Raw genomic sequence first — 46,974 nt, forward strand, 5'->3', positions numbered from 1 at the left:
TTTTGGTGGGCAAGAACAAGAAGTGAGTAAGTTTTCTAAAATTAATAATCATAATCGCCAGCAACGTATAAAAATGGATGCTACTAAAGCGCTGAGCGTTTCAATTATTCAAATACTTGCAGCGAGCGCTATGGCAGTTATTTTGTGGGTGGTATCAATGCCTTCAATGATAGATACAATCAGCTCAGGCGACTTTGTTGTGCTTATTTCATCTATGATGATGTTACTTCGCCCGCTAAAACAATTAGCTAATGTTAATAGTGATATGCAGCGTGGTATTTCTGCGGCACAGAGCATATTTTTAATTCTTGACGAAAACATAGAAAAAGACACAGGCACAGTATCAGTTAAGAAGGCCAAAGGTTTAATTGAGGTTAAAAATGTGACCTTTAAATATCCAACAAAAGACGAGCCTGTGTTAAATGACTTAACACTTACAATTGAGGCTGGCCAGAGCATTGCGTTAGTTGGGCGGTCGGGTTCCGGTAAATCAACAATTTCAAATTTATTGCCTCGTTACTATGATTTAGATCTACCTAGTGAAATTCTCTTAGATGGAGTTCCTCTTAGTGATTATAAACTTACGGATCTGCGCCGCCAATTTGCTCTAGTATCGCAACAGGTTGTGTTGTTTAACGATACTATTGCTAACAATATATGTTACGGGATACAGCGAGATATTTCAGAGACTGAGTTACAAAAAGTGGCTAAGCAAGCTCACGTGTGGGAGTTTGTAAAAGATTTACCTGAAAAGCTAAATACAATGGTAGGAGAAAATGGAGTGATGCTTTCTGGTGGTCAACGTCAGCGTATTGCTATAGCCAGAGCTATTTTAAAAGATGCCCCTATTTTAATATTAGATGAGGCAACATCAGCATTGGATACAGAATCAGAAAAACTGATTCAACATGCGCTTGATGACTTAATGAAGGATAAAACATCCATCGTAATTGCACATCGGTTATCTACAATTGAAAACAGCGATAAAATTTACGTTATTGATAATGGCCGCGTTATTGAAAGTGGTGACCACACGAGCTTACTTTCAAACAATGGAACCTATTCAGCACTCTGTAAAATGCAGTTTGGCGATCACTCGTGAATAGCATTGAAAAAAGCTGGTATAAACCGGTTGGGCTAATAACATTACTATTGTTGCCATTGTCAGTTATATTTTGGCTAATTTCGATTACAAGAAAGTGGTTGTACAGTGTGGGAATACTTAGGCAATTTAAAAGCAAAATACCCATAATCGTAGTCGGTAATATAAGTGTAGGTGGAAATGGTAAAACACCGTTTGTGTTATGGCTTTATGACTTTTTAACAAAGCAAGGGTTATCAGTTGGAGTGATCAGCCGAGGTTATGGTGGAAAAGCAAGTAGTTACCCTTTAATTGTTACTAATAACACGTCAGCATCTGAGGCGGGTGATGAGCCTAAACTTTTGTTTCATCGTCTTAAATGCCCAATTGCGATAGGACCAAATCGGCAACACAATATTGAGTTACTGGTACGTGAATATAATTTAGATATCATTATTTCAGATGATGGCATGCAGCATTATAAAATGGCACGGACTATTGAATGCTGTATTGTAGATAGTGAACGGCAATTTGGAAATGGGTTATTAATGCCTGCTGGACCATTACGAGAAACCCCACAACGTTTAAAATCGGTCGATTTGGTTGTTGAAAATGGTGGACAAAGTAATAACAACTATACATTACAACCCGCAGCGCTCAAATCAGTTAAAAACTCCATCTCTGTTGCTGAATCGATTACAAAAGGCCATGCAGTTAGTGCTATAGGAAACCCTAAACGTTTCGAAAATACCCTAATAAAACAGGGCATAACACTATTGTCTTCAAATCATTTTAGAGATCACTATGCGTATACAGCTGAGGATTTCAAACAATTTGGCAATGACAATGTTCTAATGACCGAAAAAGACGCAGTTAAATGCGGCGAGTTTGCCAAAGATAACTGGTATTATTTACCAGTAGATGCAAAGCCAACACAGGCTGTAATAAACAAATTAACTTTAATATTAAAAGAAAAAGGGATCCTAAATGGCCTTTGATACTAAATTACTCGAAATAATTGCTTGCCCAGTATGTAAGGGAAAATTACGCTTTGATAAAGATAACAGTGAACTAATTAGTACCGCTGCAAAATTAGCATACCCTGTTAAAGATGATATTCCGGTATTACTAGAAAATGAAGCAAGAGAGTTATCTTTAGATGAGGTTGAAAAGTGGAATTCGTAGTTGTTATACCTGCGCGTTATGCTTCAACTAGGTTGCCAGGTAAACCCTTGGCGGATATTTGTGGCAAGCCAATGATTCAGCACGTTTATGATAAAGCATGTTTATCAGGTGCAAGCCAAGTAATAATAGCAACCGATCATCAAAAAGTGTTTGATGCAGTAAGTACGTTCACTAACGACGTAGTAATGACACGTGAAGATCATCAATCGGGCACTGAACGCTTAGCTGAAGTGGTTGCTTTATTAAATTTAGATAGCAACACCATAGTTGTGAATGTTCAAGGTGATGAGCCACTTTTAGCACCAGATAACGTTTTACAAGTAGCTAAGTTACTTGATGAATCATCAGCACCTATGGCAACGTTAAGTGTCGCTATTGAAGATAAAGACGAAGTATTTAATCCTAATGCTGTCAAAGTTGTAAGTGATATAAACAAAAACGCGTTGTATTTTTCGCGTGCCAGTATTCCGTTTGACCGAAATGCTATGCTAGACGAAAAAACTGATTTAGAACTTTCCTCATTTCAGCGCCACGTTGGCATTTACGCATACAGAGCGGGTTTTATTAATCAATATATTGCTCTTAGTGTTTCACCTTTGGAGTTATTAGAGTCATTAGAACAGCTGCGTGTTTTGTACCATGGTTATAGTATTAAAATAGAGCAAGCTAAAACAGCCCCACACGCAGGCGTTGATACCGCTGAAGATTTAGCTAAAGTAATTGCCTTTTTACAAAGCAAAAACGTGTGACCTTTGAATGACCTTAATATTAAACGTGGTATGTAAACATGCTGATTTCTATATTATAGAAAAACCTGCAGAACTTAGCTTTCATTCAGAAGATGGGCCTGGCTTTGTTGTTTTAGCAGAGCGGCAAGTTAACGAGAAACTTTACGCAGTTCATAGATTAGATAAAGTAACGTCGGGTCTAATTATTTTAGCTAGAAATAAAGTCGCTGCTGCAGATTTTACAGTGCTTTTTACACAGCATGCTATCGATAAATTTTATCTTGCTATCACAGATTCAAAACCTAAAAAAAAGCAAGGCTGGGTTAAAGGAGACATGGCAAAATCTCGTCGTGGCACTTATAAACTTTTGGTATCAAAATTAAACCCTGCGATTACTCGTTTTTATTCTATTAGTTTTAAACCAGGTTTTAGGGCGTTTATTTTAAAGCCTTTTTCGGGTAAAACGCACCAATTAAGGGTCGCTTTAAAAAGTATTGGAGCACCAATATTGGGTGATATTGCTTATACGGGGACGCAGTCCAACAGAACATATTTGCATGCTTATGCATTAAGCTTTAATTGGAAGGGTGAACATTTACATTATATGCAATTACCAAGCAACGATGATGAGTTTATGGCTTTAGTACAACATGAAAATTTTCAAGCATGGCGCTCGCCATGGCAACTGGATTGGTAAATGAGTGAAAAAATAACTGACATCCGCTTTGGCGGTATTAAACGTTTATATGGCCATCAGCAATTTAATTGGCTGCAAGAAGCACATTTTTGTATTGTTGGCATTGGTGGTGTTGGCAGTTGGGCTGCTGAAGCACTAGCCCGTACTGGCATAGGAAAAATTACACTTATAGATCTTGATGACATATGCGCAACTAACGTAAACCGTCAAATTCATGCTTTATCAGGTACAATTGGCCAAGCTAAAGTAGATGCGATGAAAGCTCGTTGCGAATTAATTAATCCTGAGTGCGACGTTAATGTAATAGATGACTTTATTACAATCGACAATATTAAAGAACATATTAAAGGTTTTGATTATATTATTGATTGTATCGATGCCGTAAAAGAAAAAGCAGCGTTAATTGCACATTGTAAACGAAATAAGTTACCAATCATCACAACGGGTGGAGCAGGTGGGCAAACAGACCCTGGCCAAATTACATTTGGTGATATAGCCAAAACAACGCAAGACCCTTTACTTGCAAAAGTACGCTACATACTACGTAAGCAGTATAACTTTAGTAATAATCCCAAACGAAAGTTCAATATAGATTGTGTGTATTCAACAGAGCAATTAGTTTATCCTGCTGTAGATGGCTCAGTATGTAGTGCTAAACAGGGGGCTGATGGCTCGATGAATATGGATTGCAATAATGGATTCGGCTCTGTAACTATGATTACAGGCAGTTTTGGTTTTTTTGTAGCGGCCAAAGCTGTTCGTAAATTCTTAGATAAACGTAGCAGAGAGATAAAAACAATTTTAGATTAATTTTTGCTTTGCCATGGCTTGAATTTTTTCAACCATGGCTTTAATACCGTTACCACGAGAAGGACTTAAGTGGCTTATTAATCCAAGTTTTTCGAATTCATTGTAAGCATTAACTTGTAAAATCTGTTCTGGCGTTAGTCCGTTATAAAGCGCTAAAATAAGTGCAAGTAACCCCTTAACTATTCGTGTGTCAGAATCACCTGCAACAACTAGAACGTTTTCTGTGAGGTCAAATTCTACATACATCCATACTTTACTTTCACAACCCGGTACTAAAGCATCATCAATCTTAAGCGCTGTAGGTAAGCTAGGTAATGTTTTGCCAAGTAGCATGATTTCACGGTACTTTTGCTGCCATACAGATGCGTTTCTTATCGACTCACTCACCTTGTTAAATGTATTTGTCATTAGTTATCCCAAATTAGTCTAATATTGCAATGCACGCTTTAAGTGCATCTATAAACTTATCTACATCACTGTAATTATTGTAAAATGCAAAGCTTGCTCTGACACTGCCGTTAATTCCTAAGTGTGCCATTAATGGTTGAGTACAATGATGGCCAGCCCTTACCGCAACGCCATAACCGTCAAGTAATGTTGCCAAATCAAACGGATGTTCGTCTTTATAGTTAAAACAAAGCGTACCAATATTATTTTTTATTGAGCTGTATAAATAAATGCCATCTATTTTAGCTAATCTTGAGTGCGCATAATTAAATACTGCTTGTTCATGTTCAAATATTTCAGCATGACGAAATTGGCTTAAGTAGCTAAGAGCTGCACCAAAAGCGGTGATCCCAGCTATATTGGGGGTACCAGACTCAAACTTAGCAGGAGCATCTCTATAGACGCTTTCATACAGGGTGACTGTTTGGATCATTTCTCCGCCCGTCTGATAAGGTATTAAGGCGTTTAAGAGCTCATAGCGCCCGTATAAACCACCCACACCTGTTGGGCCAATCATTTTGTGAGCTGAAAAAACATAAAAGTCACAATCTAGAATTCTTAAGTTTGGTTTCAGATGCATGGCGCTTTGTGCACCATCAACAACCACAATAGCACCAAGTGATTTTGCACACTCAATAATAGCGGGCAAATCAGTAATATTGCCTAAAGCATTAGATGCATGAGAAATTGCAACTATTGCAGGCTTTTGCTTTTTGATAAATTTTAAACAGAGCTCAGTATCAAATGTTCCATCTTTGTTAAGTGGCATTGCAGCTAACTTTGCACCGGTTTGCTGGGCAAGCACCTGCCAAGGTACAAGGTTAGCATGGTGCTCAATGGGGGTAATTATAATTGTATCGTTTGCCGTGACTTGCTTACGCAATCCATTTGCGACAAGATTAATTGCCTCGGTGGCGCCTTTAGTCCATACAATTTCGTTACTGTTAACACCAAAATAAGTGGCTGTTTGTGCTCTTACATTTTCGTATTGAATTGTCGCATTTTCACTCAGGGTATGGCGCCCTCGATGAACATTTGCATTTTCATCAGTGTAAAACTTAGCTGTAGTGTCTATCACACATTGGGGTTTTTGTGTTGTTGCACCAGAATCTAAATAAACGAGCGGGCAGGCGTTAATACTTTGATTTAATGTGGGGAAATCTTGTCGCACACGCGTTATGTCAAACTTTAATTCTGGCATGGTAATATCAACGTTATCATTGTTGGCGAGGATTGTAGCCACTTTGAATTTAAACTCAAGTAGCCAAAAACAAAAAAGGCCGCAAAAGCGGCCTTTTATAGCTAAATAGTATTAGCGTTTGTCAGTAGATACGTAGTCACGAGCAGTGTAACCAGTATACATTTGACGTGGACGGCTGATCTTATGACCAGGCTGAGAAAGCATTTCATCCCAGTGAGTGATCCAACCAACAGTACGAGCCATTGCAAAAATTACAGTGAACATACTTGTAGGAATACCAATCGCTTTTAAGATAATACCAGAGTAGAAGTCTACGTTAGGGTATAGTTTCTTCTCAACAAAGTACGGGTCTTCTAAAGCAATTTGCTCAAGCTTCATAGCGATATCTAGAAGTGGATCTTGAATGTTTAACTCTTCTAAAACTTCATGACACGTTTGACGCATTACTGTAGCGCGAGGGTCAAAGTTTTTGTAAACACGGTGTCCAAAGCCCATTAGGCGGAACGGGTCTGATTTATCTTTTGCTTTAGCAACGTACTCGTCAATACGATCTACTGAACCAATTTCTTCTAACATGTTTAAACATGCTTCGTTTGCGCCGCCGTGAGCAGGCCCCCACAAAGATGCGATACCTGCTGCAATACATGCATAAGGATTAGCACCTGAAGAACCAGCAAGGCGAACTGTAGACGTAGAAGCATTCTGTTCGTGGTCAGCGTGAAGCATGAATATTTTATCCATGGCTTTAGCAGTAATTGGATTTACTTTGTACTCTTCAGCTGGAACAGAGAACATCATGTGTAAGAAGTTTTCTGCATAGCTTAAATCGTTACGTGGATATACAAAAGGTTGGCCAATGTTTGTTTTATAAGCCATTGCTGCAATTGTTGGTAATTTAGCAACTAATCTAACAGCACTTGTTTTGCGTTGTTCAGCATCAGTGATATCTAGATCTTCATGGTAAAAAGAAGAAAGAGCACCAACAACACCACAAAGCATAGCCATCGGGTGTGCGTCAAAACGGAAGCCTTGGAAGAAGTTGGCAATTTTCTGATCGAGCATAGTACTGCGAGTGATTTTCTCAGCAAATGCATCGTATTGCTCTTTTGATGGTAATTCACCATTAAGCAATAAATAGCAAAGTTCGATGTAATCTGACTCTTCAGCTAGTTGCTCAATTGGGTAACCACGGTGAAGTAAAACACCTTTACCACCATCAATATAGGTGATTGCAGATTCACAAGAACCAGTCGACATGAAGCCTGGGTCATAAGTAAAGTGGCCGTGTGAACCTAACGTACGTACGTCGATTACATCTTGGCCAGCAGTGCCTTGATAAATTGGAAGTTCGATTGGATCAAGTCCATCAATATGAACTGTGGCTTTTTTATCTGCCATCGCTATGTATCTCCTATTAAGATATCTATTCTGATTTTTAGATTTTTAAAGTTCTGAAATCTGTTTTAAGCACATCTACGCATTTTAACGTGAAAGAGGGGGTTAAAGTCAATTTTTATAAACATTATGCACATTTGTATAATAAATATTCTGTATCATATATGTATTATACTATTGGCTAATTCGCAAACATCTCTAAATAAACAAGAATTGTAAAAAGCCTTGTGGGTATATATACTAACGGAGGTTTTAAACCGTATTGTATTTGGGTAAAGATATTTTTACACCAAAAAATTTACATTAATGTGAACTTTTAGTGTTTTAATTCGTTTATCTTGATAGTTCCACCAGAAACATTTGGTGGGTTTTTAGAAAAGCAAGTAGATGAGCTCCACTGTGAGCAAGATGGGCAAGTAACTGTGAAAAAGCAAAGACCTGTAAATCTAGATCTAACAACTATATCTATGCCGGCAACGGCTAAAGCATCAATTTTTCACCGCGTCACCGGTGTTGCATTATTTTTTGCTTTAACGTTTGTCATTTGGGCTTGGTCTGAGTCTCTCTCGTCAGCTGAAAGTTTTGAATTCGTCAAGGGTCTGTTTAACGGATTTATTGCCAAATTTATAGCTTGGGGCACCATTTCAGTACTAGGTTACCACTTAATTGGTGGTATCCGTCATATGGTAATGGATATGGGACACTGGGAAGAACTTGAGTCAGGTAACCTAAGCGCTAAAATTGCAATGGCTCTTGGCGTTGTATTCGCTGTATTGGCGGGAGTGTGGATATGGTCTTAAATCAAGCAACTCTTAAACGTGATGGTGTACAAGATTACGTATCTTTACGTACCACGGCATTAATAATTAGCGCATATGCTATTTTTATTATCGGCTATTTTTTAGCGACGCCAGAAGTCACTTTCGAAGCCTGGACAGGCCTCTTCTCTAACCTAGCTATGAAAGGGTTTACGTTAGTAACTCTAATATGCATCATGGTTCATACCCGCATTGGCCTTTGGCAGGTTTTAACAGACTATGTTAAAAACTCAAAGTTACGCGCATTTTTAGGGTTTGTTCTAAACCTAATGGCCGTTGCTTACGTAGCTATTGGTCTAATTGTATTGTGGGGTGTTTAAGTGAAATATTCTGTTCGTGAATTTGACGCCGTAGTAATCGGTGCTGGTGGTGCAGGTATGCGCGCTGCCTTGGCTATTACTGAATCGGGCAAAACGTGTGCATTAATATCTAAAGTATTTCCAACACGCTCACACACTGTATCCGCTCAAGGCGGTATTACAGTAGCGCTTGGAAATTCACACGAAGATAACTGGGAATGGCATATGTACGATACCGTTAAAGGTTCCGATTTTATCGGTGACCAAGACGCTATTGAATACATGTGTCAAACTGGCCCAGAAGCTATTACTGAATTAGAAAACATGGGTTTACCATTTTCTCGTTTTGAAAATGGCCGTGTTTACCAACGTCCGTTTGGTGGCCAATCGAAAAATTTTGGTGGTGAGCAAGCAGCACGTACTGCAGCCGCAGCTGACCGTACTGGTCACGCTTTATTACATCTCCTTTATCAACAAAATGTTAAAAACAAAACAAATGTATTCTCTGAGTGGTATGCACTTGATTTAGTTAAAAACGATAATGGTGATGTTGTTGGCTGTACTGCAATTGAAATTGAAACAGGTGAAATCACTTATTTCAAATCAAAGGCAGTTGTTCTCGCTACTGGTGGTGCAGGTCGCATATACGCCTCAACCACAAATGCTCATATAAACACTGGTGATGGTGTTGGTATGGCTACGCGTGCTGGCATATCTATGCAAGACATGGAGATGTGGCAGTTCCACCCGACCGGTATTGCAGGAGCAGGTACGCTTGTAACTGAGGGCTGTCGTGGTGAGGGTGGTTATCTTTTAAATAAAGATGGCGAGCGTTTCATGGAACGTTATGCACCTAACGCAAAAGACTTAGCATCTCGTGATGTTGTTGCACGTTCAATGATGACCGAAATTCGTGAAGGTCGTGGTTGTGATGGTCCTTGGGGTCCTCATATCAAGCTTAAGCTTGACCACTTAGGTGAAGAAACGCTTAACTTACGTCTTCCTGGCGTATGTGATCTTGCAAAAACATTTGCTCACGTTGATCCAGCTAAAGAGCCGATTCCAGTTATACCAACATGTCATTACATGATGGGTGGTGTACCAACTAACGTAAATGGCCAAGTACTTCAAATCAACGCTCAAGGCGATGAAAAAGTAGTTGAAGGTTTATTTGCGGTTGGCGAGATTGCGTGCGTATCTGTACACGGTGCAAACCGCCTTGGTGGTAACTCGTTACTAGATTTAGTTGTATTTGGTCGAGCTGCGGGTAACTTCTTAGGCACATACCTAAGAGATGTCGAGGTATCTAAAGCGGCGTCTGAGTCAGACTTAGAAGCGTCACTTGCTCGTTATAATCGTTGGGAAAACTCAACAGCTGGGCAAGGTGAAGATCCTGTTCAAATTAAGAAAGATCTTCAACAATGTATGCAGCTTAACTTCTCGGTATTCCGTGAAGGTGATTCAATGGCGACTGGTCTTCAAGAACTTAAAGAAATTCGTGAGCGTCTGCAACATGCTCGTCTTGACGATAAATCGTCAGACTTCAACACGCAGCGTATCGAATGTCTTGAACTTGATAACTTAATGGAAACAGCTTACTCAACAGCAGTAGCTGCGAACTTCCGTACAGAAAGCCGTGGTGCACACTCTCGTTTTGACTTCCCAGACCGTGATGACACGAACTGGTTATGTCACTCAGTATACAATCCTGTTACGGATGAAATGAGTAAGCGTGACGTAAACTACGCGCCTAAGACGCGTGAAGCATTTCCACCTAAAGCACGTACATACTAGGAGCGAGACGATGGCACAAGTACAATTTTCAGTTTATCGTTACAATCCAGATGTTGACAACGCACCGCGTATGCAAGATTACACCTTGCAAATTGACGATGGTCACGACATGATGGTTCTGGATGCACTTTTATTATTAAAAGAGCAAGATCCTTCACTTTCATTCCGTCGTTCATGCCGTGAAGGCGTGTGTGGTTCTGACGGTGTTAACATGAATGGTAAGAATGGTTTAGCATGTATTACTCCTTTATCTACGTTACAAAATAACGGTAAAGGTACAATAGTAGTTCGTCCTCTTCCAGGATTACCTGTGGTACGTGACCTTGTTATTGACATGAGTCAGTTCTACACTCAATACGAAAAAGTTAAACCGTATCTAATTAATGACACACCTGCTGCAGGTGAACGTCTTCAGTCTATTGAAGAACGTGATAAATTAGACGGCTTATATGAGTGTATTTTATGTGCATGTTGTTCAACATCGTGTCCTTCGTTCTGGTGGAATCCAGACAAGTTCATTGGTCCAGCAGGCCTTCTTCATGCTTACCGTTTCTTAGCTGATAGCCGAGATACAGCAACAGAAGAGCGTCTAGCAGACCTAGACGATGCGTTCAGTGTGTTCCGTTGTCACAGTATCATGAACTGTGTTAGCGTTTGTCCTAAAGGTCTTAATCCGACCAAAGCGATTGGGCAAATCAAATCTATGTTATTAAACCGTTCAGTTTAACTACATAGAAACGTAAGATGGCTAGTATTAATTATTAGCCATCTTGTTATTATAACTATTAATTTCTGCGCTAAAGAAAAGGGCTTATAAATGCACGAAGGTGTGATGAAGGCATGGTTAGAATCTTCACATTTAAACGGCGGCAACGTTGCTTATGTAGAAGAGCTTTATGAAGCGTATTTAGACGATGCGACTTCTGTGCCAGATGAATGGCGAGAAGTGTTCGAACAATTACCAAAAGTTAATGGTGTGGATGTTGAAGTAAAACATTCAGAAGTTCGTGCACAGTTTGCACAGCTTGCAAAAAACAAGCATAGAGAAGTAGTGGTAGCAGAGGGTAGTGGCGGTGACCTAAAACAGGTTAAAGTTCTACAACTTATTAATGCTTTCCGTTTTCGTGGTCACCAAAATGCAAACCTAGATCCATTGGGTATTTGGGAACGAGAGCGTGTTCGAGATTTAGAGCTAGATTACCACGATTTATCAGAAGCTGATTTTGAGCGAGAGTTTAACGTAGGGTCTTTTGCGGTTGGTTCAGACTCTATGCCTTTAGGTGAACTATACCAAGCGCTTAAAACCACATACTGTGGTTCTATCGGTGCAGAGTATATGCACATCACATCGACAGAAGAAAAGCGTTGGTTACAACAACGTTTAGAATCTGTTCAATCTAGGCCTAAATTCGAAAAAGAAGAAAAGCTACGTATCCTTAAAGGATTAACCGCTGCTGATGGTCTTGAAAAATATTTAGGTGCTAAGTTCCCAGGTGCTAAACGATTTTCACTAGAAGGTGGAGACGCGCTGGTACCTATGCTAAAAGAACTTATTCACCGCGCAGGTGAAAGTGGCCAACAAGAAGCTGTAATAGGCATGGCTCACCGTGGACGATTAAATGTTTTAGTAAACGTTTTAGGTAAAAATCCATCAGAGCTTTTTGATGAATTCGCCGGTAAGCATAAAGAAACGCTTAGCTCTGGTGATGTTAAATACCATATGGGGTATTCATCAGACTTTGCTACCAAGGGTGGCAACGTTCACATGGCGTTGGCCTTCAACCCTTCTCACCTTGAAATAGTTAATCCAGTAGTTATGGGTTCTGTACGCGCTCGTTTAGATCGTTTAGGTGACAGTACGGGAATAAAAGCGCTCCCGATCACTATTCATGGTGATTCTGCTGTAACAGGTCAGGGTGTGGTTCAAGAAACGTTTAATCTTTCCCAAACTAATGCCTTTAGTTGTGGTGGCAGCATTCGAATTGTTGTAAATAACCAAGTTGGTTTTACTACTTCTAAACAAGACGATGTTCGCTCTACAGATTACTGTACTGATATCGCAAAAATGGTACAGTCGCCTATTTTCCACGTGAATTCTGATGATCCTGAAGCAGTTGCATTTGTAACGCAGATAGCACTTGATTTCAGAAATAAATTTAAGCGTGATGTGGTTATTGATTTAGTTTGTTATCGTCGACATGGCCACAATGAAGCTGATGAGCCAAATGCTACTCAGCCTTTAATGTACCAAAAAATTAAAAAACACCCAGTTCCACGCTTGGTATATGCGGATCAGTTAATTGCTGAAGGTTCTTTTACAGAGCAGGAAATTAAAGCCCTTGCAGATGAGTACCGCAATGCATTAGATGACGGCAATTGTGTTGTATCTGAAATTCAGCCAGAAACGTCTCATTCTTCAGATTGGGCTAAATACGTAGGCCACGATTGGGATGTAGATTACGACGCAAGCGTTTCAGTAGAAAAGCTTAAAGAGCTTGGTGAAAAGGTAGCTAGTTACCCTGAACAATATAAGGCTCAATCGCGTGTTAAAAAGATTTACGAAGATCGTAAGCTTATGGCCGCTGGCGAAAAGCCGCTTGATTGGGGGATGGCAGAAACTCTTGCTTATGCAACTATCGCAACCGAAGGCACAGATATTAGAATGACTGGCCAGGATTCTGGTCGAGGTACGTTCTTCCATCGTCACGCAGTTGTTCACAGCCAGAAAGACGGTGCAACTTACCTCCCTTTGCAACATTTAAGTGAAGATCAGGGCACGTTCCAAGTTTTTGACTCGGTACTTTCTGAAGAAGCCGTTGTTGCATTTGAGTATGGCTATGCGACTGCGGAGCCAACTTCTCTTGTACTTTGGGAAGCTCAGTTTGGTGACTTTGCAAATGGTGCACAGGTTGTATTTGACCAATTCTTGAGTTCAGGCGAGCAAAAATGGGGTCGTTTATGTGGTCTTACCATTTTGTTACCTCATGGTTATGAGGGCCAAGGCCCAGAGCATAGCTCTGCACGTCTAGAGCGCTTCTTGCAGCTTTGTGCTGATCACAATATGCAGGTTTGTGTTCCGTCTACACCAGCGCAAGTTTACGCAATGTTACGACGTCAATCGGTCAGACCTCTTCGTCGACCACTGATTGTTATGACACCTAAGTCGTTACTACGCCATCCACTTGCTGTTTCTTCACTTGAAGAACTTTCAAATGGTGTATTCCATAATATGATCGACGAAGTTGATGATATTAAATCTGATGACGTTGAACGCGTTGTATTTTGTAGTGGTAAAGTTTACTACGAGCTACTTCAAGAGCGTCGTAAGCTGGAACAAAATAATATTGCCATCGTTCGTGTAGAGCAATTATACCCGTTCCCACATGACGAAATGAAAACTATTATGGAACGTTACCAACACGTTACTGATTTTGTATGGTGTCAAGAAGAGCCACAAAATCAAGGTGCATGGTACTGTTCTCAGCATCATTTTGTTGATGCAATTCCACAAGGTGCTAAGTTAAAATACGCAGGCCGTAAAGCTTCTGCGTCACCAGCGTGTGGTTACATGTCAGTACATACTAAAGAACAACAAGCGCTCGTTGCCGACGCGCTTACTATAGAAAATAAAGGATAAGCGATGAGCACAGAAATTAAAGTTCCTGTTCTTCCTGAGTCGGTTGCAGATGCTACCGTTGCTACATGGCATGTAAGTGTTGGCGACAAAGTAACTCGCGATCAAAACTTAGTTGACATTGAAACAGACAAAGTAGTGTTAGAAGTAGTTGCACAACACGACGGTGTAATTACAGAAATTTCTCAAGAAGAAGGTGCTACTGTACTTGGTGATCAAGTTATGGGCTTGCTCGGCGATGCTGATGCAGCGCCTGCGAGTGAAAGCACATCTTCAAACAAATCAGAAAAATCAGAAGACGCGCCAGCGGCGCCATCAGCACCAGCATCAGAAGGTAAAGAAGTGGATATTAAAGTACCTGTACTCCCGGAATCAGTTGCAGACGCAACAATTGCTACATGGCATGTACAACCTGGCGACGTGGTAACACGCGATCAAAACTTGGTAGATATCGAAACTGATAAAGTTGTTCTTGAAGTGGTAGCTCAAGAAGACGGTATTATGGGCGATATCATTAACGCTGAAGGCGATACTGTTCTTGGTGAACAAGTTATTGGTTCAGTTAAAGCCGGTGGCACACCTGCAGCTACGGCTGCAAAACAAGAAGCTGCACCTGCTGCTGATTCAGCTGACAGCTCTGATGTATTAACGCCATCTGTTCGTCGTTTAATTGCTGAGAAAGGCCTAGATGCTTCTAAAATTAAAGGTACGGGTAAAAATGGTCGCGTAACTAAAGAAGACGTTGATACTTTCTTAAAAGCACCTGCACCATCAGCTAAGAAAGCTGAAGCTGCGGCTCCAGCTGCACCAATGGGTGATCGTACTCAAAAACGCGTTCCTATGACACGTTTACGTAAAACGATTGCTAATCGCCTTCTTGAAGCTAAAAACTCTACTGCAATGTTAACTACGTTTAACGAAGTTAATATGAAGCCAATTATGGATCTTCGTAAGCAGTACCAAGAGGTATTTGAAAAGCGTCACGGTATTCGTTTAGGCTTCATGTCTTTTTACGTGAAAGCAGTCACTGAAGCACTTAAACGCTTCCCTGATGTAAATGCATCAATTGATGGCGACGATATTGTATACCACAATTATTTTGATATCAGCATTGCTGTTTCTACACCTCGTGGTTTAGTAACACCAGTTCTTAAAGATTGCGATAAGCTATCAGTTGCTGAAATTGAAAAAGGTATCCGTGAACTAGCACTTAAAGGTCGTGACGGTAAGCTAACACTTGACGATATGACGGGTGGTAACTTTACAATTACAAATGGTGGTGTATTCGGCTCGCTATTATCTACGCCTATCATTAATTTGCCACAGTCTTCAATTTTGGGAATGCACAAAATTCAAGACCGTCCAATGGCAGTAAATGGTAAAGTTGAAATTCTTCCTATGATGTATTTGGCACTTTCTTATGATCATCGCCAAATAGATGGTAAAGAATCTGTTGGTTTCCTAGTAACAATTAAAGAGTTACTAGAAGATCCAACACGTTTATTACTAGATGTTTAATCTAGTTGTATAAAATGTAAGCTGTGAATGGATGTTCACAGCTTTTTTTTTGCGCCTTTGGTCGTACTGGGGTTTTCATGTTAAGCCTTGGCAACTATACTAGGTGCGCAATTTGGGATAGTTGTTTATTTGAAAAAGTATTCAGCTCTTTTAGTATAAAAAATTGGATAAAGCATCATGAATTTGCATGAGTATCAGGCAAAACAACTTTTTGCCGAATATGGTTTACCAGTTTCTCAAGGTTTCGCTTGCGATACACCTGAAGAAGCTGCAGCAGCTGCTGAAAAAATCGGCGGTGATATGTGGGTTGTTAAAACTCAGGTTCACGCAGGTGGACGTGGTAAAGCTGGCGGTGTAAAGCTAGTTAAAACTATCGATGAAGTTAAAGCGTTTGCAGCTAACTGGTTAGGTAAAAACCTAGTTACTTACCAAACAGACGAAAATGGTCAGCCAGTTGCTAAAATTTTAGTAGAAAGCTGTACAGACATTGCCAACGAATTGTACCTAGGTGCAGTAGTTGACCGTGCTTCTCGCAAAGTTGTTTTCATGGCGTCTACTGAAGGCGGTGTTGAAATTGAGACTGTTGCTGAAGAAACACCAGAACTTATCCACAAAGCTGAGATTGATCCATTAGTTGGTCCTCAGGCTTACCAAGCACGTGAACTTGGTTTCAAATTGGGTCTGAACCCAACACAAATGAAACAGTTCGTTAAGATCTTCATGGGTCTTGGTAAAATGTTTAACGATTTCGATTTCGCACTTCTTGAAATCAACCCGTTAGTAATCACAGACGAAGGTAACCTTCACTGTCTTGACGGTAAAATCGGTATCGATGGTAATGCACTTTACCGTCAACCAAAAATCCGTGAGTTCCACGATCCATCTCAAGAAGATGCACGTGAAGCACATGCAGCAAGCTTTGAACTTAACTACGTAGCATTAGATGGTAACGTAGGTTGTATGGTAAACGGCGCAGGCCTAGCGATGGGTACTATGGACATCGTAAACCTACACGGCGGCAAGCCAGCTAACTTCCTAGATGTTGGTGGCGGCGCGACTAAAGAACGTGTTTCTGAAGCATTCAAAATCATCCTTTCTGACGACAATGTTAAAGCTGTTTTAGTTAACATCTTTGGTGGTATCGTTCGTTGTGACATGATTGCTGAAGGCATCATTGGCGCAGTTAAAGAAGTTGGCGTAAATGTACCTGTAGTTGTGCGTTTGGAAGGTACTAATGCTGAATTAGGTCGTGAAGTTCTTAAGAGCTCTGACTTAGACATCATCGCTGCTGAATCATTAACAGACGCTGCTGAAAAAGTTGTTGCTGCTGCGGAGGGCAAATAATGTCTGTATTAATCAATAAAGATACAAAAGTTATCTGTCAGGGTTTCACTGGTGGCCAAGGTACTTTCCACTCAGAGCAAGCGCTTGAGTACGGTACTCAAATGGTTGGTGGTGTTAGCCCAGGTAAAGGCGGTCAAACGCACCTTGGTCTTCCTGTATTCAACACAGTACGTGATGCAGTACAAGAAACTGGCGCAACTGCTTCAGTTATCTACGTACCAGCACCTTTCTGTAAAGATGCAATCTTAGAAGCAATCGATGCTGGCATCGAGCTAATTGTTTGTATTACCGAAGGTATCCCTACGCTTGATATGGTTGACGTTAAAGTTAAACTAGATCAAACAGGTACTCGTATGATCGGTCCTAACTGTCCAGGTGTTATCACTCCGGGCGAAACTAAGATTGGTATCATGCCTGGTCACATCCACAAGCCAGGTAAAGTAGGTATTGTTTCTCGTTCTGGTACTTTAACGTACGAAGCGGTTAAGCAAACTACAGATGCTGGTTTTGGTCAGTCTACGTGTGTTGGTATTGGTGGTGATCCAATCCCAGGTACTAACTTTATCGACGTTCTAGAAATGTTCGAAAAAGATCCACAAACTGAAGCAATCGTAATGATTGGTGAAATTGGTGGTACTGCAGAAGAAGAAGCTGCAGAGTACATCAAAGCTAACGTAACTAAACCTGTTGTATCTTACATTGCTGGTGTTACTGCACCAGAAGGTAAGCGCATGGGTCACGCTGGCGCAATCATCGCAGGCGGTAAAGGTACTGCTGATGAGAAATTTGCTGCATTAGAAGCTGCTGGCGTACAAACTGTACGTTCACTTGCTGATATCGGTAAAGCACTTAAAGAGAAAACAGGCTGGTAATCAGCTTAGTTTAATCTTTGCAAAGGCTCGCATTTAGCGAGCCTTTTTGTTTATGTACCCAATTAAAATGGGTAACTTATATGTTGAAAAAATCTAACCGTTAAATCTTGTCGTTCTTTATTTATATCTAGCTCATCACAAAGACTAAAAATCGTTTTTTCAACCTGATTCATAAATTTACCGTAACCAATTTCTTGCTTGTTTTGCTTTGTAGCAACGATTACAAAATGCATTGTTTCGACTAACTTTTTGTTATCGTAAAAATATTTAACTTGTTGTTCTTCGTTGTCTAGTTCAAAGCTTAATTTTTGAAGTTCTTCATTTCCTTCATTTACATCGACTTTGCTATTACGAATAATTGGTTTAGCACCATTTGCCACCAATGCACCATGGGTGAGCTTATTCACTTCACAACATCGCTTAAAGCTATCTAAAAAGTAATCATAAAATTGATTAAAGTCGCCATTGTTAATTAAAGTTTGAAATTGAGTTTTAATAGCTCTTGATACAGGAATAGAAAATGTTGCGTATGTCATCTCGGCATGGTCTTTCGGTATTTCACAGTGACGATTTTGATACCTAGGATACAAACTCCTCAATTTGTAGCCGTAGGTTTCTTTATTACCTTTATTTTTGGCAAATAAGTCATAAGTTAAATGTTGATGATCACGCACTTTAAATTGTGGTTGATCAATAAATAACTGTTCTTGCATAAGCGTTAATACTTTTTGGACTTTTCTGTGAAATACAGCGGAGTTAGCTCGTATATCTTCACCTGTAGCTAAAAAAAGTAAGCGCACTTTTTTACTTTGCGTGTCGGTTGAATAATAAAGTTTGTGTGCTTCGTGATAGCGTGGGTTATAAAATATAAGCATTTGCTTATTAGTCTCTAACTGATAAGACTCATCATGAAACCTGACAACAGGAAGTTTGTCGTTTGCTAAAATATGCACATTATGTAGCTCATATTCATCGCATGCTGCAAATAATTGTCGTGCTATTCTTTCGTAACAACAGTTTATTGAGTTAAAGCTTTCGTAAAAACTATCGTTAGGGGTAACTTCTGCAAGTAAGTAATGATTAGCGCGTGCATTACTAGGTATATAAACACGGTGCTGGTTAAGTAAAGCCATCTCTTAATCCTTATAAAGTACGGTATTGACGCACTATAAAGCGCTTCTATGAATTAAATATTGCGCTAAAACAAACTTTATTCGTTAAAAACAGATTAGATGGATTAAAGTTAATCAATAAGTAAGATAAAGCGTAATCTATTACTGTATGTTAGTGACTGTTTTTGTAATAATGCATTAGTTTTGTTAATAAGTAATATTTAGAGGATCGTACTCCTATGGCGGAAATTGAGAATCGCCCAAGTAACTTTATTAGAACCCGAATTGATGAAGACTTAGCAAGTAAAAAGCATGCTGCAACGCATACGCGTTTTCCACCTGAGCCCAATGGTTTTTTACATATTGGTCATGCAAAATCAATCTGCTTAAATTTCGGTATTGCAAAAGATTATAACGGCTTATGTAATTTACGATTTGATGATACAAACCCAGAAAAAGAAGACATTAACTACGTTAATTCTATAAAAGAAGACGTTCAGTGGTTAGGGTTTAATTGGGATGGTGACATAAAGTATTCTTCTAATTATTTTGACACTCTATACGGTTATGCCGTTGAGCTTATAAACAAAGGTTTAGCCTATGTTTGTTTTTTAACTGCAGACCAAGCACGTGAATACCGCGGCACTTTAACGGAGCCAGGAAAAAACAGCCCATACAGAGATACATCTCCTGAAGAAAACCTCGCACTATTTGAAAAAATGCGTGCAGGGGGCTTCAAAGAGGGTGAATGTGTATTGCGTGCGAAAATTGATATGGCAAGCTCGTTTATGGTGCTTCGCGATCCAATTATATACCGTGTTCGTTTTGCTCATCATCACCAAACTGCTGATAAGTGGTGTATTTACCCAATGTACGATTTTACGCATTGTATTTCTGATGCAATTGAAGGTATTACCCACTCATTATGTACTCTTGAGTTTCAAGATAACCGTCGTTTATACGACTGGGTACTTGATAACATTAGTATTGACTGTCATCCGCAGCAAATAGAGTTTTCTCGTTTAAACCTTGAATATACAATTATGTCTAAGCGTAAGTTAAATGACCTAGTTGTTAATAATATGGTTGAAGGATGGGATGATCCTCGTATGCCTACCATTGCAGGCCTTCGCCGTCGTGGTTATACACCGGCTTCAATTCGTGAATTTTGTTTACGAATAGGCGTAACTAAGCAAGAAAATATGGTTGAAATGGGTATGCTAGAAGCGTGTATTCGTGATGACTTAAATGAAAATGCCCCGCGTGCCATGGCTGTACTCGATCCGGTTAAAGTGGTTATTGAAAACTATGATGCCCAGAGCATAGAAACTTTATCGGTGGCTAATCACCCTAATAAAGAAGAAATGGGCCGACGTGACGTACCATTTACTCGTGAGATATACATTGAACGAGAAGACTTTAAAGAGCAGGCTAATAATAAATTTAAACGTTTAGTGCTCGATAAAGAAGTTCGTTTACGTGGTGCTTATGTCATAAAAGCTAACCGGGTTGAAAAAGACGAAAACGATGAAATAACGACTATTTACTGTACTTACGACAACGAAACACTAGGTAAAAACCCAAGTGACGGTCGTAAAGTTAAAGGCGTTATTCACTGGGTATCGGCCTCACAGGCTATCACTGCTGAAGTTCGTCTATACGATCGCTTGTTCAATGTGCCCAATCCAGCAGCAGCTGAGGAGTTTGAAACAACATTGAATCCTGAGTCGTTAGTTGTATTAGACAATGCCAAACTTGAACCGTCATTAGCTAACTCTCAAGCAGAGCAGGGCTTTCAGTTTGAGCGAACGGGTTACTTTTCACGAGACTCTAAATCAGACAATATCGTGTTTAATCAAACAGTGGGTCTGCGTGATTCTTGGTCTAAAACTCAATAGGTTGATTATTACTATACCCTTTAATTTACGGGTATAGTAATTTAGACACAAAAAAACCTGCCATTGGCAGGTTTTTTTATAACTAAATTATATTAGCTGTTCGCGTCGCTAAATGCTTTACATGCAGCTTTGTCATCACACTCGCCGTAAAGGTATAAAGAATGGTTGGTTAATGTAATACCGTTTTCTTGAGCTATTTCAAGCTGACGACGTTCAATCATTTCATCTTCAAACTCAACAACTTTTCCACACTTCAAACACACTAAGTGATCGTGGTGAGTACTGCCTGATAATTCGAATACCGACTTTCCGCCTTCAAAGTGATGACGGCTTACAATGCCTGCATCATCAAATTGGTTAAGTACGCGATATACAGTTGCAAGGCCAATTTCTTCACCTAAATCCAAAAGAATTTTGTAAACATCTTCAGCACTGATGTGTTGGTTATCTGGAGACTGTAAAATCTCTAAAATTTTAATACGCGGTAAAGTTACTTTTAAACCGGCTTTTTTAAGTTCCAAGTTATGATCAGTCATTAAATCTGTCTCAATTTTATTTGGTTATACTAGACATCTTGCAAAGATGCTCACGATACATAAGCAACAAATAGGATAACGTGCCTAGGCCTCAAGTGCAAAGAAGAAATGATTTATATTGCAGTAAATAAAGAAAACGCTAACTGTTTGATAACTATTTAAACAGTTAGCGATATTTTGGATAGGTTAATCAGCGAGTTCGCTTAAACACATTTCATCGAATACCTGCGCTGACCACGCTTTTACACGTTGCTCAGTGAGTTCTGGTTGGCGATCTTCATCAATACCTAAACCAACAAAGTGATTGTCGTCTGCCATACCTTTTGAGGCTTCAAAATCGTAGCCTTCAGTAGACCAGTGACCTACAACAATAGCACCACGTTCGGTGACAATATCGTTGATCATGCCCATAGCGTCTAAAAAGTATTCAGCATAATCTTCTTGATCACCACAACCAAAAATAGCAACAAGTTTGCCTTCAAAGTCTACCTCTTCAAGCTCAGGGAAAAAATCATCCCAATCACATTGTGCTTCGCCGTAGTACCACGTTGGAATACCAAATAAGATTAAATCAAAATCTGCAATCTCTTCTTTAGAGCTTTTTGCAATATCATGCACAGCCACAAGCTTTTTACCCAATTCTTTTTGGATCATTTTTGCTACGTGTTCTGTGTTACCTGTGTCACTTCCGAAAAAAATGCCTACACTTGCCATGGATTTACAACCTTTTATGTATCAATAGCCAATCTTTCTTGTAAAATCGTTTCAATCAGCGCACTGCGGCTAATATTTTGTGCATCTGCCATATCACTCAATGCTTGATATAACTGCGATGAAACTTTAAATTCAACACGTTTTAAACCACGTGCTTTATCTCTTTTTATTTGATTACGTTTATTAACCTTTAACTGCATATCCCGAGAAAGGGGGTTTGTTTTGGGTCTGCCTGGTCGTTTTTCGTATTCAAATAAATCAAGCGTTGTTCTATCTGTTTCTGACTTCGCCATGCCTAACCTACACCTGCGCCTTGCCAAAATACTTGAATAAGTCCTTTAGCAATAAAGCCTGAACAGCCTAAAAAGAGTACGGTCCATACTATATAGCGACCAAACTTTGGTACATTACCACTTTTAAGTACGTCTTTAATCGCCAAGCCGATGAATATCAAAATACCGGCTAAGCCAAAGTACAACCCTAGGGTATCAAATTCGTTAATTAACTGACTGACCATCAACGTATAACCTTTAAATTAAACGGCGCGTACTATAGCATAAAAATATTCATTTATTTAGTACGTACTTCTAAAAACAAGCGATTAAAATAACTTTAATTTTGAATCAAAAAATCACTAATTGCTTTATTAACTGCAATTGGCTTTTGGGCATGCAACCAATGCCCGGCACCATGAATGATTTTTGCATTGGTGTTTTTAAAACGGGTTGTAATTGCTGTACGGTGCTCAGGTAAAATATAGTCAGAGTCATTCCCTTTAATGAAAAGAGTATCACATAAACAAGAATTGTTTTCATTAACATTTGAAAGTATTTCTGAATATTTTTTATCAATAACAGGTAAGTTAAATCGCCACGTCAAGTTTCCTGCTGTATTTTTAGCTAAGCTTTTTAGTAAAAACTGACGAACTCCTAGCTCATCGATAAAAGGCTGCATTATTGCATCTGCATGCTTTCTGTCTTCAATATTTTCAGAGGCAACTGCGTTAAGTGCCTTCAATATCTCAGTATGTCGTGGCGGGTAGATAACGGGTGCAATATCCAGTACAACTAATTTTTCAATCAATTGCGGTTGAGTTAATGCAAGCTCCATTGCCACTTTTCCCCCCATCGAATGACCAATTATATGTGCTTTTTCTATATTTAAGTGTTGTAGTAACTCAACAATGTCTTTTGCCATAGCAGGGTAATTCATCTCGTCACTGTGAGGTGATAGGCCATGATTACGCAAATCTACATTAGTGACAGTAAAGTTTTCACTTAAAGGCTTAGCAATTACGTTGAGGTTTTCTAAAGAACCAAAAAGTCCATGTATTAAAATAACATTTGGGCCCTGCCCAAGTTGCTTATAATTTAGCTTCATACATTGCTCCTACAAATATCGCCTTAGTTTGCCGAGCTATACATAAAAAAGCAAAAAATAGTGCCTGATTAACCAATTTATCAGATAGATCTGCTAAAACTTAACCTATCGTTCGAGTAAAACCGGCTTAATCGGGTGTGGATGTTTGAAATGCATGGGAGTGCTTGTTGTAACTCGCATTTATTATTGGATTGGGTATAATCAGGCGTGAGAAAAAAATGTGACCCGTAATGACAGGAAGACCATGAAACAAATCGACATAGACGACGAGTTATATCAATATATTGCCAGCAACACGCAAAGTATTGGTGAAAGTGCATCCACAATTTTGCGTCGTTTATTAAATATGAGCGGCGAAAAACAATTAACCGCCGACGTAGAAATAATAAAAAATCAACAATTAACCACTGCATCTGCGGCATCTTCAGTATCTGTTGAGCCAGAGCTTCAACAAGCGGACACTGAGACCCCCAAAACTGTCACACCAGTGAAGCAAAAAAATGCTAACGTTTTTAATGTACTAAATAAAGAAGAACTGGCAATGCAGAAAGGCGTTGTGGGTCGTTTTTTGTTTATTTTAAGTGCATTTTATCGCACTCATAAATCTGATTTTGCGGCTGTGCTAGATATTAAAGGCCGCGACCGTGTTTACTTTGCAACAAGTAAAGAAGATTTAGTAAATAGTGGAAGTAGCATGAATCCAAAAAATATTACCGATAGTGAATATTGGGTTATGACTAACTCTAATACAACACGCAAAAAGATGATGCTTCACGAAGTTGCGCTTTGCCTAGGATACAGTGCAGAGCAAGCTGAAAAAATTCGCGATTACCTGTAAGGAAATATAATGGCTATTCACTCAGGCGCAGGCAAGACTGCACCACAATCGGCACTTGTTAATGTTCCTAAATTAGTTTCGGCCTACTATTTAAATGAGCCAGATTTAGAGCAAAACCCAGAGCATTGCGTTGCATTTGGTACATCTGGACACCGCGGTTGCTCATATGATGTGAAATTTAATGAATCCCATATTTTAGCAATTACCCAAGCAATTTGTGATTACCGTAAGCAAAACGATATTTTTGGACCGTTATTTTTAGGTAAAGATACACATGCGCTTAGTGAAGCTGCTTTCAACTCTGCAATAGAAGTGCTTGTGGCTAACGAAGTACAGGTAATTACTCAGCAAGACGGCGACTTTACACCCACTCCTGTTATTAGCCACGCGATAGTTTGCCATAACAAACTTAACCCAAATGAATTGGCTGATGGTATTGTTGTTACGCCTTCGCATAATCCTCCTGAAGATGGCGGCTTTAAATATAACCCACCTAACGGCGGGCCTGCTGATACAGACGTAACAAATTGGATTGAAGACAGGGCTAACAAATTATTACTTGAAGATTTAGTTGAGGTTGAATTATTTCCATTTGCTAAAGCTTCTCGATCAGGTTTTATTCGCTACGAAGATTTAATGACGCCGTACATTAACGACTTAGAAAATATCGTTAATTTAAAAGCGATTAGTGATGCAGGAATTAAAGTAGGTATTGACCCACTAGGTGGTTCAGGAATTAATTTTTGGCCTGTAATTGCGCAAAAATATAATTTAGATTTAACCGTAGTAAACGACAGTGTCGATCCGCGTTTTGCATTTATGCCACTTGATAAAGATGGCAAGATTCGTATGGATTGCTCTTCACCTTACTCAATGGCTAATTTAATTAAATTGAAAGATGATTTTGATATAGCGATTGGCAACGACCCTGATTACGACCGCCACGGCATTGTTACTCCAGATGGGTTAATGAACCCTAATCACTTCTTAGCTGTCGCTATTGATTACTTATTAAAACACCGCGAGTGGGATAGCAGCGTAGAAATAGGCAAAACACTCGTTTCGAGCTCGATGATTGATCGTGTCGTTGCTCGTAATGCGCGTAAAGTAAAAGAAGTTCCAGTAGGCTTTAAGTGGTTTGTTGAAGGCCTTAACAAAGGAAATCTTGCTTTTGGTGGCGAAGAAAGTGCAGGCGCTGCGTTTTTACGTTTTGATGGCAGCGTATGGTGTACCGACAAAGACGGATTTATCATGGGTTTACTTGCAGCTGAAATACTCGCAGTAACCGGTAAAACACCATCAGCGCTTTATAAAGAGTTAGAGCAAGAGTTTGGCTCCCCACTTTATAAGCGTTTAGATGCACCAGCAAGCAGCGCCCAAAAATCGCGCTTAAAAGCATTAAGTGCAGACGATGTAAAAGCCGATACATTAGCTGGCGAGCCTATTTTACAAAAGCTAACTCATGCCCCAGGTAATGATGCGGCCATTGGCGGCTTAAAAGTTGTCACAGAAAACGGCTGGTTTGCTGCTCGCCCATCGGGTACTGAAGATATTTATAAAATATACCTAGAATCGTTTAAAGGCGAAGCACATTTAGCTCTTCTAGAAAAAGAAGCTAAAAAGTTAGTTGACTCAGTAATTAGCTGATACCGCTTAAACTATGTAAAAACGGCTGAATTATTCAGCCGTTTTTTGTATCTCTCACACTATAAAGGGCTTTTATTATGTCAGCCACACCCGATTATTTAAATTTATTACAATCAACCGGGGATTTTCTAACCATTAGCCGAAATAACGAATGGCATTTAGCGCCTAGCCACTTTACGCTTAATAATGGTACCCAAGTTAATGTTCACGATACGGGCGTTATTGAGTTTCAGCCTGCGCTTACTACGTCAAAAGATATTGTGTTATCAAGTGCCGTACACGGTAACGAAACAGCACCTATTGAAATTTGTGATGAGCTAATAAAACAAATTATTTCGCAAAAGCTTGAGCTTAAACAACGAGTGCTTTTTATATACGGCAACCCTAAATCTATTAATATTGGTTTGCGTTTTGTAGAAGAAAACCTTAACCGTTTATTTAATGGCCACCACACAGTTGATGGTATTGAAATGAACGACGAACGTGTTCGAGCGGCAAAACTTGAAGGTTATGTAAGTGACTTTTTTGCTAGAGGCGAAAAGGGCAGTGAGCGTAGTCATTACGATTTGCATACGGCTATACGCGGGTCTAAAAATGAAAAGTTTGCCGTGTATCCATTTTTGCATGGCAAACCATGGAAAAAAACACAGCTACAATTTTTATTAAGCTGTGGTGTAAATACCGTTTTAATGATGAAGTCGCCAGCGACCACATTTAGTTATTATTCATCGTTTGTACATGGTGCAGATTCGTTCACAGTTGAGCTTGGGCAAGTAAAACCATTTGGGCAAAACGACATGACTCGTTTTGAAAAAACCAGAAAAACGTTAATTGCATTAATTAGTCAAAGTAAAGTTGAATACCCGCAATTTAATGCAAAAGACTTTGAGCTGTTTGCTGTTCACCGTACAATTAATCGCACTCAAGATGATTTTAGTTTCCCTTTTTCTGATGATGCAGAGAACTTTACGGGTTTTGCAAAAGGAGAACTCCTCGCAACAGACGGTGATACTCTCTATTATGCAGACGTTGAAGGCGAGGCTATCATATTCCCAAATGCAAAAGTAGCACTAGGACAACGTGCATTATTAACAGTTGTTCCAATGGAGATAGACAGTAACTTTGTATAATCAAACTCATTAGACCTCTTTAAGCCGCAAGTTAACTCACTGATTACTAAAGATTTAAGTGGCTGTATTGTTAACTTGCCACTTATTTAACCAATATTTACTTTTGTTTCGTCACAGATTTGTTGAATAACACTTTACGTTAACGTAAAGTGTTGGCAGCTTTAATTAAATATAGTGCAGATATTGCAAAGTTTATTCAGCAATAATCACCCATAATAATAATGTAAAAGGGGCACTATGTTACTGACAACAACAGAAGGTAGGTTATGAGTAATCCAAATAACGTATCGCTGAATATTAACCATGCGCTAGAATTTATTGACGGCAATGCGCTTAATATTCCAACCCTTAGTATTTTAACTGAGGATGGCGACATTCACCCAAGTGCGACAGCACCCGCTATTTCAAAACATACCGCAATTAAACTTTATGAAACTATGCGTTTTATACGTTTATTAGATGAGCGTATGCAAGGTGCTCAACGTCAAGGGCGTGTAAGCTTTTATATGCAATGCTTAGGCGAAGAAGCTGCCGTTACGGCATCTGCTGCTGCGCTTGATCAAGAAGACATGATAATGGCGCAATACCGTGAGCAAGCTGCACTTCATTACCGCGGTTTTACGCTAGACCAATTTATGAACCAAATGTTTTCAAATGAATTAGATTTAGGCAAAGGTCGTCAAATGCCAATTCATTATGGTTCTAACGAATTAAATTATATGACAATTTCTTCTCCACTTGGCACACAAATACCACAAGCGACAGGGTATGCATATGGACAAAAAGTAAAGCATATAGATGCGAAAACAGGCGAACTTGCAAGCACCATTGACAACGTGACTATTTGTTACTTTGGCGAAGGTGCTGCATCTGAAGGTGACTTTCATGCCGGATTAAACATGGCTGCAGTGCATAAAGCACCCGTGATATTTTTTGCACGTAACAACGGTTATGCTATTTCGACCCCAGCAGATGAGCAATTTAAAGGTGATGGTATTGCTTCGCGTGGCGTAGGTTATGGCATCAAAACAATTAGGGTAGATGGTACAGACGCACTAGCTGTGTTTGCAGCAACGCAAAAAGCCCGTGAAATTGCCTCTACACAAGGCGAACCTGTTTTAATTGAATCAATAGCTTATCGTTTAGGTGCTCACTCAACGTCAGACGATCCAAGTGGTTATCGTTCAAAAGACGAAGAAGCGAATTATAAAACATGCCCAATAGAAAAATTTAGAAAGTGGCTAGTAAAACAAGAGTGGCTTAACGAAGAAGACGATTTAAAAGCGAAAGAGTCTATACGTGAAGATATTTTAGCCGCCCTAAAGCGTGCAGAAGTAGTGCAAAAGCCTGCTTTAGAGGAATTGGTGTCAGATGTTTACGACACGCCTATACCATCACTTGTTCGTCAATATAATGAACTAAAAGAACATATACAAAAGCACCCAGATGCTTACCCAGTTACTGCAGGGAGAATTAAGTAATGGCTAAAATGAACATGCTACATGCAATTAATTCAGCTCTTGATATAACCATGAATGAACACCCGCAAGCGTGCATATTTGGCGAGGATGTCGGGTATTTTGGTGGTGTATTTAGAGCAACCTCAGGTTTACAAGAAAAATACGGTAAACACCGTGTATTCAACACGCCTCTAACAGAGCAAGGTATACTGGGTTTTGCCAATGGTTTAGCAGCTTTTGGTGCACCAGCACTAGCAGAAATCCAATTTGCAGATTATATCTTTCCAGCATTTGACCAAATAGTAAACGAGTCGGCTAAGTTTAGATATAGAAGCGGAAACGAGTTTAATGTTGGTAACTTAACTATACGTACCCCATATGGTGGTGGTATTGCAGGTGGCTTGTATCATTCGCAATCACCAGAAGCTTACTTTGCACATACACCTGGTTTAAAAATAGTGGTGCCACGTAACCCATATCAAGCTAAAGGTTTACTGCGTGCAAGTATTAAAGATGACAATCCGGTTATATTTTTTGAGCCTAAACGTTTGTACCGCGCATCAACGGGTGAAGTACCTGAAGAAGATTATTCAATAGAGTTAGGTAAAGCTGAAGTCGTGCAAGAAGGCAGTGACATTACAGTACTTGCTTGGGGCGCTCAAATGGAAATTATTGAAGATGCTGCAAAACAAGCAAGCGAGCAAGGCATACATTGTGAGGTTATAGATTTACGTAGTATTTTGCCGTGGGATATAGACACAATTGCTAAATCAGTCACTAAAACTGGCCGTTTAGTGATAAGCCATGAAGCACCTATTACAAATGGATTTGGTGCAGAAATTGCCGCCTCAATTCAACAAGCGTGCTTCCTCCATTTAGAGTCACCTATTTTACGTGTGTGTGGTTTAGATACACCTTACCCACTGGCGCTTGAAAAAGAGTACGTGCCTGATGCGCTCAAAGTATTAGCTGCAATTAAACAATCAATGGATTTTTAGGGGTTCCCATGGCTAAAGATTTTATATTACCCGATATTGGTGAAGGCATTGTTGAGTGTGAAGTGGTTGAATGGCTGGTACAAGAGGGTGATAGCGTTTGTGAAGATCAACCCATCTGTGACGTGATGACCGACAAAGCCCTAGTACAAATACCTGCTGTGCACGATGGAGTAATTACAAAGCTCTATCATCAAAAAGGCGAAATAGCTAAAGTGCATGCACCCTTGTTTGCAATGGATGTAGCAGGCGAAGCGGCTGACGTTGAAACGCAAGAGCATAATAGTGCACCCCAAAACAACAATACAGCTGAACAATTAGAAGATTTTATTTTACCAGATATTGGCGAAGGGATTGTTGAGTGCGAAATAGTCGACTGGTTAGTAGCCGAAGGCGATGAAATTGAAGAAGATCAAGCTGTTTGTGATGTAATGACTGATAAAGCCCTTGTGCAAATACCGGCCAAGTACACCGGTGCCGTACAAAAGCTGTATTATCAGAAAGGCGAAATAGCTAAAGTACATAGCCCACTGTTTCAAATGACTATTGCTGGAAGTGCACCTAAACAAAACATAGATGTAAACCAAGCCGTAGTAAAAGCGCAAACAAATGCAGCAGAGCAAGCAGCACCAGTAAAAGTTAATCAAACAGTAAAAGTGGTTAACACAAAAGCCGTTGCATCACCGGCTGTTAGACGAAAAGCACGTGAGCTTGATGTTGATTTAACACAAGTGCCGGGTAGTGGTAAAAATGGACGTATCTATAAACAAGATATAGAAGAGTTTATTAAAGGTGAAGTACCTAACAGTATTGATACATCACCGCTTAATAGCAATGTAGCCAACACACAAACTAATACGCAGAGCTCTGGCGTGCGTGTAGAGCCAATTAAAGGCATAAAAGCGGCGATGGCAAAACAAATGGTTGCTTCTGTTTCAACCATTCCACATTTTACATTTTGTGATGAAATAGATTTAACAGACCTTATTGCACTAAGGGCTTCAATGAAGGAGCAGTATAAAGCACAAGGCGTTAAACTCACTATGATGCCTTTCTTTGTTAAAGCCCTTTCGCTTGCGATGAAAGAATTCCCAGTTCTGAATTCTAAAGTAAATGATGATTGCTCAGAGCTTACTTATTTTAACGATCATAATATTGGTATAGCAGTCGATTCTAAAATTGGCTTACTGGTGCCTAATATTAAGTCGTGCCAGAGTAAAAATATTGTTGATGTGGCCAATGAGCTTACACGCCTTACTGAGTCCGCTCGCGAAGGGCGAGTACCACCTGAAGACTTAAAAGGCGGTACTATTAGCATTTCAAACATAGGTGCAATTGGCGGCACAATTGCCACACCAATTATTAATAAACCTGAAGTTGCTATTGTAGCGCTAGGTAAATTGCAGCATTTACCACGCTTTGATGAAAACGGCCATGTTGTGAGTAAGGCCGTTATGCAAGTTAGTTGGTCTGGTGATCACCGTGTTATTGATGGCGGAACAATTGCTCGCTTTAATAACTTATGGAAATCGTACTTAGAAAATCCATCGGCAATGATGATGGCAATGAGCTAGCAAGTATTGTAAGTTAATAAAAAACCGGCAACTTGCTGGTTTTTTGTTTTAAAGCAAAGCGTTTTTAATTAAGATACAGATGTTACTAAAAAGTAATTTAAAGACCCCGTTAGGGAATATAAAAAATAACACTAAGGAAATTTTATGGAACATTATATGAACGCGCTGCGTAGCTACGCAGATTTTTCAGGACGTAATCGCCGCAAAGCATTTTGGATGTTTTACTTAATCAACCTTTTGATATCTTTAGCTCTGGGCGTGGTTGATGAGTTAATGGGCGTAGCTGTGATTGGTACTATTTACAGTCTAGCATTGTTAATACCTCAATTAAGCGCTGGCGCACGTCGTTTACACGACACAGGCCGCTCAGGCTGGTGGCAGCTTCTTTGGTTAGTGCCAATTATTGGTTGGATTGTTTTAATTGTATTCCTTGCACAAGACTCGCATGAAGGCGAAAACGATTTTGGTCCTAATCCAAAAGAGTTAGCAGCAGAACCTGCTGCTGTATAAAGTAAAGTTTTAACCTAAAAAAGCTCAGTGTTCGCTGAGCTTTTTTATGCCTAAAATTTAATACGAAATAAAATATAAACCATAGCCAACCCCCAGAGCAGGAAGTGCTGTATATAAAGTGGCTATTATTGCGGCTTTTGGGGCTAACGCAATTGCAGGAAATAACGCATCTCCGTCGTTTGAAATTGCATTGGCTGTTAAAGCACTAAATGGAATGATGCCCTGTATATAAAGCGTGGTGACAATTATTTGCGGCCCACAACCTGGTAAAAAACCAATGAATACAGCAATCAGCGGTGCTAAATAAGCGTAATGGGCAAACCATGTTTTTAAATCAAATCCGGCTACATTTACGAGTATTTCAAATAACATAAATGATGCCACTACCCATGCAGTCACAAAGTGTGTGTCTTGTAGCACTTTCACCACTTTAGAAGGAGGGTTACATTCATCCTCCTCACTGGTAATTTGTTTATATGTTTCGCCTTTAGACGAGTAAGCCCATACCGTGACAATAAATAGAGCCATGCCCGCACCAAAAAAATGTATTCCAGTGCTTGTGTATTTTCCAAATTGGTTAAAGTCCACGTTAAATGCGATTAAAAACGCGATGATTAAACTTGGAAAAATCGCCAACATCCAAACAGGCTTACTGACTCTAATAATGCGGTTAGGCAATATTTTAACTTGGCGCGTTTGCTCTTTTAAAGAAGGGCGTAAAAAGTCGTGTTTATGGACTGTATTAACAACAGCACCACATATTGTTCCAACAACTAATCCTATAGCCATTATTACAGCGCCCTCAGAAGGGCGTGTAGCTAAAAGTAAAAATGCAGCATCGCCCATTGTTGCTGTTAGTACGGCAACAATAGCGCCAAAACTTGCTTGGCCTTTGGTAAATTGTGTAACCACTATTATAGCGCCCCCGCAGCCAGGTAAGGCACCTAATAAAGCCGCAAAAAAGACCTCTAATGCCGGTGATTTGGCACTTAGATAACTAAGCTCCAACTGAGGTAAACGCTCAATAGCGTAGTAATAAATTAGTAACGTAGCAGCAACAAATACACTGACTTGAAAAAACGCGTCGCTTAGTGTGGTAATTGCAACATCACGAAGTGATGGCACAGCAAAGCATACCAACAAAAAAAGAGGGAGTAATAAGCGTTTATTTTGGCTAACAAAGCGTTTTGAAGAAGGCGTAATTAATCCTATTTGAACTATTGAGGTCATATAGTGTTACCAATTAAATAAACAGGGTAACACTGTATATTCTTAGTAAATGATAATCAATATCATTTGGTGTATTTAAACCGATTACTCACTTTGAGTTTTTCGATGTTAAATTTTAGACTATTTGCGTTGAAATTCTGAGTTTGCATTCCAAGTAGGCCATTGCTGTTGCTCAGAAATATCAAAACCGACTTTATAAAATAATTGTAAGTCTTGAACAGCGCCCGATAAATCCCACTCATCGCGGTAACGGTCACAAGGCTGGTGGTAACAGCCGCGTAATACTAAGCTCATTCGTTTACGATAATTAGCCGTTTCTTCATCGGCTGCTTGTGTACCACCACCAGCGTACATTGCAGGTATGCCCATGTTAGCAAAAGCAAAATGATCAGAACGGTAATAACCACCCGATGATGGTTTAGGATCGCCCGATAAAGTTCTGCCTTGAACTGTTGCAGCATTCGCTAAGAACTCATCCATTTGAGACTTACCAATGCCTACCACACTCATATCTTTCACTTTGCCTAATAAATTTAAGCTGTCCATGTTAATGTTAGCAACCGTCTTGTTTGCGGCAATAACAGGATTTGCGGCGTAATACTTAGAGCCAAGTAACCCTTGCTCTTCTGCGGTTACTGCTAAAAATGTCATTGAGCGGCTAGGGTGCTTAGGTAATTTAGTAAATGCCTCTGCAACTTCTATTAAGCCTGCAGTACCCGTTGCGTTATCGTGAGCACCGTTATAAATTTGGTCACCTTTACGACTTGTATCTGTGCCTAAGTGATCCCAATGCGCTGAATATATTACATGCTCATCTGGCATTTCGCTGCCCGGTAATGTCGCAATAAAGTTGTAAGACACAGACGTTTTAATTGTATTACTCACATTTACAGAGGCGGTTAAATCACCCATATCAACATTATAAGCACCTTTAGCAGCATTTTGTTTTACAGTATCAAAATCTAAACCCGCTTTACTGAAAAGCTCTTTAGCCACATCACTAGTAACCCAACCTTCTACAGCAACACGGTCCATATTGTTGTTTTCTTTTTGAAAACCAAATTGCTCGCCACTCCACGAGTTCTCTACAACCGACCAAGGGTATGAAGCGGGTGCTGTTTCGTGAATAATAATTGCGCCTGCAGCACCTTGGCGACTTGCCTCTTCATATTTGTATGTCCAACGACCGTAGTAAGTCATGGCATCGCCCGTAAATAAAGCCGGATCTTTAGTTGCAAAACCAGGGTCGTTCACAAGCATGACCACGGTCTTACCTTTCACGTCAATCCCTTCGTAGTCGTTCCAGTTATACTCTGGTGCATTAACGCCGTAGCCTACAAATACAAGCTCAGAGTTTTCAATGCCTTCTTTTTCACTAATGCGGCTACTGCCCATAACCATGTCTTTTTTGTATTGGTAATCTTTGCCACCAATTGATAAAACCATGTTTGAATCAGCTTCTAGTGATACAAGGGGGACTTCTTGTAAAAAGCTATCACCATTGCCAGGCTCAAAACCCAATGCTTTAAATTGGGTTGTTAAATAATCTAATGTTAGCTTTTCGCCAGGTGACGAAGGCGCTCGGCCACCAAATTCGTCAGATGCCAATACTTTTATGTGTTTTGCTAACTCATCGGCTTTAATACTGTTATAGCCATTAGTTACATCTGAAGGAGTTATGCTTGTTGCTGCACAGCCAGCTAAAACAGCGCTGGCAAGAAGTGTGAGAGATAAATTGCGTTTCATATTCACTCGATTATTGTTTTAAGATTAAATAAGTATATTAACTTCTATTAAGTAGGGCTAGCTTTTGCGGTAAACTGTTACAAAATTAAAGGCCTATACAAGTTAGAAATTTATAATAATGAAGCGTTTTACTCCTCCTGAACAATGGCAACCCAACTGCCTAAAAACGGGTGCATTTAATCACCTAAACAGCTTGTTTAAACTTAATGAGCAAACTCAATGGCCTTCAGCAAAATGGTTTACTCCTTATTTAAATGCAACGAACGAGAATAATTTACCCATACAGTTTGTTGACGATGCACAAATAGACTTTGCTGAGCGCTATTACGAACAAGTAATTTTTGAAACTGGTGAAGTACCCACACGGACAGAAAATTGGCACGATCTATTCGGTGGTTTTATTTGGTGCTTATTTCCTAAAACAAAATCACTTATAAATCATCGGCATGTGCAAGACATTGCCGAATATGGTTTAACTAAGCGCACAAAACACAGAAACGCACTCACACTATTTGATGAATGTGGTGTTGTACTAGCCATTAGTGACAGTAAATGGCAAACCTGGCTACGTGCACATGAATGGCAAAAAACATTTATAGAGCACCGCCATGAGTGGGGGCAGTCAATTCAGGCTTTTATGTTTGGTCATGCCAATTATGAAATGCTTACTCGGCCCTATATAGGGCTTACAGGGAAAGCATTGTTTATAAATGTGCCCGATGAAATATTTTGTAAAGATTTAGCAACTCAATACCAGTACCTTGATCAAGTACTTTATGAGAAGATTAAATTAGAGCATTGCCTAGCCGATAACTCACAACTTTCGCCATTACCATTATTAGGTGTACCAGGCTGGCATGAAGACAATGAAAACGACACATTTTACAATAATACGGATTACTTTAGACCCAAACGAAGGACATGCGCATGATAGAAGTTGCCGGGCTTAAAAAACGTTTTAAGCTAACCAAAGACCATAAAAAAAATAAAATAGACGATATAGACCCCCGCGAAGATAAAGACTACTTTCATTCAGTCCGAGACGTCAGTTTTCGCTGCGCAGAAGGTGAAGTATTAGGGTTGTTAGGGCCCAATGGGGCAGGTAAAACAACCACGTTAAGAATGATCTCAACAGCATTAAAACCAGATGAAGGTTCTATTACAATTGCTGGCAACGACATTGTTAAAAAACCTCTTTTAGGGCGAAAGTCTATCGGCTTTTTATCAGGCTCTACCGGTTTATACGGGCGTTTAACTGTAAAAGAAAATATTGAATATTTTGCTAAACTCCACGGGATGAAAAAAAGCGATATAGCCTCACGTTGTGATGAGCTTTTCACGTTACTTGATATGCATAAATTTATAGATAAACGTGCTGAAAATTTATCAACAGGTATGAAACAAAAAGCAAATATAGCCCGTGCAGTTGTTCATCGCCCAGCGGTGGTTGTGCTCGATGAACCCACAACAGGTCTAGACATCATGACCACACAAACAGTGATCGAATTTATCAAAGGTTTAAAATCACAAGGTACACCGGTTATTTTCTCTACTCATCATTTAGATGAAGTTGCATTGTTATGTGACCGCGTAGCGGTAATTAACGAAGGTATAAGCTGCTTTGATGGCACCGTTGAAGCGTTTAAACAAGCCGGAAACAGTGAAGAGTTAAACCAAGCGTTTATGAACATATTAACGGAGAAGCATAATGTTTGAAGTATATAAAAAGGAATTAAAAGAGCTCCTTCGCGACAAGAAAACGCTGATGTTTGTTGTGTTATTGCCAGTACTTATTTTTCCAGTCATTTTTGCTATTGTAGCGTTTATTGGTACGCAAGCAGCTCTTGATGCCGATCAAAAAGTGAATACATACGTAATTATTAACGGCGAATACGCACAAGAATTTACCGACAAAGTGTTTTACCACAAAAGCTTTAAACTTTATAAAGGCAGTAAAACCTTTAATACAATAGAAGAGCTCAAAGCAGGTGTTACTGCCGGTGACATAGATATGGGTATTTACTTGCCAAGTAATGCCGTAAAAACGCTCGACTGCGGCGAGCAAAGTAAATGGCAAGTTGTATTTAACGACGCTAAATCAATAAACTTTTTATTTGATCGGGTCAAAGAGCTAGCGCAAGAATACAGCGACGTATTGCAAGCCGAAAAATTAAAAAGCTTTGGGATAGAAGAGTCTGCGCATAAATCTATTCTTAACCCTATTGAAGTTGTGAAAGTAGATACAGCCGATAAACGTGAAAACTTAGGCGAAAAAATAGGTGCTTATTTACCTTATTTACTTATCCCATTGGTTTTAATGGGAGCTACTTACCCAGCAATTGACTTAGGGGCAGGTGAAAAAGAACGCGGAACATTAGAAACATTGTTACTTACACCCATAACACGCACAGAGCTGGTACTTGGTAAGTTTATTACATTACTGACTACCTCTATTGCATCAACCACTATTACGGTTGTGAGTATGGGGTGTTGGGTTGCAGTGGCACTGGCGTTTGCTGACTTAGATTTTATTAAAACGGCTTTTAGTACCTTGGCAGTAACTGATTTACTGATGATTTTTGTATTATTACTTCCACTGGCTGCCATATTTTCTTCTTTAGCGCTAGCTATCTCAATTTATGCGCGAACGTTTAAAGAAGCACAAAATTATATGGCTCCGTTAAGTATGGGGGTGTTTTTCCCTATCATTATTTCAATAATGCCAAATATGGAATTGACAGCTAAAACCGCATTTATCCCGGTCACTAACGTTGCATTAGCCATTAAAGACATCATTAAAGGCACTGTTGACTACACCTTTGTAGGGCTAATATTTTTAGCAACCGTACTTATTGCAGGGGCGCTACTCGCATTTTGTGTTAAATGGTTTAACCGAGAAGATGTACTATTTAGATAGTGTTTCTGTTTGTAAAAAAGCATCACTTAAGTGGTGCTTTTTTGTTTTAGAATCAAGGTAAGGATTAAAACGTATTACGTGTACTAAAGTCAGCAGTTATTAAGTTGCTGACTTATTGGGTTTAGACGTGTTATCACTCATTTGTGGCGATGATATGTTAGATATGTCGGCGCTATCTAAAACTGTATGTGTATCTGACCAGTGAAGTAGTTCTATTTTGCCGTCAGCTTGTTCTACTAATGCAGTGCAGTTTTCTATCCAGTCTCCGTCGTTGGAATACACTATGCCGTCGCACACTTTTATTTTAGGGTGGTGTATGTGCCCACAAATAATGCCATCTACATTTTGCTTTTTGGCTTCATGAATAGCGGCGTCTTCAAACGCATTTATTGCTTCACGAGCTTTATGAACCCGTGCTTTTATCCACGACGCTAACGACCAATAATTACCCCCAAACAACTTTCTTATTTTATTGCTCCAACGATTTAAAAATAAAAGTAAATCGTAGCCAGTATCGCCTGCAATGCTAATAATTTTGTTATAGCGAGTTGCGCTATCAAAATCATCACCGTGAACCAGTAAAAAACGCTTATTTGCTTGAGTTACATGAATATACTGCTGGTGGACTTCTATGCCTAACAAGGTTTGATTTATATAATTTCTAAACGTTTCGTCGTGGTTTCCTGGTATATATATTACCTGTGTTCCGTTGGCTGCTTTTTGTTGAATGCAATTTAATACTTGATAGTGAGAAGGGTGCCAATAAAACTGGCGCTTCATTGACCATAAATCAATAATGTCACCCACTAAATATAAAACATCAGTGTCGACAGAGTTGAGAAAGTTGAGTAAATAATCAGCTTTACAATCTTTATAGCCAAGGTGAACATCTGATATCCATATAGCAGGGTATTTAGCTTGTTGTTCAGCGCCTTTCATAGTGTCCCTCATTAGTTCTGTTAACTATAAATTACTTTAGAGAGAAAAAATGACAGTTACACGACACTTTTAGTAAAGCTATATGACACAAAATTCAGCCATAAAAAAACCGCTAAAAAAGCGGTTTTTATATTAACGTTATTGAAAAACGAGTAAGTGTTTAGGCTTGCATAGCCGCTTTAATGCTTTCGATTGCGGTATCTATGTCGATCATAAGTTTTTCACCTGTGCGACGGTTTTTAAGCTCGACTTTATTTTCGTCAAGGTTACGCTCGCCAATTACTAGCGTGAAAGGCACGCCTATAAGTTCCATGTCGTTAAACATGACACCAGGTCGCTCTTTACGGTCGTCAAATAACACATCTACACCAGCATCTTTCAAACCTTGATAAAGGTTGTTAGCAATATCAGGAATACGATGCGATTTATGCATGTTCATTGGTACAATTGCTAGATCGAATGGCGCAATAGACTGCGGCCAAATAATACCGTACTTATCGTTGTTTTGCTCAATAGCAGCAGCCACAATACGCGATACACCCACACCGTAACAACCCATGGTCATTACTTGATTTTTACCATCTTCGTTTAACACACCGGCTTTCATGGCTTCTGAGTATTTAGTACCAAGTTGAAATATATGGCCTACTTCAACACCACGTTTAATTTGTAAAGTACCTTGACCACATGGGCTTGCATCACCTTCAACAATATTACGGATATCTGTAACTTCGTAGTTTGTTACATCACGATCCCAGTTAATACCGCTAAAGTGCTCGTCATCTTTATTAGCGCCGGCTACAAAATCAGCCATTACATTTGCTGTTCTATCAACAATAATAGGTATTGATAAACCAACAGGGCCAAGTGAACCTGGTTTTGCACCAATAGCAGCAATAATGTCTGCCTCTTTTGCCATTTCAAGAGGTGAGTCAACTAACGGGTGCTTTTCTGCTTTTAATTCGTTTAACTCGTGATCGCCACGTATAACAAGCGCAACTAAACCGCGTTGTTCGTTTTCATCTGGCGCACCATAAACAATTAAAGTTTTAACACTACGATGTGGTTTAACACCGTAATGCTTTTTAAGCTCTTCAATTGTTTTAGCATCTGGAGTAGGGAATGCTTTTAGCTCTTTGCTTGCTTCTGGGCGAGGCTCAGTGGGTGCAAGGGCTTCGGCTTTTTCAATGTTAGCCGCGTAATCGCTACCATCACTAAATGCGATAGCGTCTTCGCCTGATTCGGCTAAAACATGGAATTCGTGAGATACACTACCACCTATAGAGCCTGTATCGGCAATTACAGGGCGGTAATTAAGGCCTAAACGTTCAAAAATATTACAGTATGCTTTGTGCATTGCTTGGTAAGTATTATTTAAACATTCTTCGCTTAAATGAAACGAATAAGCATCTTTCATGGTGAATTCACGTGCGCGCATTACACCAAAACGAGGGCGTCGTTCGTCACGTACTTTAGTTTGTACTTGGTATAAAGTAAGCGGTAACTGCTTGTAGCTATTCACTTCTTTACGAACAAAATCAGTGATCACTTCTTCATGGGTAGGACCAAGGGCAAATTCACGATTGTGACGGTCTGTAAAGCGCATGAGCTCTGGACCAAATTCGCTCCAACGGCCAGATTCTTCCCATAAATCAGCAGGCTGAATAACAGGCATCAGCATTTCTATTGCGCCTGCTTTGTCCATTTCTTCACGAACAATGTTTTCAACTTTACGCAAAACGCGTAAACCAGAGGGTAACCAAGTGTATAAACCCGAAGCGACGCGGCGGATCATACCGGCTCTAAGCATTAACTGATGCGATACAATTTCAGCATCTGAAGGCGTTTCTTTAAGTGTTGCGAGTATATATTGACTGGTACGCATTATATTTCCGAAATAGAGTAATATGTTCTTTTAATAGAGCTTAAGTTTACCAGCGGTTGCTTTTACACAAAAGCGCTAAGTGAGTTATTTAGCTTTTTTCTATACTTGTTACTAGGTTGTGATCGCCATTAACGTGCCAGCGAATATTATAATCATACAATGTCATTCCATAGCTCTGCTCACCGTCTTTTTGTTTTTTGTAAGCAGGGCGTGGATCTTGTTTTAAAACATTACTAATAAAGTTTAATAAATCAGGGTATTGAGTTTGCTGCTCAATGAATAAAGTCACCTCGGGGGTAAACTCTACACTCATTTGTGTTTCTGGGCGTGTATCTGCAAAACCAGCACTTGCGTCAAGCATGGCATCTGAGTAAGGCAAGTAGGGCTTTATGTCGATGATGGGCGTGCCATCAAGTAGGTCTATTCCGGCAAGTAATAAACTTAGTTGGCCATTTTTATATTCTATACCCTCAAGCTTTACTGCGCTCATACCAATGGCGTTTGGTCTGAAAGTAGCGCGGGTTGCAAATACACCTTTGCGTTCATTACCGCCTAAACGAGGTGGGCGCACCATGGCTGAGTAGCCTTTATCTGCGGTTTCATGAAAGCGAAACAATAACCAAATGTGTGTAAATTCATCAATGCCGCGTACAAATTCTTCGCGATTAAAGTCAGGCGCAAAAATAAGTTTGGCTTTAGCTTCAGGCACTAAACGCGGCTGTCTTGGAATGGCAAACTTTTGTTTATAGGGAGATTGTATATGGCCAACGGCCGAAATGCTGTAGTCGCTCATGTCACTCAAGTACAAATAGAATAGAGATTTATTCTACCTGTATTTAGATGCTATCGCATTAATACTAAGAATTTTATTTAGACCTAGTGGTTTAAAATCAATTTTAGACTGAGTGGTTTATATTTGATGAAAAAAAGGTAAGCTTTAGCTTACCTTTGTTAAATATAGTGTTTACAGTTTAAAACATGTATTGCAACGATACAGATGCGACATCCATATCAGGGTCAATATCGTCGTCTAATTTGTAACGTTCGTACTCTAAACGCATTTGTACATTGCTTGAAAAGGCAAACTCTAGACCTGCACCATAAAATGCATCACCGCCATCTTGCGATGTAGATATGCTTCCAATTGGGAGTTCTTGTTTTATATCAGCATCCCATTCTAACCAACCACCTTTAGCGTACACAGAAAAGCTTTCAGTTAGGGGAATACCCAAGCGCGCGGCCAATGACACACCATCAATCTCTGCTTTACTGTCAATGTCGCTAACTTCATCAAAATTTTGATAAGCCAGCTCTACACTCAAATACTCATTAAATTGTGTACCAATGTATCCTTTTAGCATTTGGGCATCATCATCAAAGTCAGTATCGTTTTCACTGTCTTCAAACTCAAAAGAATATTGTCCGTAGCCTATACCGGTATAAATACGCGGAGAATCAAAATCTGAAATATCTGCCTGTGCTGCAGAATTAAAACCAAGCGTTGCTAGCGCTAGTGCTGAAAGAGAAAGTGATTTAATCATTAAATAGCTCCTTTAAAAAAATAATATGATTTGATTTATTCAAACTTCAATTACTTAGTTGCAGTGAACATGCCAATGATTAAATAGTTCAACAAACCAGCAAAACTAGTTATTTAGGATTGGATTTTTGGGTTGGTTAGTTTTTTTATTAAACAAATCGCTAAATAGTGGCACTTAGCGATTTTAAATAAATTGTATTTTTTACAATACATTAGGTGGTTTTTACAGTGCAAAAATTAGCTAATGCGTAACTACACTTGATGAAGTAAGTTTTCTGTTTCTATCGCAATTTCTTTCATCTTAATCGCGTAATTTTCTAATTTTATATCTTCATTGGTAATCGCTTTAAACTCTGGTACTGCAACGGGGTAACCCGTTTCATCCATGGCGACAAAGCTTATTACACAATGGTTGGTTTCAACCATGTTTTGTGTTTTAGGGTCGCCGCATCGAACTTGTATAAATATTTGCATACTTGTTTTACCGGTATGCGCTATTTTTGCTTCTACTTCTACTATTTGCCCAACCAAAATAGGGCGTCTGAATTTAACACCCGCCACCGATACGGTTACACAATAATGACCACTCCAGCCAGCGGCACAGGCATAGCCAGCTTGGTCAATCCACTTCATAACCACACCACCATGCACTTTTCCTCCAAAATTAACATCGGTGGGCTCTGCTAAAAAACGAAAAACAACATTTGACGACGGCATAAACTTTACTCTTTTTATTAATTATATAATCAGCATAGCGCAAAAAAGGGGCCGAAGCCCCTGCAATTTAGGATATGTTTATAATTTATATGTAAAAGATACTACATATTGGGGTAATTTGGACCGCCAGCACCTTCAGGTGTAACCCATGTTATGTTTTGGCTTGGATCTTTAATGTCACAGGTTTTACAGTGCACACAGTTTTGTGCATTAATGACAAACCCGTTTTTACCTTCTATTTCTTGCACTTCATAAACACCCGCTGGGCAATAGCGCTGTGCGGGTTCATCATATTTTACAAGGTTAACGTGTATTGGAATTGATGCGTTTTTAAGTTTTAGATGACAAGGTTGAGACTCTTCATGGTTAGTATTTGATAAAAACACACTTGAAAGTTTATCAAAACTCAGTGACCCATCAGGCTTGGGGTAATTTATTTTTTCAGCAATGTTAGCATCAACAAGAGTAGAGTAGTCTGGTACGTTGTCTTTAAAGGTAAACGGTAAAGCACCATTAAATACATTCTGATCGAGTGTGTTATATGCACCCCCTAAAAACTTACCTAGTTTATGCATTACCGGACCAAAGTTACGCGACTGGTAAAGTTCTTTATAGGCCCAAGATTGTTCAAATCGTATGCGGTAATTTTTTAAGTCAGTATTTGCTTGTTCATTTTGAAGTGCTTCAAAAATGACTTCAGCGGCTATCATTCCCGATTTCATTGCCGTGTGATTTCCTTTAATTTTTGCAAAATTTAAAGTACCAGCATCACAGCCTACTAATAATCCACCAGGAAAATGCATTTTAGGTAAAGAATGAAATCCACCTTTTGCAATAGCGCGCGCCCCATAAGCAATTCGCTCACCACCTTCAAGCACCTGTTTGAAAACTGGGTGATGTTTCATTCGCTGAAATTCATCAAACGGGCTTAAATGCGGGTTTGTGTAATTTAAATCAACAATTAAGCCAACAACGACCTGATTATTTTCGCTATGATACATAAATGCACCGCCGCTCGTATCACCACTTAACGGCCAACCTGTGCCATGAACTACTTTACCTTGTTGATGCTTAGACTCATCTACTTGCCATATTTCTTTAAAACCTAAGCCATAATGTTGAGGCGATGAGTCAGCATCAAGTGCAAACTGGTTTATAAGTTGTTTGCCTAAATGGCCTCGGCAACCCTCAGCAAAAATAGTATATTTAGCTCTTAGCTCCATGCCAGGCATGTAGCCGTCTTTTTCGTTTCCGTCTTTATCAACACCCATGTCTCCTGTAACAATGCCTTTTACAGTGTCGTCTTCAATAATGAGTGAATGCGCACTAAAGCCTGGAAATATTTCTACGCCTAAACTTTCAGCTTGCTCTGCAAGCCAACGGCATACGTTACCCATTGACACAATATAGTTGCCATTATTATGAAACGTTTTAGGTGTAGCAAAGTGGGGGATTGACGTTGCTTTTTCTTCATTATTAAACCAATAAATTTCATCATTGGTTACTTTTGTAGTGACTGGTGCGCCTTGTTCTTGCCATTTGGGCAGTAACTCATCTAAAGCTTTGGTTTCAAAAACAGCTCCCGATAGAACATGTGCGCCCACTTCAGAGCCTTTTTCAACAACACAAATCATGCACTCTTGTTGTTTTTCTTGTGCAAGTTGTGCGAGTTTTATTGCACTAGCAAGTCCCGCAGGTCCAGCGCCTACAACAACTACATCAAATTCCATGGTTTCACGTTCGACCATAATAACCTCTTTATTTATGACGGACTCACTCAATACTGCATCAGTATTTGAATAAGGTGTTCAGCCTATTTATTACAATGCAAATTTTTCGTTACAGGCTGTGAATAGTTAAAGGTTATTTTAGGTTGACGTTTACGTCAACAGGAAGTAGTCTGATTTCATAAAATAAATAGGTTGACGTACACGTTAGGTTGTAGGTTTAAATAATTATGGAGTTCCTATGAAAGTTCTTGTACCAATAAAACGCGTTATAGATTACAACGTAAAAGCGCGTGTCAAAAGTGACAACAGCGACGTAGATTTAGCCAACGTCAAAATGGCGATGAACCCGTTTTGTGAAATAGCAATTGAAGAAGCTATTCGCTTAAAAGAAGCGGGTACTGCCACTGAAGTGGTAGCTGTTACTATTGGCGCTAAAACGTCGCAAGAACAATTACGTACAGCGCTTGCACTGGGTGCAGATAAAGCAATTCACATCGAAACCGATGAAAAATTAGAGTCATTACACATTGCTAAATTACTTGCAAAAATAGTAGAGCAAGAAGCCCCTGAGCTTGTAATCTTAGGCAAGCAATCGATTGATTCAGATAATAATCAAACAGGGCAAATGCTTGCAGCCTTGACTAATCGTGGGCAAGGTACGTTTGCTTCTAAGGTCGTTGTCGCTGATGGCAAAGTAAATGTAACGCGTGAAGTAGACGGCGGTTTGCAAACGGTAGCCCTTTCATTGCCTGCCATTGTTACGACAGATTTACGTTTGAACGAACCTCGTTATGCATCACTACCCAACATAATGAAAGCAAAACGTAAGCCCCTTGATGTAATAGCAGCAGATTCTTTAGGCGTAGACCTAACACCGCGTGTTCAGCTTGTTAGCGTAGAAGAACCCGCTAAACGCAGTGGCGGTATTATTGTAGAAGACGTTACACAACTTGTAGAAAAATTAAAAACAGAGGCAAAGGTGATTTAAATGAAAACACTTGTAATTGCAGAGCACGATAACGGTGCCTTAAAACCAGAAACCTCAAAAACAATTAACGCCGCTGTTAAATTAGGCTTAGACGTAGATGTACTTGTTGCAGGTTTAAATATAGGCGCTATGAGCGAAAAGCTAGCGAGTATTGCAGGTGTTAATGCGGTACTTACAGCAGACAACGCTGTTTATGAGCATCAACTAGCTGAAAGCATGACAGACTTAGTATTGAGCCTTGCTGATAACTACAGTCATATTGTGGCAAGCGCCACTACCACGGGCAAAAATTTTATGCCACGCGTTGCAGCGCTTTTAGATGTCGCTCAAATTTCAGAAATAATTGATGTAATCGATGCCGATACGTTTAAACGCCCAATTTATGCAGGTAATGCTATCGCCACAGTAAAATCACTTGATAGCAAGAAAGTTATTACTGTTCGTGCAAGTAGTTTTGATCTTCAAGGTGATCAAGCTCAAGCGCCTGTTACTACTGTAGAAATGGTGTCTGCTTCACAGTTAAGTCGTTTTGTAAGTGTTGAACAAACTGAATCTGAGCGCCCTGAACTTACTGCAGCTGATGTAGTTATATCGGGTGGCCGTGGCATGCAAAATGGTGAAAACTTTGCATTACTGAATGGTATTGCAGATAAGCTGGGGGCTGCTATTGGAGCATCGCGTGCAGCAGTTGATGCAGGCTTTGTACCTAATGATATGCAAGTGGGGCAAACAGGTAAAATTGTAGCGCCTAACCTGTATATTGCTGTGGGTATTAGCGGTGCTATTCAACACCTTGCGGGTATGAAAGACTCAAAAGTGATTGTCGCAATTAACAAAGACCCTGATGCGCCTATTTTTCAAGTAGCAGATTACGGGCTCGTTGCCGATTTATTTGATGTGTTACCGCAATTAGAAAGCGCACTATAGTCATTTATTAAAACTATTCTGGTTGAAAGCCGTGGTGCCTTATGGGTGCTGCGGCTTTTTTTATACGCTAAGTTATTGTTATAAAAAAACCAGCCAATTTGAAGTGACCCCCAATAGTTGGACAATCCAATTACTGGGGGTCTTTTTATGTCCAAGTACAAAAGAATATTTAAGTTAAAGCTCGCACAACTTGCTGAGCAGGAAAACTCTGAAGCATTAAGTAGAAAGTACAATATTAGCGCTCGGCTTATTCGTTATTGGTTTCAGGTCTACCTGCTTAATGGGTCAAAGAGTTTTATCCATAAACAGTTACCTTATTCAGGCGGGTTCAAAATTCATGTGCTCGAGACGATGGAAATTAATGATTGGTCTTTGGGTTATACTAGCGCCTATTTCGACTTATCATCCCCAGGTATTTTATTTCAATGGCAAAAGCTTTATGCTCACGGGGGTATAACCCGACTAAAACCAAAGAAAAAAGGTAGGCCTCGCGTGACGAATCATTCTTCAACTCCTAAACCATCAGCAGACATGTCTGAAAAAGAGCTCAGGGAAGAATTGGATTATCTACGTGCAGAGAACGCAGTCTTAAAAAAGTTAGAAGCCTTGGCTCAGGCCAGAAAGAAAAAAGCAAAGACAAAACGATAGTTGTCGAAGAGCTCAAGGCAAAATACAGCTTACAACACTTATTAAAGGTCACAGGGCTTCCCAAGAGTGTGTATTATTACCATCGTAATA

The 46,974-nt window shown here is 39.6% G+C and carries 45 protein-coding genes (1 of these 45 only partly in view); 28 read left to right on the forward strand and 17 right to left on the reverse strand.

The features are described 5' to 3' along the window. The 6 genes in view from msbA to tcdA are tightly spaced (at most 7 nt apart) and all read left to right on the forward strand, a layout consistent with a single transcriptional unit that may run on beyond the window. On the forward strand, positions 1-1,102 hold the 3' portion of the coding sequence (msbA, locus tag ATS76_RS18025; protein WP_058553190.1) for a lipid A export permease/ATP-binding protein MsbA. The gene continues 644 nt to the left of window position 1, outside the view; only the last 1,102 of its 1,746 coding nucleotides appear in the window; its start codon lies beyond the left edge, outside the window; its stop codon occupies positions 1,100-1,102. Continuing rightward, entirely contained in the window at positions 1,099-2,079 is a 981-nt protein-coding gene (gene lpxK, locus ATS76_RS18030) for a tetraacyldisaccharide 4'-kinase (protein WP_058553191.1), read from the forward strand. The genes msbA and lpxK overlap by 4 nt, the downstream gene beginning before the upstream one ends. After that, positions 2,069-2,266 (forward strand): Trm112 family protein, encoded by a 198-nt coding sequence (locus ATS76_RS18035; protein ID WP_058553192.1) that lies wholly within the window; start codon positions 2,069-2,071, stop codon positions 2,264-2,266. The genes lpxK and ATS76_RS18035 overlap by 11 nt, the downstream gene beginning before the upstream one ends. Then, on the forward strand, positions 2,254-3,015 hold the full coding sequence (gene kdsB, locus ATS76_RS18040; protein ID WP_058553193.1) for a 3-deoxy-manno-octulosonate cytidylyltransferase: 762 nt from the start codon (positions 2,254-2,256) through the stop codon (positions 3,013-3,015). The genes ATS76_RS18035 and kdsB overlap by 13 nt, the downstream gene beginning before the upstream one ends. A 7-nt stretch (positions 3,016-3,022) precedes the next feature. Continuing rightward, positions 3,023-3,691: a TIGR01621 family pseudouridine synthase gene (locus ATS76_RS18045; protein ID WP_058553194.1), complete on the forward strand. Its 669-nt coding sequence runs from the start codon at positions 3,023-3,025 to the stop codon at positions 3,689-3,691. Beyond that, a complete protein-coding gene (gene tcdA / locus ATS76_RS18050; RefSeq protein ID WP_058553195.1) occupies positions 3,692-4,501 on the forward strand; it encodes a tRNA cyclic N6-threonylcarbamoyladenosine(37) synthase TcdA in 810 nt (269 codons plus the stop codon). Here tcdA and ATS76_RS18055 read toward each other — a convergent pair. The 3 genes from ATS76_RS18055 to ATS76_RS18065 form a co-directional block, all read right to left on the reverse strand. After that, a complete protein-coding gene (locus ATS76_RS18055) occupies positions 4,493-4,909 on the reverse strand; it encodes a SufE family protein (protein ID WP_058553196.1) in 417 nt (138 codons plus the stop codon). The two genes, tcdA and ATS76_RS18055, sit on opposite strands and share 9 nt — an antisense overlap. Before the next feature lie 13 nt (positions 4,910-4,922). Beyond that, on the reverse strand, positions 4,923-6,149 hold the full coding sequence (locus tag ATS76_RS18060) for an aminotransferase class V-fold PLP-dependent enzyme (RefSeq protein WP_058553225.1): 1,227 nt from the start codon (positions 6,147-6,149) through the stop codon (positions 4,923-4,925). A 111-nt stretch (positions 6,150-6,260) separates the two neighbouring features. Continuing rightward, positions 6,261-7,547, reverse strand: a complete 1,287-nt coding sequence (locus ATS76_RS18065) for a citrate synthase (RefSeq protein WP_058405563.1) — start codon at positions 7,545-7,547, stop codon at positions 6,261-6,263. A gap of 419 nt (positions 7,548-7,966) precedes the next feature. Here ATS76_RS18065 and sdhC point away from each other — a divergent pair, with 419 nt between their 5' ends. From sdhC to sucD, 8 genes are all read left to right on the forward strand, one after another. Beyond that, complete coding sequence (gene sdhC, locus ATS76_RS18070; protein ID WP_074210168.1) at positions 7,967-8,344, forward strand: succinate dehydrogenase, cytochrome b556 subunit; 378 nt, start codon at positions 7,967-7,969, stop codon at positions 8,342-8,344. Then, complete coding sequence (gene sdhD, locus ATS76_RS18075) at positions 8,335-8,682, forward strand: succinate dehydrogenase, hydrophobic membrane anchor protein (protein ID WP_058553197.1); 348 nt, start codon at positions 8,335-8,337, stop codon at positions 8,680-8,682. Before sdhC ends, sdhD begins: the two co-directional genes overlap by 10 nt. After that, positions 8,683-10,455 carry a succinate dehydrogenase flavoprotein subunit gene (gene sdhA / locus ATS76_RS18080; RefSeq protein WP_006794723.1) on the forward strand — a complete coding sequence of 591 codons (1,773 nt, stop codon included), beginning with the start codon at positions 8,683-8,685 and terminating at the stop codon, positions 10,453-10,455. 10 nt (positions 10,456-10,465) lie between these two features. Next, on the forward strand, positions 10,466-11,182 hold the full coding sequence (locus ATS76_RS18085; protein WP_006794722.1) for a succinate dehydrogenase iron-sulfur subunit: 717 nt from the start codon (positions 10,466-10,468) through the stop codon (positions 11,180-11,182). 90 nt (positions 11,183-11,272) lie between these two features. Then, entirely contained in the window at positions 11,273-14,092 is a 2,820-nt protein-coding gene (sucA, locus tag ATS76_RS18090) for a 2-oxoglutarate dehydrogenase E1 component (protein WP_058405565.1), read from the forward strand. Between the two features lie 3 nt (positions 14,093-14,095). Further along, a complete protein-coding gene (gene odhB, locus ATS76_RS18095) occupies positions 14,096-15,607 on the forward strand; it encodes a 2-oxoglutarate dehydrogenase complex dihydrolipoyllysine-residue succinyltransferase (protein WP_058553198.1) in 1,512 nt (503 codons plus the stop codon). A gap of 177 nt (positions 15,608-15,784) precedes the next feature. Continuing rightward, positions 15,785-16,951, forward strand: coding sequence for an ADP-forming succinate--CoA ligase subunit beta (gene sucC / locus ATS76_RS18100; protein WP_006794719.1), 1,167 nt, complete (start codon positions 15,785-15,787; stop codon positions 16,949-16,951). Next, entirely contained in the window at positions 16,951-17,823 is an 873-nt protein-coding gene (gene sucD, locus ATS76_RS18105) for a succinate--CoA ligase subunit alpha (RefSeq protein WP_008127375.1), read from the forward strand. The genes sucC and sucD overlap by 1 nt, the downstream gene beginning before the upstream one ends. Before the next feature lie 62 nt (positions 17,824-17,885). Here sucD and ATS76_RS18110 read toward each other — a convergent pair whose 3' ends face one another. After that, positions 17,886-18,956 (reverse strand): DUF3083 family protein, encoded by a 1,071-nt coding sequence (locus ATS76_RS18110; protein ID WP_058553199.1) that lies wholly within the window; start codon positions 18,954-18,956, stop codon positions 17,886-17,888. Positions 18,957-19,174: 218 nt separating this feature from the next. Between ATS76_RS18110 and glnS the strand changes: the two genes are divergently transcribed. After that, a complete protein-coding gene (glnS, locus tag ATS76_RS18115; RefSeq protein ID WP_058553200.1) occupies positions 19,175-20,833 on the forward strand; it encodes a glutamine--tRNA ligase in 1,659 nt (552 codons plus the stop codon). A 92-nt stretch (positions 20,834-20,925) separates the two neighbouring features. Here glnS and fur read toward each other — a convergent pair whose 3' ends face one another. The 5 genes from fur to ATS76_RS18140 form a co-directional block, all read right to left on the reverse strand. Next, positions 20,926-21,369: a ferric iron uptake transcriptional regulator gene (fur, locus tag ATS76_RS18120; RefSeq protein WP_006794887.1), complete on the reverse strand. Its 444-nt coding sequence runs from the start codon at positions 21,367-21,369 to the stop codon at positions 20,926-20,928. A 186-nt stretch (positions 21,370-21,555) separates the two neighbouring features. Next, entirely contained in the window at positions 21,556-22,083 is a 528-nt protein-coding gene (fldA, locus tag ATS76_RS18125; RefSeq protein WP_058553201.1) for a flavodoxin FldA, read from the reverse strand. 14 nt (positions 22,084-22,097) lie between these two features. Further along, entirely contained in the window at positions 22,098-22,376 is a 279-nt protein-coding gene (gene ybfE, locus ATS76_RS18130) for a LexA regulated protein (protein ID WP_002962928.1), read from the reverse strand. Between the two features lie 2 nt (positions 22,377-22,378). After that, a complete protein-coding gene (locus ATS76_RS18135) occupies positions 22,379-22,600 on the reverse strand; it encodes a DUF2788 domain-containing protein (RefSeq protein ID WP_006793041.1) in 222 nt (73 codons plus the stop codon). Between the two features lie 95 nt (positions 22,601-22,695). Beyond that, positions 22,696-23,463 (reverse strand): alpha/beta fold hydrolase, encoded by a 768-nt coding sequence (locus ATS76_RS18140; RefSeq protein WP_058553202.1) that lies wholly within the window; start codon positions 23,461-23,463, stop codon positions 22,696-22,698. A gap of 244 nt (positions 23,464-23,707) precedes the next feature. Between ATS76_RS18140 and seqA the strand changes: the two genes are divergently transcribed. From seqA to ATS76_RS18175, 7 genes are all read left to right on the forward strand, one after another. Next, positions 23,708-24,301, forward strand: a complete 594-nt coding sequence (gene seqA / locus ATS76_RS18145) for a replication initiation negative regulator SeqA (RefSeq protein ID WP_058553203.1) — start codon at positions 23,708-23,710, stop codon at positions 24,299-24,301. A 9-nt stretch (positions 24,302-24,310) separates the two neighbouring features. Then, the gene (gene pgm, locus ATS76_RS18150; protein WP_058553204.1) at positions 24,311-25,948 is read left to right on the forward strand and encodes a phosphoglucomutase (alpha-D-glucose-1,6-bisphosphate-dependent); all 1,638 of its coding nucleotides are present in this window, start codon (positions 24,311-24,313) and stop codon (positions 25,946-25,948) included. Positions 25,949-26,025: 77 nt separating this feature from the next. Then, positions 26,026-27,078 carry a succinylglutamate desuccinylase gene (gene astE, locus ATS76_RS18155; protein ID WP_058553205.1) on the forward strand — a complete coding sequence of 351 codons (1,053 nt, stop codon included), beginning with the start codon at positions 26,026-26,028 and terminating at the stop codon, positions 27,076-27,078. Positions 27,079-27,344: 266 nt separating this feature from the next. Further along, positions 27,345-28,559: a thiamine pyrophosphate-dependent dehydrogenase E1 component subunit alpha gene (locus ATS76_RS18160; protein ID WP_058553206.1), complete on the forward strand. Its 1,215-nt coding sequence runs from the start codon at positions 27,345-27,347 to the stop codon at positions 28,557-28,559. Beyond that, positions 28,559-29,536, forward strand: coding sequence for an alpha-ketoacid dehydrogenase subunit beta (locus tag ATS76_RS18165; RefSeq protein WP_058553207.1), 978 nt, complete (start codon positions 28,559-28,561; stop codon positions 29,534-29,536). The genes ATS76_RS18160 and ATS76_RS18165 overlap by 1 nt, the downstream gene beginning before the upstream one ends. An 8-nt stretch (positions 29,537-29,544) precedes the next feature. Next, on the forward strand, positions 29,545-31,107 hold the full coding sequence (locus ATS76_RS18170) for a dihydrolipoyllysine-residue acetyltransferase (protein ID WP_058553208.1): 1,563 nt from the start codon (positions 29,545-29,547) through the stop codon (positions 31,105-31,107). A 144-nt stretch (positions 31,108-31,251) separates the two neighbouring features. After that, complete coding sequence (locus ATS76_RS18175) at positions 31,252-31,617, forward strand: DUF805 domain-containing protein (protein ID WP_006793033.1); 366 nt, start codon at positions 31,252-31,254, stop codon at positions 31,615-31,617. A gap of 57 nt (positions 31,618-31,674) precedes the next feature. Here ATS76_RS18175 and ATS76_RS18180 read toward each other — a convergent pair whose 3' ends face one another. Both ATS76_RS18180 and ATS76_RS18185 read right to left on the reverse strand, forming a co-directional pair. Continuing rightward, positions 31,675-32,847 (reverse strand): putative manganese transporter, encoded by a 1,173-nt coding sequence (locus ATS76_RS18180; protein ID WP_058553209.1) that lies wholly within the window; start codon positions 32,845-32,847, stop codon positions 31,675-31,677. Positions 32,848-32,967: 120 nt separating this feature from the next. Further along, on the reverse strand, positions 32,968-34,593 hold the full coding sequence (locus tag ATS76_RS18185) for a M28 family metallopeptidase (RefSeq protein WP_058553210.1): 1,626 nt from the start codon (positions 34,591-34,593) through the stop codon (positions 32,968-32,970). A gap of 118 nt (positions 34,594-34,711) precedes the next feature. Here ATS76_RS18185 and ATS76_RS18190 point away from each other — a divergent pair, with 118 nt between their 5' ends. The 3 genes from ATS76_RS18190 to ATS76_RS18200 are packed head-to-tail and all read left to right on the forward strand — an operon-like array spanning position 34,712 to position 37,510. Next, positions 34,712-35,524 (forward strand): DUF3025 domain-containing protein, encoded by an 813-nt coding sequence (locus ATS76_RS18190; protein WP_058553211.1) that lies wholly within the window; start codon positions 34,712-34,714, stop codon positions 35,522-35,524. Further along, positions 35,521-36,309 carry an ATP-binding cassette domain-containing protein gene (locus tag ATS76_RS18195; RefSeq protein WP_058553212.1) on the forward strand — a complete coding sequence of 263 codons (789 nt, stop codon included), beginning with the start codon at positions 35,521-35,523 and terminating at the stop codon, positions 36,307-36,309. Before ATS76_RS18190 ends, ATS76_RS18195 begins: the two co-directional genes overlap by 4 nt. Continuing rightward, positions 36,302-37,510 (forward strand): ABC transporter permease, encoded by a 1,209-nt coding sequence (locus ATS76_RS18200; protein ID WP_058553213.1) that lies wholly within the window; start codon positions 36,302-36,304, stop codon positions 37,508-37,510. Before ATS76_RS18195 ends, ATS76_RS18200 begins: the two co-directional genes overlap by 8 nt. Positions 37,511-37,609: 99 nt before the next feature. Here ATS76_RS18200 and ATS76_RS18205 read toward each other — a convergent pair whose 3' ends face one another. The 6 genes from ATS76_RS18205 to ATS76_RS18230 all read right to left on the reverse strand — a co-directional run bounded on the left by ATS76_RS18205 (position 37,610) and on the right by ATS76_RS18230 (position 44,339). Beyond that, complete coding sequence (locus ATS76_RS18205; protein ID WP_058553214.1) at positions 37,610-38,449, reverse strand: UDP-2,3-diacylglucosamine diphosphatase; 840 nt, start codon at positions 38,447-38,449, stop codon at positions 37,610-37,612. Between the two features lie 160 nt (positions 38,450-38,609). Next, positions 38,610-40,334, reverse strand: coding sequence for a proline--tRNA ligase (locus ATS76_RS18210; RefSeq protein WP_058553215.1), 1,725 nt, complete (start codon positions 40,332-40,334; stop codon positions 38,610-38,612). An 88-nt stretch (positions 40,335-40,422) separates the two neighbouring features. Then, complete coding sequence (gene tsaA / locus ATS76_RS18215) at positions 40,423-41,127, reverse strand: tRNA (N6-threonylcarbamoyladenosine(37)-N6)-methyltransferase TrmO (protein WP_058553216.1); 705 nt, start codon at positions 41,125-41,127, stop codon at positions 40,423-40,425. Between the two features lie 178 nt (positions 41,128-41,305). Continuing rightward, on the reverse strand, positions 41,306-41,875 hold the full coding sequence (locus ATS76_RS18220) for an outer membrane beta-barrel protein (RefSeq protein WP_058405586.1): 570 nt from the start codon (positions 41,873-41,875) through the stop codon (positions 41,306-41,308). 251 nt (positions 41,876-42,126) lie between these two features. Continuing rightward, positions 42,127-42,591, reverse strand: a complete 465-nt coding sequence (locus ATS76_RS18225; protein WP_058553217.1) for an acyl-CoA thioesterase — start codon at positions 42,589-42,591, stop codon at positions 42,127-42,129. 101 nt (positions 42,592-42,692) lie between these two features. Further along, the gene (locus ATS76_RS18230) at positions 42,693-44,339 is read right to left on the reverse strand and encodes an electron transfer flavoprotein-ubiquinone oxidoreductase (protein WP_058553218.1); all 1,647 of its coding nucleotides are present in this window, start codon (positions 44,337-44,339) and stop codon (positions 42,693-42,695) included. A gap of 220 nt (positions 44,340-44,559) precedes the next feature. Between ATS76_RS18230 and ATS76_RS18235 the strand changes: the two genes are divergently transcribed. The 3 genes from ATS76_RS18235 (at position 44,560) to ATS76_RS18245 (ending at position 46,884) form a co-directional block, all read left to right on the forward strand. Beyond that, positions 44,560-45,309 carry an electron transfer flavoprotein subunit beta/FixA family protein gene (locus ATS76_RS18235; RefSeq protein WP_058553219.1) on the forward strand — a complete coding sequence of 250 codons (750 nt, stop codon included), beginning with the start codon at positions 44,560-44,562 and terminating at the stop codon, positions 45,307-45,309. Continuing rightward, positions 45,310-46,236: an electron transfer flavoprotein subunit alpha/FixB family protein gene (locus ATS76_RS18240; RefSeq protein ID WP_058553220.1), complete on the forward strand. Its 927-nt coding sequence runs from the start codon at positions 45,310-45,312 to the stop codon at positions 46,234-46,236. Positions 46,237-46,383: 147 nt separating this feature from the next. Further along, complete coding sequence (locus ATS76_RS18245) at positions 46,384-46,884, forward strand: transposase (RefSeq protein WP_058552002.1); 501 nt, start codon at positions 46,384-46,386, stop codon at positions 46,882-46,884. Positions 46,885-46,974 lie beyond the last annotated feature (90 nt).

This window comes from Pseudoalteromonas sp. 10-33 (assembly GCF_001469195.1).
Lineage (GTDB): Bacteria > Pseudomonadota > Gammaproteobacteria > Enterobacterales > Alteromonadaceae > Pseudoalteromonas.

Excerpts from the sequence above, each read along its gene's own strand:
- seqA (WP_058553203.1), top strand. The coding sequence starts at position 23,708 with ATGAAACAAATCGACATAGACGACGAGTTATATCAATATATTGCCAGC.
- ATS76_RS18185 (WP_058553210.1), bottom strand. The coding sequence starts at position 34,593 with ATGAAACGCAATTTATCTCTCACACTTCTTGCCAGCGCTGTTTTAGCT.
- ATS76_RS18140 (WP_058553202.1), bottom strand. The coding sequence starts at position 23,463 with ATGAAGCTAAATTATAAGCAACTTGGGCAGGGCCCAAATGTTATTTTA.
- ATS76_RS18195 (WP_058553212.1), top strand. The coding sequence starts at position 35,521 with ATGATAGAAGTTGCCGGGCTTAAAAAACGTTTTAAGCTAACCAAAGAC.
- ATS76_RS18230 (WP_058553218.1), bottom strand. The coding sequence starts at position 44,339 with ATGGTCGAACGTGAAACCATGGAATTTGATGTAGTTGTTGTAGGCGCT.
- tsaA (WP_058553216.1), bottom strand. The coding sequence starts at position 41,127 with ATGAGCGACTACAGCATTTCGGCCGTTGGCCATATACAATCTCCCTAT.
- sucC (WP_006794719.1), top strand. The coding sequence starts at position 15,785 with ATGAATTTGCATGAGTATCAGGCAAAACAACTTTTTGCCGAATATGGT.
- ATS76_RS18225 (WP_058553217.1), bottom strand. The coding sequence starts at position 42,591 with ATGCCGTCGTCAAATGTTGTTTTTCGTTTTTTAGCAGAGCCCACCGAT.
- ATS76_RS18035 (WP_058553192.1), top strand. The coding sequence starts at position 2,069 with ATGGCCTTTGATACTAAATTACTCGAAATAATTGCTTGCCCAGTATGT.
- ATS76_RS18200 (WP_058553213.1), top strand. The coding sequence starts at position 36,302 with ATGTTTGAAGTATATAAAAAGGAATTAAAAGAGCTCCTTCGCGACAAG.
- ATS76_RS18160 (WP_058553206.1), top strand. The coding sequence starts at position 27,345 with ATGAGTAATCCAAATAACGTATCGCTGAATATTAACCATGCGCTAGAA.
- ATS76_RS18065 (WP_058405563.1), bottom strand. The coding sequence starts at position 7,547 with ATGGCAGATAAAAAAGCCACAGTTCATATTGATGGACTTGATCCAATC.
- astE (WP_058553205.1), top strand. The coding sequence starts at position 26,026 with ATGTCAGCCACACCCGATTATTTAAATTTATTACAATCAACCGGGGAT.
- ATS76_RS18060 (WP_058553225.1), bottom strand. The coding sequence starts at position 6,149 with ATGCCAGAATTAAAGTTTGACATAACGCGTGTGCGACAAGATTTCCCC.
- ATS76_RS18205 (WP_058553214.1), bottom strand. The coding sequence starts at position 38,449 with ATGAAAGGCGCTGAACAACAAGCTAAATACCCTGCTATATGGATATCA.
- ATS76_RS18110 (WP_058553199.1), bottom strand. The coding sequence starts at position 18,956 with ATGGCTTTACTTAACCAGCACCGTGTTTATATACCTAGTAATGCACGC.
- ATS76_RS18245 (WP_058552002.1), top strand. The coding sequence starts at position 46,384 with ATGTCCAAGTACAAAAGAATATTTAAGTTAAAGCTCGCACAACTTGCT.
- glnS (WP_058553200.1), top strand. The coding sequence starts at position 19,175 with ATGGCGGAAATTGAGAATCGCCCAAGTAACTTTATTAGAACCCGAATT.
- tcdA (WP_058553195.1), top strand. The coding sequence starts at position 3,692 with ATGAGTGAAAAAATAACTGACATCCGCTTTGGCGGTATTAAACGTTTA.
- ATS76_RS18210 (WP_058553215.1), bottom strand. The coding sequence starts at position 40,334 with ATGCGTACCAGTCAATATATACTCGCAACACTTAAAGAAACGCCTTCA.
- ATS76_RS18235 (WP_058553219.1), top strand. The coding sequence starts at position 44,560 with ATGAAAGTTCTTGTACCAATAAAACGCGTTATAGATTACAACGTAAAA.
- ATS76_RS18190 (WP_058553211.1), top strand. The coding sequence starts at position 34,712 with ATGAAGCGTTTTACTCCTCCTGAACAATGGCAACCCAACTGCCTAAAA.
- ATS76_RS18180 (WP_058553209.1), bottom strand. The coding sequence starts at position 32,847 with ATGACCTCAATAGTTCAAATAGGATTAATTACGCCTTCTTCAAAACGC.
- odhB (WP_058553198.1), top strand. The coding sequence starts at position 14,096 with ATGAGCACAGAAATTAAAGTTCCTGTTCTTCCTGAGTCGGTTGCAGAT.
- ATS76_RS18165 (WP_058553207.1), top strand. The coding sequence starts at position 28,559 with ATGGCTAAAATGAACATGCTACATGCAATTAATTCAGCTCTTGATATA.
- ybfE (WP_002962928.1), bottom strand. The coding sequence starts at position 22,376 with ATGGCGAAGTCAGAAACAGATAGAACAACGCTTGATTTATTTGAATAC.
- ATS76_RS18055 (WP_058553196.1), bottom strand. The coding sequence starts at position 4,909 with ATGACAAATACATTTAACAAGGTGAGTGAGTCGATAAGAAACGCATCT.
- ATS76_RS18045 (WP_058553194.1), top strand. The coding sequence starts at position 3,023 with ATGACCTTAATATTAAACGTGGTATGTAAACATGCTGATTTCTATATT.
- sucA (WP_058405565.1), top strand. The coding sequence starts at position 11,273 with ATGCACGAAGGTGTGATGAAGGCATGGTTAGAATCTTCACATTTAAAC.
- ATS76_RS18220 (WP_058405586.1), bottom strand. The coding sequence starts at position 41,875 with ATGATTAAATCACTTTCTCTTTCAGCACTAGCGCTAGCAACGCTTGGT.
- sdhD (WP_058553197.1), top strand. The coding sequence starts at position 8,335 with ATGGTCTTAAATCAAGCAACTCTTAAACGTGATGGTGTACAAGATTAC.
- sucD (WP_008127375.1), top strand. The coding sequence starts at position 16,951 with ATGTCTGTATTAATCAATAAAGATACAAAAGTTATCTGTCAGGGTTTC.
- fur (WP_006794887.1), bottom strand. The coding sequence starts at position 21,369 with ATGACTGATCATAACTTGGAACTTAAAAAAGCCGGTTTAAAAGTAACT.
- pgm (WP_058553204.1), top strand. The coding sequence starts at position 24,311 with ATGGCTATTCACTCAGGCGCAGGCAAGACTGCACCACAATCGGCACTT.
- ATS76_RS18175 (WP_006793033.1), top strand. The coding sequence starts at position 31,252 with ATGGAACATTATATGAACGCGCTGCGTAGCTACGCAGATTTTTCAGGA.
- ATS76_RS18170 (WP_058553208.1), top strand. The coding sequence starts at position 29,545 with ATGGCTAAAGATTTTATATTACCCGATATTGGTGAAGGCATTGTTGAG.
- fldA (WP_058553201.1), bottom strand. The coding sequence starts at position 22,083 with ATGGCAAGTGTAGGCATTTTTTTCGGAAGTGACACAGGTAACACAGAA.
- ATS76_RS18085 (WP_006794722.1), top strand. The coding sequence starts at position 10,466 with ATGGCACAAGTACAATTTTCAGTTTATCGTTACAATCCAGATGTTGAC.
- ATS76_RS18240 (WP_058553220.1), top strand. The coding sequence starts at position 45,310 with ATGAAAACACTTGTAATTGCAGAGCACGATAACGGTGCCTTAAAACCA.
- ATS76_RS18135 (WP_006793041.1), bottom strand. The coding sequence starts at position 22,600 with ATGGTCAGTCAGTTAATTAACGAATTTGATACCCTAGGGTTGTACTTT.